This is a genomic window from Pseudomonas sp. NPDC088322, from assembly GCF_044740745.1.
Classification (GTDB): Bacteria; Pseudomonadota; Gammaproteobacteria; order Pseudomonadales; family Pseudomonadaceae; genus Aquipseudomonas; species Aquipseudomonas shirazensis.
Genome location: NZ_JBIURK010000005.1, coordinates 281,073 through 337,374, shown reverse-complemented (window position 1 = coordinate 337,374; position 56,302 = coordinate 281,073). Strand labels below are relative to the sequence as shown.

Here is a 56,302-nt window from a genome sequence, read left to right as displayed (position 1 = left end):
CCGGCGGCTGGCCAGTTCAGCGGTATCATCGTCGGCGAAGTGCTCAGCACCGAGCAGCACCCGGATGCCGACAAGCTGCGTGTGTGCCAGGTCAGCAACGGCCAGGAGACCTTCCAAGTCGTCTGCGGCGCGCCTAACGTGCGCCCGGGCCTGAAGATCCCCTTCGCCATGATCGGAGCCGAGCTGCCAGGCGACTTCAAGATCAAAAAGGCCAAACTGCGTGGCGTTGAATCCAACGGCATGCTGTGCTCGGCTGCCGAGTTGCAGATCAGCGAAGAAAACGACGGCCTGCTTGAACTGGCCGCCGATGCGCCGGTTGGTCAGGACATCCGTGAATACCTCAATCTCGACGACGCCAGCATCGAAATCGGCCTGACCCCGAACCGTGGCGATTGCCTCTCGGTGGCCGGTATGGCGCGCGATGTCAGCGCCCTGTACGACGTGCCGGTTACCCGCATCGACGTGCCGGCCGTTGCCGCCAGCCACGACGAAGTGCGCTCGGTTGAAGTCTCGGCCCCGGCCGCGTGCCCGCGCTACCTCGGCCGCGTGATCCGCAACGTCGACCTGGCCAAGCCAAGCCCGCTGTGGCTGGTAGAACGCCTGCGCCGCAGCGACGTGCGCAGCATCGACGCTGCAGTCGACATCACCAACTACGTGATGCTCGAGCTCGGCCAGCCGATGCACGCCTTCGACCTCGCCGAAATCAACGGTGGCATCCGCGTGCGGATGGCCGAGGAAGGCGAGAAGCTGGTCCTGCTCGACGGTCAGGAAGTCGCCCTGCGTAGCGACACCCTGGTCATCGCCGACCACACCCGGGCCCTGGCCATTGCCGGCGTCATGGGTGGCGAGCACAGCGGCGTGAATACTGAGAAGACCCGCGATCTGTTCCTTGAGAGCGCCTTCTTCGAGCCGATTTCCGTCGCTGGCAAGGCCCGTTCCTATGGTCTGCACACCGATGCCTCACACCGCTACGAGCGCGGCGTCGACTCGCAATTGGCTCGCGAAGCCATGGAGCGCGCGACCGCGCTGCTGCTGGAAATCGTCGGCGGCGAAGCCGGCCCGATCGTCGAAGCAGTCAGCGAGCAGCACCTGCCGAAAGTTGCGCCGATTATTCTGCGCGCCGAACGCATCAGCCAGATGCTCGGCATGGACATGGACCCAGCCCAGGTCGAGCAACTGCTCAACGCCCTCGAGCTGACCACCAGCGCCGATGGGGCAGGGCAGTGGACGGTACAAGTGCCAAGCCACCGCTTCGATATCAGTCTTGAAGTCGACCTGATCGAAGAATTGGCCCGTCTGTATGGCTACAACCACCTGCCAGTGCGCTATCCGCAAGCCCGTCTCGCCCCCAAAGGCGCGCCGGAAGCCCGCGGTGAGCTGCCAACCCTGCGCCGCCTGCTGGTAGCTCGCGGTTATCAGGAAGCAATCACCTACAGCTTCATCGACCCGAAACTGTTCGAGCTGTTCAGCCCTGGCGTCGAGCCGCTGCTGCTGGCCAACCCGATCTCCAACGACATGGCCGCCATGCGCGCCTCGTTGTGGCCTGGCCTGGTCAAAGCGCTGCAGCACAACCTTAACCGCCAGCAAGACCGCGTGCGCCTGTTCGAGAGCGGCCAACGCTTTGTCGGCCAACTCGGCGACCTCAAGCAGCAGCCGATGCTCGCTGGCGTCGTCACCGGTACTCGCTTGCCAGAAGGCTGGGCCAATCCACGCGATGGCATCGACTTCTTCGACGTCAAAGCCGACGTTGAAGCGGTGCTGGGTTACTCCGGCGCGCTCGGTGAGTTCAAGTTCGTCGCGGGCAAGCACCCAGCCCTGCACCCAGGCCAGACCGCCCGTATCGAACGCGACGGCAAGGAAGTCGGCTACCTCGGTGCTCTGCACCCAGAGCTGGCCAAGACCCTCGACCTGGATCGCCCGGTGTTCGTCTTTGAGCTGATCCTGGAAGAAGTGGTCGAAGGCTGCCTGCCGAAATTCAGCGAACTGTCCAAGTTCCCTGAAACCCGCCGCGACCTGGCCCTGATTGCCGGCCGTGATGTGGCCGCCAGCGACGTCCTTGAAGCAATTCGTGACAATGCAGGCGAATGGCTCACAGACCTCAGGCTGTTTGACGTCTACCAGGGTAAAGGCATTGATCCTGATAGAAAAAGCCTCGCGGTCGGCTTGACCTGGCAGCATCCATCGCGCACTCTTAATGACGATGAGGTGAATGCCACCCTGCAGTTGATCCTCACCTCGCTCGAACAAAGGTTGAACACCACGTTAAGGAAATAACGGCATGGGTGCTCTGACGAAAGCTGAGATGGCCGAGAGGCTGTACGAGGAGCTTGGGCTTAACAAGCGAGAGGCGAAGGAACTCGTCGAGTTGTTTTTCGAAGAGATCCGCCACGCGCTTGAAGATAACGAGCAGGTCAAGTTGTCCGGATTCGGCAACTTTGATCTTCGCGACAAACGCCAACGGCCGGGCCGCAACCCCAAAACTGGGGAAGAAATCCCGATCACCGCACGCCGCGTCGTCACCTTTCGTCCAGGGCAGAAATTGAAAGCCCGGGTTGAGGCCTATGCTGGAACCAAGTCATAACGACGAGCTGCCCCCCATCCCGGGCAAACGCTACTTCACCATTGGTGAAGTCAGCGAACTCTGTGCGGTAAAACCGCACGTGCTGCGCTACTGGGAGCAGGAGTTTCCCCAGCTCAACCCCGTCAAGCGTCGCGGCAACCGCCGGTATTATCAGCGCCAAGACGTGCTGATGATCCGCCAGATCCGCGCGTTACTGTACGACCAAGGCTTCACCATCGGCGGTGCGCGCTTGCGCATGTCCAGCGATGAAGCCAAGGACGACACGACGCAGTACAAGCAGATGATTCGGCAGATGATTGTCGAGTTGGAAGATGTGCTGGTGGTGTTGAAGAAATAACCTGATCCGACGAGTGGAAAGTTTTTCGAAAAAAAGCTTTCATTAATCAAAAGGTTAGGGTAGATTTTGTACCGTTCTCAGCAGTATCGAGAGCAGTTCGGGGCGTAGCGCAGCCCGGTAGCGCACTTGCATGGGGTGCAAGGGGTCGAGTGTTCGAATCACTCCGTCCCGACCAAAAATCCCTAGAAATCCAGACACTTAGCGGTGGCTGGATTTTTTTATGGGCGGCCGCGCGCAAAACTTGCGCAAAATGCGCGCAAAACTATCCGGCTATTTCAACGATATCCAAGTCGGCGTCGACTTCGGACCACACCACATCCTCGTGCCCCTTCTGGTAGTTCCTGGTCATGCCTTCGGTCGCATGCCCGGCAGTCTTCTGACCGTCCTTCCCGGCTCGCTTGTACAAGTGAAGGGAGAGGGCGCGCACTTCATGAAAACCTGGCATCTCTTCCTCCTTGAGGTCGCGATAACATCCAGCGGCATCCCTCGCATCTTTGAAAGCTCGCGTGAGAAACCTCTCGTCGATCTTCGTCCAGTGATCTTTCCCCTCTCGCTTTTTCTTCCGTTCTGGCCTGCGATGCACCAGGTATGGAGACAAAACATCATCTCTGCATCTGGTGATCACCTCGCCGAGGTGTTCGGTAACTCTCAGTTTTAGCCATCCGGCGTCGGACGTCTTCTCCGTTTTGCTCTGCACAACATACAGGTGACCTTCGCGCACATCCTCGAACTTCATATCGAGAATGTCGCTGCGGCGCTGCGCAGTGATGAGCGCTAAATCGACTGCGTTCTTGAGCCAGTGCGGCGATTTTTCCCGTATGGCTTTCAAGCCTTCCACTGTGTGCCGCTTGCGCTGCTTCTTTTCCAGCTTCGGGATTGTGTTGGAGGCAGGATTGTCCGGACACAGGCCCTTTGCTGCTGCGTGGTTGAGCACATCGATCAGTATCGCGCGTGCTTGGTTCCTTACACGTGGCGTGAGGGGTTTCTAGGAACTCGGCAACCATTCTGATCGTGATCTGGTCGATCGGGCGTTCGGCAAGTTCAGCCCGAATCTGCTTGAAACGAACCGCGTACAGATCGAGCGTAGCCTCTGCGAGTTCACGTGGCGGCAGCACGTCGCGCTCGTAAGTTGAAAGGAACTCGCCCAGGGTGACAGTGGTTTCGCCGAGCACCTCGGCCACCAAATCACCGCCACGCAGGAAAGTGATATTGAGCTGGGCGGCCGCATCGATAGCCCGAGCTCGATCATTGCCGAACTGAAACCACTTTCCGTCGGTGGGGCGACGATAGCGATATGTGCCCCTCCGGGCGTCGAAATATAGATTCATGGGCAGGCCTTTGTTGGCCTTGTTCCTTGGTCAGGGGACCATCATGCCGCTCCTTTCAGCACCATATCAACTAGGTGGTATCCGGTGACTCGTTGGTATGCAGCCCAATCGACGTACCAGATGTTTCCTATCCGCTCGCCTGGGATCTTGCGGTTACGAAGGTGATTGCGAATCGCTTGAGAGCACAGCGGGGTGCCGTTCGCATCCCACTTCCTACGCTGGAACTCGCTGATCTTGATGAGCTCATTTTTCATTATGGTCTCCACGCCGCCGGTGGCGGCAGGTTGGTGGTCAGGCCTAGCCTTCGGTGATGGAATCCTCGACTGACTGGGAGCGAGCATCGGCGGCGCCCAGGTAAACCCTGTTCAGCGCGGTGTTCTGCAGAACGCAGACTGCATCGGTGTCTTCGTCGTTTTCACTGAGAAAGGGCAGCGCCTGGTGGCGGTTCAGGTCGATGCCCACACCCTCAGGGACGTCAAAGCGGGTGATGACCGTGGTGGTCAAGGTGACGATTTGCATGGCAATAGCTCTCCATGTCCGCGCATGTCGGCGGGCTTGAGTTGTAGGAGGTAGGCTGTTTGAATGCTTCGAGGTCGGTGTCGATCGTCACTTGAAAGCTTTGAGGCATGTGCTCAGCGATGAGTAGAATGCAGGGTGTTGTTTTGGAGCGTTTCTCATGGATGGGCCAAGCTGTGTGCAAAACACAGAGAAAGTAGTCAAGGCGATAGGCTTCTGGCCAAGATTTCACGATGCAGAAGTCATTTCAGTGTCTGTGTCCCGAAGCGGAGTTGGGTATGCGGCTTCCTCGTCCGCTCGTTTGTGCGTCAACGTTCGTCGTTACAAAGAAATTGGCCAAGGGACAGCAGACTACGAAGTAGTTTGTTTCCAAAGCCTCCTGATCGAGCTGTTGTTCTACGATTTGCACACCTTTTCTGTTGAAGACTTCAACCATCAGAACGTCATTGATTCAATAGGATTTTCGCGAAAGGCCGAGCAATTGATTGAAGTTAACGTCAGTTCAATATTCGGCTTTGGCGGGGTGATCAGATGTGCGCGGGTTGAGGTAGGAGATGTAACGACCCTGATGTAAATGCTATCTAGCTCTTGGCCAGCGTCTCAGCCTTCAGCGAGGAGTAAGTCTAGTGGTCTACCAACCCCGGACACCCATTTAGGCGAGAATGCTCGCCACAGAGAGGTGTCTGATGACCAAGCAACGCCGTACCTTTACTCCTGAGTTCAAGCGCGAAGCAGCCTGCCTGGTGCTCGATCAAGGCTACAGCCATGCTGAAGCAGCCCGTTCACTCGGCTTGGTCGAGTCGGCCCTGCGCCGGTGGGTCAATCAGCTTCAGCAAGAGCTCGGCGGCATCACGCCGGCCAGCAAAGCGTTGACGCCAGAGCAGCAAAAAATCCAAGAGGTGGAAGCTCGCATCACGCGTCTTGAACGCGAGAAGTCGATACTAAAAAAGGCTACCGCGCTCTTGATGTCGGAAGATCTCGAGCGTACGCGCTGATCCGTCAGCTCAGCGCCCATGAGCCCGTTGATTGTTTGTGCGAAGTGTTCGATGTCATTCGCTCAAGTTATTACGCACACCGTCACAAAAGACGAACTCCGGACGTTGAGCGACTGCGCTTGCGCAGTCGAGTGAATGAGTTGTTCACGCGAGGGCGAAGTGCGCCCGGCAGCCGCAGCATCAAGGCAATGATGCAAGAAGAGGGTGAGCAAATCGGGCGATTCAAGGTACGCAGCCTGATGCGTGAGCTGGCGCTGGTCAGCATGCAGCCAAGATCACAGGCGTACAAAAAGGCCACAGTGGAGCGGCCAGATATTCCGAACACCTTGAACCGAGCGTTTGATGTCGAGGCGCCAAATCAGGTCTGGTGTGGCGACATCACTTACATTTGGGCGCAGGGCAAATGGCACTATCTGGCGGTTGTTCTGGATCTCTCTGCACGCAGAGTGGTGGGCTGGGCCTTATCAGAAAAGCCGGACGCAGACCTCGTGGTCAAAGCGCTGGCAGTGACATTAGCCATACCTGATGAACCATTACAACTGGATCCGACCCCATCAATTCAACGATGGACTGGCTCCGGCAAAAGCTGAAGAAAAACTCAAAACCGTGTCCGGGATGAGCTGACCACTACACATTCTGGCTATCCGCCATCACGCAGGCAAAGAAAGGCCCGCGATGAGTAGAGCGGATTTAGAGGAATGTTCGCGAGAAGCTGTGGTGACCATAGGCGCGCGACTGTGGAAATGTCGTGAGCGGTCGCGATCAGTAGGAAGTGACTATGCTCTGGGCGAGCTGCTGGTCGGTCATCAGAGGAGGCGTGTATGTCGTGCGGTAAAAGCGTACGGCCTGCTCAAACTGAGCGCCGCGAATATCGCCTTCTGAGCCAATGAATGCGAGGGCGTCGTCCTTCGCCTTTATCATCATCGAGGGGCCGTAGACTGTGAATGCTGTGGTTCCACCGAGGATTATCGTTGGGACCATGGTGGTGACTGTCAGGGTTCTCTCTACGGGGTTCTTGACTTCAAACGCTACAGCGCCAGCGCTGATCGATGCCATAAAGACAATCGCTAGGGTCTTCCATGACTCCATTCCTTGATGCTTCCATTGCGATCTGAGGGCGACACGATAGCAGAGAAGGGGCTCAGCAGAAACAGCATTCCCGGCGCTGGGCCGGGCTGTATAAGGGTTCTTTTGTTTTAGCTGGGAAGAGATCTGTAGGCATATTGAATTTACCGGAAACCCACTCGTTGAAAATATAGCCAAGCGAACCGCTAGCTATGGCTGCATCAGCCTGCCTTGCAGTCAAGCAGATTTTCCTATGTATAGAGTTATAGGACGTCCTATAAAGAGCGTTTGCAGTGAGCATTTACGATCAACTGGTCGACCATTTCGGTGGACAGGTCAAGACCGCTAATTCGTTAGGGGTGAAGCAGGGAACCGTGTCGGGATGGGTCTCAGGACGCCATGGGAATGAGCGCAGTAACTGCTCTGCGTGCTCAGGCAGAGACTTCCGGGCTCTTCAGCGCTGTGGAGCTGGGCCCGGCACTACTCAAAGCTGAGATGGCGGCCTACGCGCTTGAGCAGACCGCAAAGATGATCAACGCAGCCGACTGAGGTAACCATGACAACAGAGCAACCCGACTGGGAGGCGATTGAACGAGCCTTCCGGGCTGGGGCGTGTCTCTTCCAAACAAGCACGATTTGGCGCATACCAACCTAATGTTGAGCTGATCTGCTCAGTGGTGTGGATCGATATGTCAGCACCAGCTACCTTGAGGGTTCACGCAAGGAGTTAGGACATGTCAGATAAATACGTTGGAAAGTTCACGGGTGTAGGCACGGACAATGTGAAGTACGTGATTAACATCTATCAGGATGAGACAGTTGAGCGCTCATCACGAGGCATGGTTCGACATGAAGGTGTGAAGCATTTCGAAATGCAACACGGTGGTGACGTGAAAAAGATTTCTGAGACTGAGTACGAAATTGTGGCCACGGGAGTGAGGGTCACTGTGTGTGATGCCCAAAACTAACAGTGTTGGTCAGTAATGCCGCTATCTGGATGAGCGCGCTGAATGTTAGGCCGGATGAATTAATGATCATGCCTAGCCTGCGTCGAACGTCAGACCCCGTGCGAATCCCTATCCCCTGCATCGAAGCAATTCTTGCCGCGCCATTATTTCAAGCCCAAGGTGATCTATGGATAGGCCATATCCACCATCGTCACTGCTTGAGCTGTCCGATCTGTCCGACTTCGGCATCAGCCTGACCCCAGCCCCCGAAGTTTGGGAGTGGATCCAGGCCGAGATACTCGCCACCACCGGCAGCATCCACTACGAAGAGCATGGTCACCTCATCGACGCCAATGTCGGCGTGCTGTGGGCGTCCTCTGCATTCGCGAAGAAGGGCAGGACGGTGCTGGGCCAGGCCGAGCAGCTGATGATCCGCGCCGGTGGCTGGCAGAAGGCCCGGCAAGAGCAACAGATGCGTGACTGGTTCGGCGAAGAGCCAGAGTTCCTGATCACCCTTGCCGCTGACTATTGCGCCCAATACACCGAGGCTGAGTTCTGCGCCCTCGTCGAGCACGAGCTCTACCACATAGCGCACAAGCTCGATAAGTACGGCGCCCTGGCATTCACCCAAGACGGCCTGTCCAAACTTGAGATGCGTGGGCATGACGTCGAGGAGTTTGTCGGCGTGGTGCGTCGCTACGGCACCAGTCATGACGTACAGCAGCTGATTGACGCTGCAAGCCGGCCGTCTGAGGTGGCCAAGATCAACATTTCGACGGCCTGCGGAACCTGTCTGCTCAAGTCGGCCTGACTTTGACAGTACTTTGACGGATGTCCACCTACGGCCGCACTCAGAGGCGACGTGAAAGCCTTTGTGGTACCGGCGCTCGCTTGCTTTGACACGCCATCCCAAGTCGTTGCCTCTGTCAAAGCAGAATTCGGGTTTGAAGTCCGCACCTATGATCCGCCGGTGAAGCTGACGCCGAAGCAGGCGAGCATCTGTTGCTGGGGGTTTCAGCCAGAGGCGCGCTTCCGTGATGCGGTGTGTGGGCGTCGATTCGGCAAGACCTTCCTCGGCAAGGCAGAGATGCGCCGCGCGGCACGCCTGGCTGCGGGTGGGGCGTGAGTGTCGAGGACGAGATTTGGTACGGTGCTCCGACCTTCAAGCAGGCCAAGCGGGGTGTTCTGGCGCCGGCTGAAGCAGGCGATCCCCGTTGGATGTGCGACAGACCATACCTTCCGCTTTCAGTCGGCCCGGCGGTCTAATAGAAAAATTCCATATTTTTATAGGCGCATACTCGATGTAGCTCAGAGTTTCTGAGCGTTGAGAGGTGCGTATGTCCAGAGATAGATATGGGATCGATAGTGATAGGCTGGTAAGCATGCCGGCTGATAAAGATAACTATCAAGGTGATCAACAAGATCAAGCCGATAAAAATCGTTCAGAGGATCGCGCCCGTTACGTACAGAATCCGCCCTTTCGGAGTGTGAATAGGCAAGGGCCGCCGGATTTGTCAGGTTCACCCACTGTTAAACGTTACATATATCAAAAGCATCCCTGGGAATAATCTCCGTATTGGGGCTCAAGTGATCATCTGATCCTTTGGATTAAGTCGACAGAGCCCAGTCCCGCGCTGGGCTTTTTGCATTTCAAAGACCGATGGTCAGCGATACTGCTGGAGGAGGGCTGACTCCATGCTGGCTAGCTCCACAGCCGCAGCGGTGAGGTGTGACCCGACCGACATACCGTAATCTTGGTCAAACCCGAATATCGACGCTGCATGAGCGCCAAGTTTCAAGGCCTTGTCGCGAGGGTTCGGGGTTTGGCCAAGTCTGTGGGTACTGACCGGCATCATGAGATCCTAGCTGCATACGGCCGCGCTCTTGCAACCTTCAACCGCGGACGGTGGCAGCATGGCTGCTTATACTTAAAACTGAATCCCCCCGGACTCTCTAGACACCTTGCAAGCTTCAAACTCTACCGGCGACAGCTGATTGTTGGTTTGCCAGGGCGGCGTCGATACCCTGTCTGAGAGCGCAGACCCTTCAAGACGCATCAGCCTTGCCACACGATGGCGACCACAGTCTTCACCTGCCTCGCGCAGATCGTCATGGATTTTGCGATACCCATAAACGCCGCCGCTCTCCAACCACCAATGCTTGATTAAGCCCAGTAGTCGCTGATCGTCTTTGGCGCGCACAGATTGCGGTTCAGACAGCCAGGCGTAGTAACCGCTGGGATGGACCTTCAGCGTCAGGCAAAGCCGTCGAATCGAATAGTCGCCCGCGTGCTGCCTGATAAAGGCGTACTTAGCCGCACTCCTTGGCAAAGTACGCGGCGGCCTTTTTTAATATGTCTCGCTCTTCAGTGACGCGCTTGAGTTCTGCTCGCAGACGACGCAGTTCAGCGTGCTGATCATCGTCCTGCTGCCGTTCTTCTTGAGGTTTGCTGTAGCGCTTTATCCAGGCATAGAGGCTATGCGTCTACACGCCGAGACGAGCCGCCACATCAGCGACAGGCAGCTTCTTTTCGGTCACTTGATTGACCGCTTGGATTTTGAATTCTTCGGGATATCGTGGGTTGCTCATGGCACCTCCTAATTGGCCTCAGTTTAAGGCAAAGAAGTGTCTGCGAAACCCGGGGCGATTCAGTCATCACCTTCTTGCGGGCATGCAGGCGCCGCCTGTGCGGGGGAGGCACTCATCGCTTGAGGGATGATATCCTCCGCTTACCAAACAAGGAGAGTGGTAATGGGCTGGCGGGAGAGGCATAAAGCGTTTCAGGAGTGGTTCACGCCGCGGCGACGTCGGCGAGCGGGCGGAACGTTGCTTGCCGTCTGGGCTGTCGGTATCTGCATTTACCCAAGCACGTATTGGGTCTACCTGATGATTCCAGGAATCATGTGGTTCATGAGCGCTTGGCCGGCTGAGCTTCATGACAAAAGTTGATGAGCAAATTCAAAAACGACACTGCATATCTTTCATCCAGTTTTGCGCTTCGCTGTTGATCAGCCTTGCAAGCGCTCAAGTCTTTGCTTTCGGGGACATGAGGCAGCTTCCCGGCTCTGAGATCGTGGTATTAAACGGGTCAGGTGTCCCTAGCAATTCTAAATTGTGATGGCTGCGATGAGCAGGGAAGGTCAATACGTGTTTCTCAAGGAGGCGAAATGCTGCTGCAACACAGGCCGGTAATGGCCCATGACATCAAAGCCATCTGTGGTTTTGCGCAAAACCACAGCGAGCTGTTCTACATGTTTCCGAAGGCTCGCTATCCTCTGACAGAGGATCAGCTGTCTGCTGCGATAGCTCAACGGTTCGACTCAACAGTTGTTGAAATGCAGGACCGCGTCGTTGGCTTTGCCAATTTTTATCGTGCCGAAAAGGGTGGGGTCTGTTGCATAGGCAATGTTGTCGTTGCCCCAGAGGCGCGCGGTAAAGGCGTGGCAAGCTTCCTCGTGGAGACGATGACTGCCCTTGCGTTCGAGCGCTACGAAGCCACGCAAGTACAGATCTCATGCTTCAACGAGAATACGGCAGGCTTGCTGCTCTATCCCAAGCTCGGCTTCTTACCCTTCGCCGTCGAAGAACGAGCATCCCTGGATGGCCGTAGACTTGCGCTCATCCATATGGCCCGGCATAGGGCATAGCGGGCGCTGGTTAAACATCGTCTGTCTGAAAGTCTAGAGCTATCTGGGCATGTAGTTCCGCTGCCAGCGACGTGGGATGGCTAGCGAGGACGCGGCGAGTGCAAACACCAGAAGCCCGTTGATCACAAAGGCTGTGATCCCGAGATACTCTTGCAGCAGCGCGCCGGCAACTGCTCCCAGCAGCATTCCCATCCAAGGCACAAGCTGCACCCGCCAGCCCGGCTTGCGCTCACCCATCAACCACCGGCCAAGCCCGCGGCCGAAGCGTGACAGGGCACCGGTGACGTAAGTCAGCCCGATCGGCAAACCATTCACTTCCTCGACCACTGCATTGATCATGCCCATGGCTATGACAGTGCACACCAGTGACAACAGCGGTATAGGGGTCAAGCCTGCCAGGCAGAGCAGGGTGCCTACGCAAAGCAGCAACGGCCAGGAGCGGCGGCCGACCAGGCGCGTGACGATCACGCCGATGGCATTGCCAGCGATGAACGCGCCGATCAGAGTGCTGATGGTGAGGATGGAGCTGTAGTCCCGCTCACCAATTGAAACGGCAAGGCGGGTGGTATTGCCGCTCATGAAGGATACGAAATCACCTGTTGCGGTGAAGCCGACTGCGTCAGTCATGCCGGCGAGGAAGGAGAGTGCTGCGACCATGCACAGCCCAACTTTGCCACGCAGTCGCGCTATGCGTCTTCCGCGTGCTGTATAGAATGCTGAGTCAGGGAGCATCAGTGCCTCAGAGGCTTTTGGAAACAACGTATTACCCGACAATAAAACCTGTTTCAGGCCGCGTCAAATCATGTCCAAAGGCTGATTTTCCTGCTTCCCTGTAGTTCATTTCCCAAACATATTCCCAGCGCCTTTAAGCTCTTACAGGCCAACCTCAGCGCATCTAGCCTCATGCCGTCGCCGCAAATGCTGCGACCGGCTTTGACAGGCTGTACTGATGAGTGAATCACGTGCTCGCTTATGGCGGCTGTACGTGGGGCACCTCGTGTGCGCCGAGTTCCCTCATCCTCGGTCTGTCAACCCGCGTATAGCTGCCACCCACCTGTTTGAAAGCAGGCATGCTTCAGAAGAAAGTCGTCATCCCGACAAAGTACGCCCGACCCGGCACGTAAAAGCTGGTCGACTCATCCCGCGGGTCTTCATCGAGCAGGTTCTGCACGCCGGCATTGAGTGACAGCCAGTTGGTCGCCGCCCAGTTGGCGCTCAAGTCGTAGGTGGTGTACGACTTGACGAAGTCAGTGCCCAAACCGCGCTGCTTGCCCACATGCTGCGCCGACAGCTCGGTGCCGATGCGGTCGCTGATCTGCCAGTCGATGGCGCTGAACAGCGACAGTTTCGGCGCGCTGATCAGGTCGCGGCCGGTCGACAGGTTGCGGCTTTCGAGCATGTAGGTGGCGTTGGTGCGCCAGCTGGCATTTTCCCACAGGGGGACTTTGCTACTGCCTTCCCAGCCGCGGGTGCGGGCCTTGTCGGCGTTTTCCAGCATGGTCCACCAACGGCCCTCGAAGTTGCCCAGCGGGGCGTATTCGATCTTGTCCTTGAAGTCGGTGTGGAAGTAGGTGAGGCCTGCTTCCCAACCGCCGTGGTCAAAGGACACGCCGATTTCTTTGTTGGTGCTGATTTCCGGGCGCAGGTTTGGATTGCCGGCCATCCAGCATTCGCCGGTGACGTACCCCAGCGGCCGCAGCGACGTGCAGCCGCGACCGCCGGAGTTGGTTGCCGCACCGGCGCTGCCTTCTTTCAGGCTTGGCGCACGGAAACCTCGCGACACGCCGCCGCGAACTGTCCAGTCCGGGTGCGGGTGGTAGACAAGGTAGGCGCGCGGGCTGTTGTGGTTGCCATATTCGTCACTGTGGTCGAAGCGGTTGCCCAAGGTCAGCGAGAGGTTGTCGAGCAGGAACAGTTCGTCTTCGATGAACAGCGCCGAGTAGTCGCCCTCAAGGTCCGCACCGCTGACTGGCTTGCCCTGATAATCGACGGGGACGGTACCCAGCGTGTCGGTGTTGGTCAGTTGCTCGCGCTTCCATTGCCCGCCAACGGTGAGGCGCTGGTTGATCAGCAGATCGAACGGGATGTTGAGGCTGCCTTCGACGATCTTTTCCTCGGAGCTGGCCTTGCCCCAGCTGATGTCGTTCTTGAATTTGTTCAGGTAGGCGTCGATCCGCGAGGTGCCAAAGCCCCAGTCCGCGTTGTGCGAGATGATGAAGCTGTCTCGGGTCAGACGCGCAGCACCAAAGCCTTCACCAATGGTTTCGTCCCAGTCGCCGAAGGTCTTTTTCGACGACCAGGAGCGCTCCACGCCTTGGGTGGCTTCGAATGACAGCTGGTGGTTGTCGTTGACTTGCCAGTTGAGCAGGGCGTTGACGCTGTGGTCCTTGGCCCCGCCAGCGCCGTCGTTGTAGACGAAGTCGCCGAGGGTATCGACCCGCGGTTCGACTTCGTCGGCCGCCCGCCGGGTGAGGTTGGCGCCCAGGCGCAGGCCTAGCGATTCGGTGATCGGGCCGGACAGGTTGACGCTGGTCTGGTTGGTCTGGCCGCGGTCGGAGTCTTCCGGGATGGTTGTGTTGGCGTTGAGCGAGCCGCTCCACTCACGGGAAACCTTGCGGGTGATGATGTTGATGACGCCGCCCATGGCGTCCGAGCCGTACAGCGACGACATCGGCCCGCGCACGATCTCTATCCGCTCGATCATGTTCGGCGAGATCCAGTTGATGTCCTGGCGGCCCAGGTCGCGGCGGTAGTTGGTGTCGGCGGAGCTGCCGATGCGTTTGCCGTCCACCAGAATCAGCGTGTACTTGTCGTCCAGGCCGCGCAGCTTGATCTTCGACTGCTCGCCCACCGGGCCAAAGCCGCCGGTCACACCGGGGATACGCCGCAGCAGGGTGTTGAGGTCGTACACCGGCTGGCGCTCGATCTCTTCGCGGGTGATGACACTGACGCTGGCCGGGGCATCGCGCACATCAGTGCCGCCGCCGCTAGCGGTGACGAACGAAGCTTGCAGTTCAGTGGCAGGCAGCGGCTCTAGCTCGAGGGTTTCTTCGGCCTGAACAGGGCTTGCGGCGATCAGCGCCAGGGTGAGCAGGGCACGGCAGAACGGTGGGCGTGGCATCGTGGAACAGTCCTTGTCGATCGGTTGGATTCAAGAGGCAGAATGCAATCGGGGTCGGACGGTATCGCAAATGAGAACCATTTAAAAGTAATTGCCCAATTTTGTTTACACAAAACTGACAAATACTTTACTGAGCACGTTGATGCTTCTTGCTCGCCGAAGGCGTGATCGGAGCTTCATTCAGACGTAAAAAAGCCCACTCGGCGGTGGGCTTGGCGGCAGCACGGTAACGTTACAGCAGGCGCAATGAGCGCCGTGCTCGATCTCACAGTGAGGTGGCGATCACCTGGGCAAGCTGCATGTCGGACATCATCGGCTCGCTGTGTGTCGAGCGATAATAGCGTGATGCTTGTTCAAATTGCGCGCCGCGGATGATGCCGTCAGAACCGATGAAGGTGAGGGCATCGCTTTTCGCGGTTTTGAACAGATCTGGGATCGCTGTAGTGCCCGCGAGCGCGCCTGAAACGATGATGCAGGGTGCCAGGGAAGTGATCATCAGTGCAGCCTGGAACGGGTTGTTGTTCTCGGCTGCATGTGTAGGAATGCTGATTAATGTCAGCATGGTCAGCGGTAGTGCGTTCCATAACATCATGTCTTGCTTCCCTGCGCTTCGATGGTCGCCACGACAGAAGAAGGCGAGATGTTGCAGTTGTGCTCAGTCAGCCTTATGGCCGGCTGGCTTCAGGCATGGGTACGCAACCACTCGTCGGCGACATCGCCCATGGTTGCTGGCGCGCCGCTCTTGATCCAGGCCATGAACGTACGGTCGAATTTGAAGGCTTCGCCGCATTCGGCAATCAGGAATTGGCGGACCTTCTGGGTGTTACGGTACTGAGCGTCCAATGGGGTGGCGCGGGTGATTGGTCCTGAGTGCCAGTTTAAGCTCATGGCTGATCCGGTGATGGCGACTTGAAGCGGCAGGTTAGCACTGAAGGGCGTGGCGTTGTCCATGGATTGAGTTGGCTGGGCTGCTCAATCTGAACTGCTCGGCACGTGGACTGCCCAACGACCACACACTGAGGAAACTGCGATGACCGATCCAAAAGACGACCAGAAAGACAGCCAGGTGCCGGCTCATTCCACCGAAGAGGAAAAGGCTCGGCTCAAGGACAAGAACAAGGATGGCATTCCGCCTGGTGCCGAGTGAAAGCGCGCCTCGGCGGCCAGGCCATCAAGCATGTGGGACTGGCCGCCATTTACATAGAGCCGTTTCCTGCCAAAGCGGCGAATATGTTCAACGTTCAGACTTCCTGGCGCGATCAGCCGGCGGTCAATCCATCTGCAGATAATTGATCGAAATCGCCACCACCTCCGCCGAGGCATGCAGTAACACCGGCACCAGCAAACCGCCGCTGGCTATACGTGCGATGGCGAGGATCAAACCGACGGCAACCAGCGTTACCAAGGTGATCAGGTTGTCGTACTGGTTGTGCAGCGCAGCAAACACCAACGTGCTGACCACGATCGCGGTCCACTGCCAGAAGCGGCCACTGTCCAGCGGAAACACGCGCATCACGTAGTGCCTGAACATTAGCTCTTCGGCGACCGGCGGGAACAGCACCAAGGTCAGGCAGAGCAGGGCGATCTGGGCCGGGCCTAGGCCGTCGTAGAAGTGCACCATGAAGCTTTCGCGGGGTATCTGCAAAAGGTGCATCAGCAGCGCGCACAGCGTGTAGGTCCCGACCATGGCGATCAGACCGAACAGCAACGGGCGCCGCCAGTGCTGGCCGAGGATCACCTGCCTGAGGCCTTGCTTGCGGTACTGCAAACACAGCAGCACCAACAGGCCGATCGCGGCATAGCCTACCGAGTTGATCAGCTTCTGGCTGGTGAGGGGCGCGGACGGGTCGGGCAGGACAACCAGCACGCTTGCGGCGAGGTAAATGATGAGCGCCAGGGCCAGCATGCCAAGACGCTTGAAGACGTTATAGCGTGACGGCGCAGGGGCTACCGCTGAGGGCAGCGATGATGCTGAGGTTTGCACGGGGACGTTCCTTGTTTGAGCAATTCGGCGGGCATCATGCCGTTGCCGCTATCGCCTGACAATCGACGATCGTAGATAAACAATATTTACCCAGGGCGGTGCCAGCGTGGCTAATACTCAGGCCCCGGAAACCAGCTTGCTGACACTGGTGGTCTGCTGATTCCAGATCATCTCGTAGTGGCTGGACAGCACAACGCTCGTTTCCCAACTTCCCATAGCAATGCGCCTGAATGGTGCAGGGTTGCCTTGGGATGAGTCATAAAGCACACGCCTGAGGCCGTCATGTTGAAGAAAGTGTGCTGACTGCACAGTGATCATTGTGGCAGACGCACGCTTTTTGCGAGATCAGCGGCCCCTTCGAAGCGGCCCGCATATTGCTCTAGCTGCTCCATCCACTACCCGGAGCAGCATCGATGAGCGCGCCCAGCGAATTCCCGTTATCCGAAGCCCCGCAGTCAGCCCGCAAGGGCCTGCTGCCGATCGCCATGGTTTTGTTTAGTTTCACCTTCTTCACCGGCACCATGTTCGCCGGCGGCAAGCTGGGCATGGCGTTCAATTTCGTCGACATGCTGTGGATCGCCACCATCGGCAACTCACTGCTGGCGTTGTACGCCGCGAGCCTGGCGTTCATCGCCTCGCGCAGCGGGCTCAACACGGTATTGATGGGGCGCTTTTGCTTTGGCGAGGCGGGCAGCCGGCTATCGGACTTCCTGCTGGGTTTCGCCGAGCTGGGCTGGTACGCCTGGGGCACCGCGACGGTGGCGATCGTGCTGGTGAAAATCCTGGGCCTGGCTGAGGGCTTCACTGTGCCGCTGATGGTGCTGTTCGGTCTTGGTTTCAGCATTACCGCGATCATTGGCTTCAAGGGCCTGGACCTGCTGTCGCGGGTGTCGGTGCCGTTGATGTTCGTGCTGTTGCTGGTGTCGATGTACATCGCTACCGGCGACGCCGGTGGTTTTGCTGGCCTGGCTGCGGTGGTGCCGCACGAGGCGATGACGTTTTCAGCGGCGGTGACCATGGTCTTTGGCACCTTCGCCAGCGGTGCGACTCAAGCCACCAACTGGACGCGCCTGTCGCGCAGCGGGCGGGTCGCGGTGACCGCCAGTGTGGTCAGTTTTCTGCTCGGCAATGGCTTGATGGTGGTGGCGGGAGCATGGTGCGCGATGGTCTATCAGCAGGCCGATATCGTCGAGGTGATGATCCTGCAGGGCTTGTCGTTCGCTGCAGTGATCATGCTCTGCCTCAACCTGTGGACCATCCAGGGGCCGACCATCTACAACGTCTCGGCAGCGGCCTGCCATCTCCTGCGCAGCGAACGCCGGCGCACGGCAACTCTGGTCGCGGCGGGGCTGGGCATCCTCTTGGCGATTGGCGGCATGTACGAGCTGCTGATCCCGTTTCTGGTGCTGCTGGGTTCGATCATTCCGCCGGTCGGCGGGGTGATCATGGCTGATTTCTGGTACCGCCACCGCGGCAAGTACCCGGCGCTGGCCTCGGTTCAGTTGCCACGCTACAACCTCAAGGGGCTGACTGCCTACGCCGTCGGTGCGCTGTTGGCCTACAGCTCGCCGTGGGTCGCGCCGCTGGTGGGAATTGGCGCTTCGGCGCTGTGCTATATCGTCCTGCTTGAGCTGAGCGGTCGGCGGCGGGCGCTGGCGCAGGTCGAGCCGTGAGCCTGGCATTGGAAGAAATTCTGCGCCTGCCCGGGCTTGCACAGATGACCGTGCGCGCCGGCCAACGCAACCTGCAGCGGCGGGTGCGCTGGCCCTACGTGGCCGAGAACGAGGGTATTGCCGAATGGGTGATGGGCGGTGAACTGGTGTTCGTTACGGGCATCAATCACCCGCGCGGCGAGGCCAATCTGCTGAGCCTGGTCGAGGATGGCGACGCGGTGGGCATCGCCGGTCTGGTGATCCTCACTGGTGGCAGCTTCATTCAGCAGATTCCACCGAAGGTGATCGAACGCGCCGAGCAACTGGGCCTGAGCTTGATCGAGCAGCCCTACGCGCTGAAGATGGTGGTGGTGACCCATTTGATCGGTACGGCGCTGGTGCAGATGGCGCAAGCGCGCCGCTCGCGGGATGACATCATCGGGCAATTGCTGACCGGCGATTATCCAAGCCTGGCCATCGCCCGGCAACGCGCCGCGCACTTGCAGCTGGCGCTGGACGAGCCGCGGCGGCTGGTGGCGCTGCGGCTGGCAGGCGATGAGGTATTCGAACAGCATGCTCCGGAGCAAGCCGAGCGCCTCTGGCAGGCCAGCCAGCAAGCGCTGGAAGACTGCCTGCAAGCATGGTGTCGCACCCAGCCTGGCGCTGTCACGGCACAGTTGCCGGGCGATCTGTTCGTGCTATTGCTGCCTGACGTGCCGAACCTGCGCGGTGGGCTGGCGCAGTTGCATCAGCAATTGCGGGTTATTGCCGGTGACACCGGGGTATATCTGGGCATGTCCTGCCTGGCCGAGGATTGCGCGCACTATCGCCAGGCACTCAACGAAGCCCGTCAGGCGCTCGACGTCGCCCAGCACCTGCGCCCGGCCAGCGGCCTGTGCGACTTCAGCGAGCTGGGCGTGCTGCGCCTGTTGCAGGGGATCAGCGACCGCGGCCTGATCGACAGCTTCGTCAGCCAAACCCTCGGTCGCCTGATCGAAACCGGGCGCAAGCATCCCCATGCGTTGTTGCACACCCTCGATGCCCTGCTGGGCGCCAACGGCAACGCCTTGCAGGCCGCCGCGCGCTTGGGCCTGCACCGCAACACCATCAATCAACGCATCGGCAGAATCGAACAACTGAGCGGACAATCACTCGATGATCCGCTTTTTCGTATGAATGCTGCGGTCGCTATGCTCATATGGCGCATGACCGCAGCCCAGGGCAAGGAGTAGAACCATGAACATCATCAATGCACGCCTGCGTGGCAAGGACGGGCTGTTTCGCATCGAACTCGAAGGCGATTGCATCGCTGCGATCCAGGCGCAGAGCGGGCCGCTGGCGCTGAATAACGCCAGTGATATCGACGCGGAGCACAACCTAGTGGTGCCGCCCTTTATCGAGCCGCATATTCACCTCGATGCCACCCTCACCGCTGGCGAGCCCAACTGGAACATGAGCGGTACCTTGTTCGAGGGCATCGAGCGCTGGGCCGAGCGCAAAGAGCTCAATACCCATGAAGACACCAAGACCCGCGCCAGCAAGACCATCGGCATGCTGGTCGATCACGGCATCCAGCATGTGCGTACCCATGTCGACGTCACCGATCCCAAGCTGACCGCACTCAAGGCGATGATTGAAGTGCGCGAAGAAGTGCGCCACCTGATCGACCTGCAGATTGTCGCGTTTCCGCAGGAGGGCATCGAGTCGTACGCCAATGGTCGCGCCTTGATGACCGAGGCGGTGGCGATGGGCGCGGATGTGGTGGGCGGTATCCCGCACTTCGAGAACACCCGTGATCAGGGCGTGTCGTCGATCAAGTTTCTGATGGACCTGGCCGAGCGCAGCGGTTGCCTGGTGGATGTACATTGTGACGAGACCGACGACCCGCAGTCGCGCTTTCTTGAAGTGCTGGCCGAGGAGGCGCGGGTGCGCGGCATGGGTGCGCGGGTTACCGCCAGCCACACCACGGCAATGGGTTCGTATGACAACGCCTACTGCTCGAAGCTGTTCCGCTTGCTGAAAATGTCGGGTATCAACTTTGTTTCCTGCCCGACCGAGAGCATCCACCTGCAGGGCCGGTTCGACACCTATCCCAAACGCCGTGGCCTGACCCGCGTCGCCGAAATCGACCGCGCCGGGATGAACGTGTGCTTTGGCCAGGACTCGATCGTCGACCCGTGGTACCCGCTGGGCAATGGCAACATTCTGCGCATTCTCGAGGCCGGCTTGCACATCTGCCACATGCTCGGCTACGAAGACCTGCAGCGCTCGCTCGACCTGATCACCGACAACAGCGCGCGCACCCTCAATCTTGGCGAGCGCTATGGGCTGGAGGTCGGACGGCCAGCGAATCTGCTGGTGCTGTCGGCGCCGGATGATTACGAGATGGTCCGCAGCCAGGGTTACGCACTGGTTTCAGTGCGCAATGGCAAGGTGCTGATGCGCCGCACCCCGGCCCAGGTGCAGCGCCTGGCTTGATCCTGACCATCGCCCGCGCAGGCTTATCTGCGTGGGCGATGGCTGGCGATCGGTCTAATTCGCATTTGCCCCTGAGCGCGATCAGTGGCACGCTTGGCCGGCGATTTTGCATCGCCCCTACAGCGAAATAAGGAAACGCCCAGGTGAGTTGGGAAAAAGTCGGTAAAGCCCTCGTTGGCCTGCTGGTCGCTGGTGCCTGTGCAGGCGGCCTGTATCTGGCATTCAAGCAGGACCCAGCGCTGGAAGCGCGGCTTACCTACTCCTACCTGACCTACCCAAGCCAGTTCAGCGAGCGCATCAGCACGGCCAACGAAATGCTACGCTACGAGCGCTTGCACGGGCAGATGAGCGATATCAGCCAGGGCCAGTTGAGCAATCAGCAGGTCGACAAGCTGGTGGACGCGGCCCAGGCGCCGTATCTGGCGTTGTTTGCCAAGCCGTTCGAGGCAGGCCTGGTCGACCATCGTACCGGCCTGGTGATAGAGCTGAAGAACACCCGCGAAGCGCCACTCAGGAACGTCCAGATTCGCTTGCCGGCCAAGGGCCTGGTGCAGGTGCGCGACGATGACGGCAACGACATCATCCCACAGGCGGCGACCAACCTGATCGACATCGCCACCATCGGCGGGCGCGAAGACTGCAAGGTGTGGGTGTACTTCGATTCGGACTACTCGCAGATCCGACAGGGCGGCCTGAGCATTCGCCACGCTGACGGCGAGGCGCAGATTCTCGCTTACCGCGAGTTCGTCGGCCTGCCTGCCACCATTGCCAGCTACAGCCAGCTGCTGCTGGCCTTGCTCGGTGCACTGGCGATCGGTGTATTGGGCCTTGGCTACGCATGCCTGAGCCGCAGCCAGCAGGCTACGGCCCAGCGCCGCGCTTAAGGCGCGACCAGCTCGAAGCGCCCCTGCGGATCTTCCAGCCCGGACATCAGACGCAGGAACTTGATCCGCTCGCCGCTGATGCTTATATCACCCACTGTGACCTCTTTGACGAAGCCGGTCTGCTTCAAGGCGATACGATCGAGTGTGGCTTTTTTCATGCTCACCTCGACATCCGCACGGCGGTGGCGCGTGCGGTCGCGGTGGGTCAGCACGCCGTTGCGCACGGTCAGCGCATAATCTTCACCCAGGTCAGTGAAGCGCCAGTTGATGGTCAGGTCCTGCTCGGCTGCCTTTTGCGCATCGAGGCGCACGCTGAGCAGATCGAAGAACAGTGGCGCTGCCAGGGCCCGTACCATGTCATCGACGTTGCCGGGGGCTGGGCTTGCGGCAACACCGTCGCGCAGCTCCTGTGCGCCGCTCAGGTAGGCATTGCGCCAGGTTGCGTTCTCGCTCTGGTAGCCGAGTTGCTCGAATGCATCGGCCTGCAGCTGACGTGCTGCGCTGTTACCGGGCTGGGCGTAGATCAATTGCCGAGTCAGCTCGGCGACCCAGCGGTAATCCCCTGAAGCAAATGCCTTGCGCGCCAGGCTCAGCACCTGGTTGGCGCCGCCCATGGCTTCGACATAGCGCCGGCCGGTGTCGCTCGGTGGCAGTGGGTCGAGGGTAGCGGGGTTGCCGTCGTAGCTTCCCATGTAGCGTTGATAGACCGCACGCACGTTGAGGCTGAGCGAGCCGTAGTAATCGCGGCTGTACCAGCGCTTGGCCAGGCGCGGGGGCAGCGTGGCGAGTTGCGCGGCAATTGCGTCCGGGGTCAGGCCCTGATTGATCAGGCGTAGCGTCTGGCCATCGATATAGGCGTACAGGTCACGCTGGTCGGCAAGGTACTCGCGCACTGCCGCGCCGCTCCAGGTTGGCCAGTGATGCTGGCCGAGGACGATCTCGGCCCGCTCACCGTAACGCACCAAGGTCTGGTCGAGGTAGCGCGACCAGCTTCTGGCATCGCGCACCGGTGCGCCACGCAGGTCGAGCAGGCTCAGTTGACTGTGGGCGACGTTCTCGCCCATGGCCAGCGCCTTGAAGCGCGGCAGCCAGAGGTTCATCTGTGCCGGCGCGTCCTGGCCTGCGGTGAGCTGGAATTCGATGTCGATGCCATCGATGCGCACGGTCTCGAGCGCTTTGCTTATCTCCCGCGTGGGGGCGATCAGGCTGATCGTGGCGTTGCTGGATATGTCTTTGCCCAGGCCTGCATCGACCTGGCCGCGAGGCCCGCGGGGCAGGGCGTTGCCATACAGGTATTCGGCGCGGCGCTGCATCGCCGGGCCCGCCAGCACGTTCTCGCTGATGGCCTGCGCATAGAAACCGCGCGGTGCCAGCACCTGAACCCTGCCGGCCTTGACCTCGGCGGGGTCGACGACGCCGCGCACGCCACCATAGCTGCTCACCTGCGGGTTGCTGTAGATCACCGCCAGCACAGGCTTGCGCGGGCGATGCTTGAAGTACAGCTCCATGGCAGCGCGGGCGGTTTCTACTGAATGCAGCGGGTCGATCACGATCAGGCCGCTGTCGCCTTCGACCAGGGTCATGTTGGCGAGGTCCAGACCACGTACCTGATAGATGCCCTCGGTGACCTGGAACAGGCCAGCGATGGCGTTCAGTTGGGCTTGGCGCCACAGGCTTGGGTTGACGGTGGCAGGCGCTTCACCGTTGATGAAGGCGTAGCGCTGCAGGTCCCACACCGGTTGGCTGTCGGCATTGTCGATGCGGCCATCGAAGCGCTCGATCAAGCCGCGCTGAGCGGCGTCGAAATCGGCGCGGTCGTTGAAGGGGAGGCGCTGCAACCATTGTTGATTGCTTTGGCGGGTGAAGCTGGTGGCGTCTTTTTGCGGTGCATCGGCGGCAGAGGCGAGCGGGCACAGCAGCAATAGCGGCAGTAACAGGCGATGCGGCATAGGGATTCCTTGGCTTGAACGACGCGCAAGGGGGAACAGTAGCCTATGGCAAGGAGGTTTGGGCAGGTGGTAACGCTGTGGCTGTGAGTTTTAGGGCTGCTGAGCAGCCCTAAAACGATGCGCCGTGTTGTTCAGCGCTGGAAACCCAACCCCGACGACAAGTCAGTCTATCAAGTTGACTTAACTCGCCGCCGTTTCCGGTGACGTTTAGCGCTGGCGCCAATGATTTGTGCGGCGTTAATCGCAGATCCAGGATGCTTGCGAGCGTACTCGCAGCGCTGACTTAGCCGCTTTCGTGCAACAGCAGTGCTTGATGAAGCCTTTCGAGCAGAGCCTCACGCACGCTGTCCGGGGCACTCACCTTGATCGAGCCGGCATGCGCCAGCAGCCAGCTCAAAAGGGCCTGGTCATAGGCAACCGTGGCCACCAACCTGGCGTCGCCTTCGGCAAGCGGCTCCAGCAACATGTCGTCCGACAGCGGCTGCGCTGCCAACTGCCGCGCCAGCCCCGGCGTCACCCAGGCCCGCAAGGTGATCGGTTGCGCCATGCAACGATCGCTGGGCTGCGGCTGCTGCAGCAGCTCGGTGCTGAGCTCGGCCTGCCAGTACCAACCATATGGAGTGCCCTTGCTGTTGCAGCGCACCGGAAACAGCTCGGTCAGCTCGTTCAAATCACGCTCGACCGTGCGCTTGCTGGTGCCATGGCCGACCTGGTGTAGGGCCTGCTGCAACTGATTGGAACTCATGCCCGGGTGGCGGTCAGGCAGCAGTTTGAGCAACTGCCACTGGCGGGCGATGGTCTGGCGCGTGGGGTTGCTGGGCAAAGCGGGTTCCTTGGCGCGCGATCACTGCACGGCTCTAGTGGTGGCAATTGGCTATGTTCGCCTAGCATACCTTTTGCTGGGCTTGCAGCCAACGTGCCGTGACAACTGGCCTGCGTCTGCGGTATACCTGAGCGCTACCAAGGGGAGCCCGGAGACGGGCTGAGAAACCGCTGGCAAGATGCAGCGCGGTGACCCTTAGCACCTGATCCGGATCATGCCGGCGAAGGGATGGGACAGCCGACCTGCCTTTGCGCCGGCCTCACTGCGAGGCCGCACCATGCACCACCCGCCTGGCCTCGCTGCCACCTCCCAGAGGACAGCAGCATGAGCGAACGTTTTACCCATTATTTGCGCGAGCAGAGCGAACCGACCTGGTCGGCTGCCGTTGGCCACCGCTTCGTGCGACAGCTATGTGATGGTTCCCTGGCGGATCCGGTTATGGTCCGCTACCTGATTCAGGACCATCGCTTTCTCGACAGCTTTCTGACCCTGCTCGGTGCGGCGATTGCCACAGCCGATACCTTTGAAGCGCGCCTGCGTCTGGGCCGTTTTGCCGGGATGATCTCGAGTGACGAAAACACCTATTTCCTGCGTGCATTCGAGGCCCTCGCTGTAAGCCCGGCGCAGCGCGACGAGCCTGCCGACAGCGCGCCCACCGCAGGCTTCAAGGCGATCATGGCCGAGGCGGCGGCAAGCCGCTCCTATGCGGCAGCGCTGGCGGTGCTGAATGTGGCCGAGGGGTTGTACCTGGACTGGGCGCAGAAGGCGCCGCAGCCACTGCCCGAGCATTTCGTCCACGCTGAGTGGATCACCTTGCATGTCAACCCGTTCTTCGAGGATTTTGTCGCGTTCCTGCAAGCTGAACTTGACCGCGTCGGGCCAAAGGAGGCCGAGCTCAGCCGCGACTTCTACCTGCGCACAGTTGCGCTGGAACTGGCCTTCTTCGATGCCGTATACGATGGCGAGGCCTGACATGGATATTTTTGATCGGCTCAAGGCCGCCGCTGCGCCGCAATGGGCGAGCTACGTCGAGCATGACTTCCTGCAGCAGATGCAGACGGGTACCCTCAGTCAGGCGGCGTTTCGCGAGTATCTGGTGCAGGACTACCTGTTCCTGATCCAGTTCGCCCGCGCCTGGGCGCTGGCCGCCTACAAGAGTCGCCTGCCAAGTGACATCCGCGCCGCGCAGGCCGGGCTTGCGGCGATTCTTGACGAGACTGAACTGCACCTGCGCCTGTGCGCCCGCTGGGGCTTGTCGCAAGCCGACATTCAAGCTGCCCCCGAGCATCAGGCGACCGTGGCCTATACCCGCTATGTGCTTGACTGCGGAGCCGCCGGCGACCTGCTTGAACTGCACGTTGCGCTGGCACCGTGCGTGATCGGCTACGCCGAAATCGGCCAGCGCCTGGCCGGCGCAATCGGTGATCTGAACCAGCATCCGTACCGCGAATGGATCGGCGAGTATGCCGGTGAGGCCTATCAAGACGTGGCGGCGTCTGCCCGCAAGCACCTGGACGAGCTGGCCGCGCGGAGCATGACCGAGTCACGTTTCACCGAGCTGGCGGCGATCTTTGCCCAGGCCTCACGGCTTGAGGCGGACTTCTGGCAGATGGGATTGCAGGCTGCCGAATGATCGGCTGGTCAGCGTGCTTGAGGTGCCTGCAGGCATAGCTGTGGTACCTCGACGCTGCCTTTGGCGTCGCGGTCGTCGACAGCGGCTGTCACACTTTGTCCCATTTGCGCCAATGCATCTGATTAGGATTCTCTTTTACAGCGGAATTCACAGGTCACTTGCATGCGCGCACCACGTCGTATTTTCAGCCGTTCCTCCACGTTGGCCGTATTTCTGGCGGGTGCCGCGCACGCGCAGACAAACCCTCCAGAACCCGTCCCATTGACCCTTGAAGATGTGGTTGTGACTGCCTCGGGCTTCGAGCAGCGGGTTGAGGACGCGCCTGCGTCGATCACCGTGATCGACGGCGAAGACCTGCGTCGCAAGTCGTACCGCGACCTCGGTGACGCAGTGCGTGATGTCGAGGGTGTCACCGTCAACGGCGGCGCCAACGAAAGCGACATCTCGATGCGCGGCATGCCGGGCGACTACACCTTGATTCTGGTCGATGGCAAACGCCAGAGCGCCCGTGAATCACGGGTCAACGGCAACGCCGGTTACGAGCAGAGCTTTGTCCCGCCGGCAGCCGCCATCGAGCGGATTGAGGTGGTGCGCGGGCCGATGTCGTCGCTGTATGGCTCGGACGCTATCGGGGGGGTGATCAACGTCATTACCCGCAAAGTCTCGCCCGAGTGGGGCGGCTCGATCGGTTACGACTATTCGGCGCGTCAGCACAGCGCAGAGGGCGACGCCGGGCAAACCACTTTCTACTTGAGCGGTCCGCTCAAGGAAGACCTGCTTGGCCTGCAAGTGTGGGGCCGCTACCTGGACCGCCAGGCCGATGCTGACCTGGAACAGACCAACGGCCACAGCAAGGCCGATCACCGCGACCTGACCACGCGCCTGGCCTTCACGCCCACGATCGACCACGACATCCTGCTCGAAGCCGGCGTTACGCGCCTGAAAAACGGTGATGGCGTCAGTGCCAACTGGGCCACCCGCGAGCAAGAGAACAACCGTGATCACTGGTCGCTGTCGCACCAGGGGCGCTGGGGCTGGGCCACCTCAGACGTCGCCCTCTATCAGGAAACCACCAGCCGCGAAGGCAAGGCCACGCCAGACCAGACCGACATCTACGGGCGCAAGCCTGAAATCCGCAACCGCGTGCTCGACGCCAAGTTGGTCGTGCCGACCACCTACAACGTCAGCACGGTTGGCCTGCAATGGCAGGAAAACCAGGTCACCGACTGGAACCAGGGCTTGGGTGACAAGGTTGATTACGAGTTCTCGGTCCAGCAAAAAGCGCTGTTTGCCGAAAACGAATGGTCGGTCACCGACACCTTCGCCTTGACCGGCGGCCTGCGCATGGACAACCACGAAGAATACGGCAACCACTTCAGCCCACGCGTGTACGGGGTCTGGCGCGCGACGGATCAGTGGACGCTCAAAGGCGGTGTTGCCCGCGGCTTCAAGACCCCTGAGCTGCGCGCCGTGGTTGAAGGCTACGCCTACCTGCGCCGCAACCGGTTCGTCATGCTCGGCAACCCTGACCTCAAGCCTGAGACCAGCACCAACTACGAAGTGTCGGCGCTGTGGTCCAACCGCAATGATCTGTCGGCAGGCGTGACGTTGTTCTACAACGACTTTCAGGACAAGCTCTCGACCGTAACCACTGACCGGCGCTGGAACGGCTACATCGTCATGGACCGGGTCAATGTCGACAAGGCGGTGATCCGTGGCGTCGAGCTGACCGGTCAGTGGGACATCCGCTCCGACCTGCTGATCAAAGGCAACTACACCTACACCGACTCCGAGCAGAAGACCGGTGCCAACGCCGGTGCGCCGCTTGCCCTGACGCCGAAACAGAAAGCCAACCTGCGCGGCGAATGGCGGGTCAATGACCGCGCCCAAGCCTGGGCCGCGCTCAGCTACTACGGCGAAGAAACAGGCAACACCGTCACTGCCGAGTCGGCACCGGGCTACACCACTGCCGACATCGGCGGCTCGTATGACCTGACCCATGCGCTGACTGTGAATGCCTCGCTGAACAACATCACCGACAAGCGTCTGGACGACGAGACCTATGGCACGGTGAACTATGGCCGCACGCTGTGGATGGGCGCGACCTACAACTTCTGATCAGAGCCGTAGCAAACGGGGCCGTACACCGGCCCGGTTTGCGTTTGCGCGTTTCAGCCTTGGCCGACCGGCAGCCGCACCAGCGCGCACAGCCCGCGTGGTTTGCGGTTTTCCAACAGCAGTTCACCGCCATGGGCCTGAATGCAGGCACGGGCGATCGCCAAGCCCAGACCGAGGCCGCCACCGCTGCGGGCGTCGGCACCACCGCGGCCGAGCTGGACAAAGGGTTCAAAGACCTTTTCCAACCACTGCTCAGGCAGCCCCGGACCTTGATCGGTGATCTCCAGGCGCACCTGGCCGTCAGCCTGGCTGAGCGTCACGTGGGTCGCACCGCCATGCTTCAAGGCGTTGTCGATCAGGTTGGTCAGGGCACGTTTGAGCGCCAAAGGTCGGCAGCTTAGCCAGGCCTGTTGCTGCACATCCCAGGTCAACGGTTGCCCAAGCAGGCGATAACGTCGGTCCAGTTCGTCAAGCAAGTCGTTCAGGCGCAACTGACAGGTCGCCTCCTGCACTGCATCGCCGCGCACGAACTCCAGGGTTTCGCCGACCATCGCCGTCAGCTCGCCCAGGCTTTCCAGCAAGTCGTTGCGGGTGGCGCCGGGGTCAAGCAGTTCAACCTGCAAACGCAATTCGGTCAGCGGCGTGTTGAGGTCATGGCTGATCGCTGCCAACAAGCGGGTGCGGCCTTCGACATGCCGGGCCAGGTTGGCCTGCATCGTGTTGAATGCATGGGTCAGCTCGCGTGCTTCGTGCGGGCCGGTTAACGGCAGCGGCGCAATCCACTCACCACGGCTGACCCGCTCGGTGGCTTTGGCCAGGGCCTTGATCGGGCGCAGCACGCGGGCAAAGCCGAACATCATCACCAGCAAGACCGGCAGGGTGGTCATTGGCAAACTGTAAGTCAGTACAGTGCCCCACTGATAAGCACCGCTGGGGTGCTGCTCGGCATTCAGATACTGGCCGTTGCCCAGCGCCAGGCTGCTGCGCAAGCGTAGTGGCGCCCAACCGCCAGGACTGAACGGATAAGCGCGGGCGTCGGTGCCGTTGACCCGCTCCAGTTGCACGATCAGCGAGTGCTCCGGCGATAGCTGCAGGCGCTGGCGCAGGTCGCGGCTAAGCCGCTGTTCTTCAGAGCGAGCGGCGAAAGCACTGACCTCGGGGGTTGCCGCGATCCAGAAGCGGGTTTCCGGGTTGGCCATCTTGGCCAGCATCCTGTTGGCCTGCGCTGCGGGCAGGTCGCGCGCCAGGTTGAACGCAGTTGCCAGGCGCTCCAGGCTGGCTGCCCGGGACAGGGGATGAAGCAGGCTGCCGTGGCGGTGCAGCAGAACGATGCCGATCAAGTGCGAGGCCAGCAGTGCCAGGCACAGCAGCAGCAGTAACTGGTGCAGCAAGCGCTGCGGCCACAGCCGGCGCAGGCTATTCAAGCTCGACATCGGCGGCCAGCAGGTAGCCGCTGCCCCACAGGGTGCGCAGCAGCTCGGCGGTTTGCCCGTCATGGCTGAGCTTGCGCCGCAGGCGACTGACCTGGCGGTCGATGGCGCGTTCGCTGATGTCGCTGTCGTGCGCTGCCGTCAGGTCGACCAGCCGTTGCCGGGTCAGGCTGCGATGCGGGTGGGCCAGAAACACCTGCAGCAGTTTGCCCTCGGCGGTGCTCAACTGAACTGACTCGGCACCTTCGCGGCTGAGCGAGGCGCTGCTGGCGCAGAAGTACCAGCCGGCGAAGCGATAGCGGCGTGCTGCGGGCGTAGCTGCAGGCGCCGCGTGGAGTCGCGCCTGGGTTGCCTGATGCCGGCGCAGCACGCTGTTCAGGCGCGCGACCAGCTCACGCGGCTCGAACGGCTTGGTCAGATAGTCATCGGCGCCCAGGTCGAGGCCGCGAATGCGATCTGCAGTGGTGTCGCGGGCGGTCAGCAGGATCACCGGCAGGTTGCAGCGCCGGTGCAGTTGCTGGCACAGCTCGAAGCCATCGCCGTCGGGCAGCATGACATCGAGTACGGCCACGTCGAACGCCTGCTGCTTGAGCAATTGCCAGAGTCCGGCCGCGTCGGCGGCGGTGCGCACCTCGAAACCATGGCGGCGCAGGTAGGTCGCCAGCGGGTCGCGGATCTTGCGGTGGTCATCGACCACCAGCACTCGCGGCGCGGGCGTGGGTTGTTCAGCTGGCATTGGCTATCGCGCGTGATGTGGGAGGCAGGGCGCAATATTACTACGAGTCATTATCATTTGTGACTGCCCGCTGTGGGCAGATTGTCACAGCGGGTATCGTCACCTGCAGTCGCTGGCACTAGATAGCCGAGCGGCGCACCTGCTTGACCAGGATCTTCTCCAACAGCTCCCACATCGCCGGGTCGGTGCTGAACGCGACGTTGAAGCGCATCCACCCAGTCGCCTGGGCGTCGACCATGAACAACTGTCCGGGGCCGAGCATGATGCCTTGCTCCAGCGCGTCATCCAGCAGGGCCGCGCTGTCCGGGATGGCCCGGTGGCGCGCCCACACGTACATGCCTTCGTCCGATTCGGTGAACAGCTCGAAGCCCAGCCGGTGCAAATGCCGGCCCACTTCCTGGTGTGCTTCGGCCAGGCGCTGGCGCAGGCGTTTGAGGTGCTTGCGCCAGCGGCCATCGATGATCGCCGCGTAGACCACCCGCTCCATCACTTGGGAGGTGGTCAGCCCAGAGCGCATTTTCAGGCGCAGCAACTGCTGCATCAGTTCCGGGTTGGCGAACAGGTAACCAACCCGCACGTTCGGTGAAATGCTTTTTGAATAGCTGCCGACGTATACGACTTGCTGCAGGTGATCGAGGCTGGCCAGGCACGGCTGCGGCTCCGCGATCATATCGGCGTACAGGTTGTTTTCCACCAGCCGGAAGCCGTGCTGGCTGGCCAGTTGCAGCAAGCGGTGCAGTTGCGGCAACGGCGTACGCGAGCAGGTCGGGCTGTGCAGGTGCGGCTGGGTGAAGAAGACACTTGGGCGGTGTTCGCTGAGCAGTTGCTCCAGGCGATCGAGGTCGTAGCCGGCCGGGGTGCGCGGCACGCCGATCAGGGTAGCACCCTGAAAACGCAGGATGCTCATCAGGTTGGGGTAGCCTGGGTCGTCGACCAGCACCACATCACCGGGGCGCACCAACGTGCGTACCGCCAGGTCCAGCGCCTGGCTGGCGCCGTGGGTGAGCATCAGCTGCGCCGGGTTGACCACGATCGACAGCTCTTGCTGCAGGTTCTGCGCGGTCAGCGTGCGCAGCTCCGGCAGGCCCATCGGCTCGCCATAGCCGGACAGCTCCAACGGGCTACCGGCGACCTGACGCATGCCCCGGCGCAGGCCATCTTCGTACATCCAGTCGTTGGGCAGCCAGCCGCAGCCGGGTTTGAACGGCAACTGACGGGTTTCGAAAATCTGCTGCAGGTACCACTCGGCGTTGAACGACGGCCGGTTGTTGTCGGCGCCGTGGGCCGGTCTGTCGAGTTGCTCGCTGGCCGCGCGATTGACGAAAAAGCCGGTGTTGCCGCGGCTGACCAGCAGCCCTTGCGCTACCAGACGGTCGTACGCTTCGACCACGGTGAAGGTGCTCACCGAATAGGTGGCGGCAAAGGCGCGGATCGACGGGACCTTGGCACCGGGTTTGAGCGCCTGGCTGTCGATCAACTCGCGCAAGCCGTCGATGATCTGGTTGACCAGCGGGGTGGCGGAGTCTGGATGTAGTACGAGCATGGGTGTGCCTTCAGGTGTGCAGACGCGGGGCGTCGGCCGGGTGTCGCGCGGTGTATTGCATGGGCGGCCTGTACAGTGCAGTGCGACTTTCATGCCACTGTGCATGGCTCTATCAGCGCGACATTTTTACATTAGGTGTCTGAGATCGCCAGACACCTTTTTTTTCAGTTCGTTCGAGGCCCGCCTCGCACAACCCACAGGCCGCCAGGGAAGGCCTGCTCGTGCCCTCGCACAGCGCCTGCGCGCATCAGCATCGATGTACAGGTGAAACCGCTTGCCATCGGGGTTTCACGCAATTCCTTAGATAAAAAGAAGCACGGGGACACAACTGATGGACGCAACATCTACAACTACCGCATCCGAAAAAGGGGCGCCGGAGAGCAAGCTGAATGCTTCGCTCAAGTCGCGCCACCTGACGATGATGTCGATCGCCGGGGTTATCGGCGGTGCACTGTTCGTCGGCTCCGGCAGTGTCATTCACAGCGCCGGCCCTGCCGCGGTGCTGGCTTATCTGGCTGGCGGCATCCTGGTGGTGCTGATCATGCGCATGCTCGGTGAAATGGCGACGTCTTCGCCAGACACCGGCTCGTTCTCGACCTACGCCGACCGTGCCATTGGCCGTTGGGCCGGCTTCACCATCGGCTGGTTGTACTGGTGGTACTGGGTCATCCTGATGGCCTGGGAAGCGTATGTGGCGGGCAAGATCCTGCACGGTTTCTTCCCGGGGGTGAGCACCAATGTGTTCGTCCTGGCGACGACCCTGGTGCTGATCACGGTCAACTTCTTCAACGTCAAGCACTACGGCGAGTTCGAGTTCTGGTTTGCCTTGATCAAGGTGATTGCGATCGTCTGCTTCCTGATCGTGTGTGGCTCGGCGGTGTTGAATATCTGGCAGTTCGGTGAGGTCCGCGGGATCACTCACCTGACCGCCGAAGGCTTCATGCCGAACGGCTTTACCACGGTGATTGGTGCGCTGCTTGGGGTGATGTTCGCCTTCCTCGGTGCGGAGATCGTGACCATCGCTGCCTCCGAGTCGAAAGACCCGGCCGGGCAGATCGTCAAGGCGACCAACTCGGTGGTCTGGCGGGTGTGCCTGTTCTATGTCGGCTCGATCTTCCTGATCGTCTGCCTGGTGCCGTGGAATGACCCGCACCTGGGTGAGTCGGGCTATGGCGCTTATCGCCGTACGCTGGAACTGCTGGGCGTGCCATATGCCGAGCTGCTGATGAATTTCGTCGTGTTGACCTCGGTGAGCAGCTGCCTGATCTCGGGCCATTACACTGCCTCGCGCATGCTGTTCTCGCTGGCTCAGCGTGGCGACGCGCCGTCGTTCTTCAAGATCACCCGCGCCGGCACTGGCGTACCGGTGTTCGCGATCGTCGGTTCGTGCGCGGTGGCAGTGGTATGCGCGCTGATCAACTTCAGCGAGACGCTGCGGCCCAAGGACGTGCTCGACACCTTGATGAACACCACGGGCATGATCGCTTTGCTGGTGTACCTGGTGATCGCCTTCTCCCAACTGCGTATGCGCCGCAAATTGATTGCCGAAGGCAAGGAGATCCGCCTGCAGATGTGGCTGTTCCCTTGGCTGACCTACCTGGTGATTGCGTTTATCGTTGCTGCGCTGGTGACCATGGCGTTCATGCCTGATTACCAGATTCTGGTGGTTTCGACCGGTATTGCTGCCTGTGTGGTGGTGGCGATGGGTATTGTGCATCAGATCCGTTCGGCGAAAAAACTGCACTAAGCAACGCGCTGTATGATGTCGGCCGGTTCCCGCAAGGGGCCGGCCGCGTTTGTTTGTGCGGGTCTCACCGCGAACCCCTCGACATGGCTTATGCTAGCCGCTCAGCCGCCTACAGGAGCCGCCCATGGCCTGGTCTGCCAACCAATATTCGCTGTTTGAAGACGAACGCAGTCGCCCCGTGCGTGATCTGCTGGCGGCGGTGCCGCCGCGTCCAGTGCGTCACGCTACCGACCTTGGCTGTGGGCCGGGCAACTCCACCGAAGTGTTGTTGCAACGCTGCCCGGACGCTCAGGTGACAGCGCTCGACAGTGATCCGGACATGATCGACAAGGCCAATAAACGACCGCGTTTGAGTGTGCCGAGGGTGAGCTGCAAGATTGCCGACATCGCGACCTGGCAAGCAGCCGAACCACAGGACTTGATCCTCGCCAACGCTTCGCTGCAATGGCTCCCCGAGCACGCCACGCTGTATCCGCACCTGGTCCGCCAGCTCAGCGAAGGCGCCAGCCTTGCGGTGCAGACTCCGGACAACATCGACGAACCGGCCCACCGACAGATTCGCGAGATCGCCAAGCGCGGGCCATGGGCCGACAAGTTCGCTGACTTCTCGCTGCCGCCGCGGCATACCGCAGGGTTTTATTACGACTTGCTCAGCCCGCTGTGCAGCCGCGTCGACGTCTGGCGCACCACTTACCATCACCCCTTGGCCGGCGGTGCGCAGGCGGTGGTTGAATGGTTCAAAGGCTCGGCACTGCGACCTTACCTGGATCGTCTGAACGAAGCAGAACAGGCGGACTTTCTGCAGTTGTATCTGCAGGCGATGGAGCATGACTACCCAGCGTCCAGCGATGGCAAGCTGCTGCTGCCGTTCCCGCGCTTGTTTGTGCTTGCTACTCGCTAGCTGCGAAACCAGCGCCAGCTCAGGTAGGGCAGGGAGGGCTCAAAGCTCTTCCTGGACCAGCTGCAAAAAGGTCGCCACCACCCGGCGCGTACGTTGCTCGCTGAGGCAGACCAGTGTTTCAGTCAAGTGCCGCTGGCAGTCGACGATCGGCAGCGCACATACCCGAGCGTCGGCGCCAAACTCGGCAGCCGACACCACGCCAACGCCAATCCCCACTACCACCGCCTCGCGCGCAGCTTCGCGGCCTTCGACCTGAATTGCCGCGCGGATGCGCAGCCCTGCCCGGTGCATTTCCTCTTCCAGCGTCTGCCGCGTCACCGAGCCTGGTTCACGCAGCACCAGCGGCGTGTCGTCCAGATCAGCCAGGCTGATCGAGGCGCGACTGGCCCAGGGGTGGTTGTGCGACACAAACGCCACCATCGGGTCGCGGCGCATTGGCACGCAGTACAGGCGCTCGTCATCGACATCGCGGCCGAGCAGGGCGAGGTCGGCCTGATAGCTGAACAGGCGCGCCAGTGATTCATCGGTGTTGCCAGTCTCGATCTTGACCTGAATGCCGGGGTAACGCTGGCAGAAGCGGGCAATCTGCGGCAACACATGCACCGGCGCATCCACCGCCAACACCAGGCTGCCGGTGTGCAATGCACGCGAATCCTGTAGCAACTCGACGGCTTCGGCTTCGCAGGCGAACAGGCGCTGGGTCACGCCCAGCAGCCGCTCGCCGAGGTCGGTCAGTTGCACCGAGCGTTTATTGCGATGAAACAGCAGTACGCCAAAGCGCTCTTCGAGCTTGCGCACCTGGTCGGACACGGCTGGCTGAGTGAGAAACAGCTTTTGCGCCGCGCGCGTGAAGCTACCGTGTTGAGCGACCGCATGAAACGCCTTGAGCTGTGCCTGAGACACCGACATACCGCCTCCACTTACAAGCTGAGCTTATGTGTGAAATACGATAAATCGATTTTTGTTATCAGTCAGTAACTGTTTCTATGATCGACAGCTCCAGTGCGCAGCAAGACGCAGCGCGCTGGTGGCCATAGCAGCGGCGCGGTCATGTCAGCCGGCCCTGTTATCTGACCCGACGATGGCCACCGTCATGTAGTGCGACTCACAACAACAAGACAGGCGTTTTTTCACATTCTGCCGGCACACTTGAGCGAGAGGTCAGACTCCCATGAACCAAACCCTTGCTGCCATCAAACGGTGGCGTATTCAGATTTTCGCCATTACCTGGCTGGCCTACGCTGGCTTCTATTTTACCCGCAAGGCCTTCTCGGTGGCCAAGCTGGGCATCGGCGAAGACCCAAGCTTCATGCTCGACAAGGCGGCGATGGCCAACCTCGATGCCATCTATCTGGCTGCCTACGCAGTCGGCCAGTTCACCTGGGGCATGCTTGCCGACCGTTTCGGGCCGCGCGTGGTAGTGCTCGGCGGGTTGCTGATTTCAGCGGCGGCGGCGGTGGTGATGGGCAGCTACGCAACCTTCCCGATCTTTGCCACCTGCATGTTGATTCAGGGCCTTGCGCAGTCGACCGGTTGGGCGGGGTTGTGCAAGAACCTTGGCAGCTTCTTCCCTTCGTCGCAGCGCGGCCGGGTGCTGGGGCTGTGGAGCTCGTGCTACGCCTTTGGCGGGCTGGTGGCGTCACCGTTTGCCGGTTGGTGGGCGTATACCTTGATCGGCACCTGGCACGCGGCGTTTTTCTCCAGTGCGGTGGTGGTGGCGCTGGTGGCGGTGTTGTTCTTCTTTCTGCAACGCAACAAGCCTGAAGATGTTGGCCTGCCGGCGGTCGAGCCAGAGCCGCAGAGCATGGCTCCAGGGCCAAACCTGTGCAGCGTATGGCAACCGCTGCGCGAGATCCTGCGTAATCGCACGGTGCTGACACTGGGCCTGGCTTACTTTCTGTTGAAGCCAGCGCGCTACGCCATCTTGCTCTGGGGCCCGGTGATCGTGTTTGAACAGATGCCGTCGGTGGGCAAGGTGGGTGCTGCAATCATTCCCACCGCATTCGAGCTGGCCGGGCTGCTCGGGCCGATCATCATCGGGCTGGCGTCGGACAAGCTGTTCGGCGCCCGGCGCATGCCCGCCTGCGTGATCAGCCTGCTGCTGTTGACGGTGACCCTAGCGTTGTTCATGGCAGCGATGAACAGCGGCAGCATTGCCCTGGTGGTGGGCCTGCTGTTTGTCATGGGCCTGACCTTGTACGGCCCCGATTCAATGATCAGCGGCGCCGCTGCAATTGACTTTGGCAGCGCCAAGGCCGGTGCCACCGCCGCAGGCTTCGTCAACGGTTGCGGCTCGGTGGGCGCGGTGCTGGGCGGCTTGCTGCCGGGCTACTTCGACAGCGTCACGGTATTCATCGTATTTGCTGGCTGCGCGCTGTTCTCCGCACTGGTGCTGCTGCCGCACTGGAACAGCCGCCCGGTCGCCGCCGAACAGGTGGTCGACGTTGCCCCCAATACCAGCATGGCAATCAAGCCACTGCGCAGTTAAAGGAAAGCCCAAGCGATGAGACCCTTCTGGCTGCAACAAGCCCTGGATCAGGAGCAGGACGCACTGTGCCCGCCGCTGAGCGCCGACATCCGTTGTGATGTGTGCATCGTCGGTGGTGGTTACACCGGCTTGTGGACGGCATTGATGATCAAGGAGCAGGCGCCGCAGCTGGAGGTGGTGCTGATCGAAGCCGATATCTGCGGCGCCGGGGCCAGTGGCCGCAACGGCGGTTGTGCGTTGTCCTGGTCGGCCAAGTACTTCACCCTCGAGCGCTTGTTCGGCGCGGCCGAAGCGGTGCGCCTGGTGCGCGAATCGGAGCGCAGTATTGCGGCCATCGGCGAATATTGCGCAGCCAATGGCATCTATTGCGACTACCGCATGGATGGCACCCTGTACACCGCCAGCAACGCCGCGCAACTGGGCGGTACCGATGCGGTGATTGCCGCCCTGGCGCGTCAGGGCATCAATTCTTTCGAGCGACTGGCGCTTGAGCAGGTGCAGCAGCGGGCGGGCTCTGCGCGCCATCTTGAAGGCTGGTTCTCGCCGGCCGCCGCGACAGTGCAGCCGGGCCGGCTGGTGCGTGGTTTGCGCCGCGTTGCGTTGCAGCGCGGGGTGCGCATATACGAAGGCACGGCCATGACCAGCCTTGAGCATGGCGCACCGGTACAGGTGCGCACTGCTCATGCAACGGTCCGTGCTGATCGAGTGGTGCTGGGCCTCAATGCCTGGATGGCGCGGGCGTTCCCGCAGTTCGAGCGCAGCGTGGCAATCGTCTCCAGCGATATGGTGATCACCGAGCCGTGCCCTGAGCTGCTCGATGAGATCGGCCTGGACAGCGGCATCAGCGTGCTCGACTCGCGCATCTTCGTGCATTACTACCACAACACCAGCGACGGCCGGCTGATGCTCGGCAAGGGCGGCAATACCTTTGCCTACGGCGGGCGCATGCTGCCGGTGTTTGACCAGCCTTCGCCGTACCAGCCGCTGCTGCGCCAGACGCTCGACGACTTCTTCCCGGCGCTGGCCGAGGTGCCGATTGTGGCGAGCTGGAACGGGCCGTCGGACCGTTCGGTAACCGGCTTGCCCTTCTTCGGGCGCTTGGACGGGCAGGGCAATGTCTTCTACGGCTTCGGCTATTCAGGCAGTGGCGTCGGCCCGTGTCATATGGGCGGGCAGATTCTCTCGTCACTGGCCTTGGGGCTGGACAACCCCTGGACCCGATCAGGGCTGGTCAAAGGCCCACTGGGGCAGTTTCCGCCGGAGCCGATCCGTTATCTGGGCTCGCTGCTGGTGCGCGATGCGATCCGCCGCAAGGAGCGGGCAGAAGACCGCGGCATGCGGCCACGGCGGCTGGACGTGCGCCTGGCCAGGTATGCCGCAGCCGCCGGCAAAGCCGACAAAGGCTGATATTGATCAAGCCTCAGTGCCGGCTGGCGCTGCAGGCGCGAGATTTTTTGCCGAGGGCCGTATAAACTGCTGCCACTTTGGCCGGTCGCTTCCTGAACCGGCCCGCTGAAACGTAGAGAGTCGACATGGGCGCACAGTGGAAAGCCAAGCACAGAGAAACCGCAGCCAATGCCAAAGGCAAGATCATGGGCAAGCTGGCCAAGGAAATTCAGATCGCTGCCAAATCCGGCGCCGACCCTGACTCCAACTCGCGTCTGCGTCTGGCGATAGAACAGGCCAAAAAGGCCTCGATGACCCGCGAGACCCTCGAGCGGGCGATCCGCAAAGGCGCAGGCCTGGATGGCGACGCGGTGCAGTACACCGCCGTCAGCTACGAAGGCTTCGCGCCACATCAGGTGCCGCTGATCGTCGAGTGCCTGACCGACAACGTCAACCGCACCGTCGCCCAGATCCGCGTGCTGTTCCGCAAGGGCCAGTTGGGCGCCAGCGGTTCGGTAGCCTGGGACTTCAACCATGTTGGCCTGATCGAAGCCACCCCGGACAACGCTGACGCCGATCCGGAAATGGCTGCCATCGAAGCCGGCGCGCAGGACTTCGAAGAAGGTGAAGAGGAGGGCGCGACCCTGTTCATCACCGACACGACCGACGTCGACGCTGTACAGAAGGCGTTGCCAGCGCAGGGCTTTACCGTGATTTCGGCAAAAATCGGCTACACCCCGAAAAACCCGGTAAGTGCTGCCAGCCTCAGTGCCGAGGCTCTGGCCGAAGTTGAAGCGTTCCTCGAAGCGATCAACGACAACGACGACGTGCAGAACGTCTACGTCGGCCTGACTGACTGATCAGTGCACGGGGGCCGCACTGCGGCCCTTTCGCGGCGCAACGCTGCTTTTGTGTGGTACGTCATGCATCCTGTCTTCGCCTCGCTCAGTCTCTCCCATCTTCGGACCCTCGATTGTCTGCTTGAGCTGAAAAACCTCAGCCATGCCGGTGCGCGCCTGGGCGTCAGCCAGTCGGCTTTGAGCCGGCAGTTGGCCAGCTTGCGCGAGGCGTTCGATGATCCATTGCTGGTCCGTCAGGGCCGTGGTTACGTGCTCAGCGAGCATGCCGAGGCGCTGGTCGAGCCGCTGCGCCAGGTCCTCGAAGCCTTACAGGCGCTGCGCGAGCCGGCTGTGTTCGACCCAGCGAGGTGCGAGCGGCGCTTTTGTCTGGCCGCGTCGGATTACGTTGCCGAGCATATGTTGCCGTTGCTGGTGGCGGCGCTTGAAGTTGAGGCACCAGGGGTGTCGCTGGATTTTCGTACCTGGCAGGCAGGGCAGTATGCGCAGCTCGCCAGCGGTGAGATCGACCTGGCCACGACGCTGTTCGACGAGTCGCCGGCCAACCTTCATGGCCGCCTGCTCGGCGAAGACCGCGCCGTATGCCTGATGCGCGCTGATCACCCACTGACCGCCCGTGAGCTTTTGAGTCAGGATGATTATCTGGCCTTCAAGCATGTGCGTATCAGTGGCGGCGGTGACAAGGACAGCTTCATTGATCGCCACCTGCGGGCGCAGGGGCTGCAGCGCCGGATCAGCCTGGAGGTGCCGTTCTTTTCGGCTACCGTACAGGTGGTTGGCAACAGCCAGGCGCTGGTGACGGTGCCCGAGCACATTGCTCGGCAGCTGGCCCGGTTGCACGGCCTGGCCTGGCGGCCGTTAGCCTTTGTCGAGCACAGCCAGCGCTACTGGGTGGTCTGGCATCAGCGCTTGCAGGCGTCGGCCGAGCACCGCTGGCTGCGCAACCGGGTCTACGAAGTGTGGCGTCAGTCGCAGTTCGGTGTGCACGGCGGGCATGCGCCTTCGCCATAGTACCTATGCACCAGGCGGGGTTATTGCGCGACGGCCCTGCGCCTAGACTGGACTGCAGCAACAGCAGCCCATTCTCAGCCCGCAAGGAGCCCGCGCGTGACCCCCGAACAATTTCGCCAACACGGCCACCAACTGATCGACCTGATTGCCGACTATCGCCAGACCATCGCCGAGCGCCCGGTCATGGCGCAGGTCGAGCCCGGCTATTTGAAAGCCGCCTTGCCTGTGGCTGCGCCGGATCAAGGCGAGCCCTTCGAAGCCATCCTCGACGATTTCAACAAGCTGGTCATGCCCGGCCTGTCGCACTGGCAGCACCCAGACTTTTATGGCTACTTCCCCTCCAACGGCACCCTGTCGTCAGTTTTGGGCGACTTTCTCAGTACCGGCCTGGGCGTGCTCGGCTTGTCCTGGCAATCCAGCCCGGCCCTGAGCGAGCTGGAAGAAACCACCCTCGACTGGCTGCGACAATTGCTGGGTTTGTCTACGCAGTGGAGCGGGGTGATCCAGGACACTGCATCGACCAGCACCCTGGTGGCGTTGATCTGCGCCCGCGAGCGCGCCAGTGACTTTGCCCTGACCCGTGGTGGTTTGCAGGGCCAGCCCAAGCCGCTGATCGTATATGCCAGCGCCCACGCCCACAGCTCGGTGGACAAAGCGGCTTTGCTGGCAGGGTTCGGTCGCGAAAACATCCGCCTGATCGCCACCGACGAGCAATTCGCCATGCAGCCAGCGGCGTTGCAGGCGGCCATCGAGGCTGACCTGGCGGCGGGTAATCAACCGTGCGCGGTAGTCGCCACCACCGGTACCACGACCACCACTGCGCTGGACCCGCTGGCAGCGATCGGCGCTATCAGCCAGGCGCACCAACTATGGCTGCATGTCGACTCAGCCATGGCTGGCTCGGCGATGATCCTGCCTGAGTGTCGCTGGATGTGGGACGGTATCGAGCTGGCCGACTCGGTCGTGGTCAACGCGCACAAGTGGCTGGGGGTGGCCTTCGATTGCTCGCTTTACTACGTGCGCGACCCGCAGCACCTGATTCGGGTGATGAGCACCAACCCGAGTTACTTGCAGTCGGCGGTCGACGGCGAGGTGAAGAACCTGCGTGACTGGGGCATTCCGCTGGGGCGGCGCTTCCGTGCGTTGAAGCTATGGTTGATGCTGCGCAGCGAAGGGGTGGAGGCCTTGCAGCAGCGCTTGCGCCGCGATCTGGACAACGCTCGCTGGCTGGCCGCTCAGGTCGAGGCCGCAGAAGATTGGCAGGTGTTGGCGCCGGTGCAGTTGCAGACGTTGTGTATTCGTCACTGCCCGGACGGGCTGGAAGGTGCGGCGCTGGATGCGCATACCCGGGCCTGGGCTGATCGACTCAATGGTTCGGGGTTGGCGTACGTCACGCCGGCAACGCTGGAAGGGCAGTGGATGGTGCGGGTATCGGTAGGGGCGCTGCCCACCGAGCGTGAGCATGTCGAACGCTTGTGGGCCAACTTGCAGGCGGTGGTCAGCGCTTGAAACGGCTGGGGCTGCATGCAGCCCCAGGCAGTTTTTACTGAGTTGCAGCAGTGTTGAGGCTGCCTTTGCGGGTGGCTTCGTAGGTATCTTTGTCCATCGGTTTGGCATTCGGGTTGCCGAGGTCTTCCATCGCCAGACGGTGCGTCTCGGGAGCCACGTAGGCAGCCAGGGCGCAGATGCAGGTGATGAAGAACGCCGAGCCACCTACCACCAGCCAGATGTTTTCCGAGCCTGGCGGCGCGATGGCGGCGAATACCGCTGGCAGCATGGCAGTGAACATGGTGCCGATGTTCTGCGCGATAGCCATGGCCGAGACGCGGTAGCGAGTATTGAACAGCTCCGGGAAGAAGCTTGGGAATACCGCGTTGTAACCTTGGTAGACCATGCCCCACATCAGGATCGATGCGCAAAAGGCCAGCGGCACGTTCTCGATGCTGATCGCATACAGGTAAGCGAAGGCCAGCAGGCCCGAGCCCATGCAGCCGGCAATCATGGTTGGACGACGGCCGATCTTGTCAGACAGGTTGCCAACGAACGGGATCACCAGCACTGCGACGATGTTGCCGACTACCGGGATCCATAGGTACACGCTCTTGTCGAAGCCGATGCCGTAAGCCGGCTGCACCGCATAGGCTGCACCGAACACGGTGGCAACGACTGGGATAACGTTCATCAGGGCCATGAACATGACCAGGACCATGTGCTTCCAGCTGTACTTGAACGCTTCCTTGACTGGCGAGCGGGCGATCTTGTCCTGCTTCTCTTCCTTGACGAAGGCCGGGGTCTCGTGGACTTCCTTACGGATGATGAAACCGGCTACCAGGACGAATGCGCTGAGCAGGAACGGAATGCGCCAGCCCCACTCGTTGAAGGCTTCGCTTGGCATGAAGTAGGCCAGTGGCAGGAACACCGCCGCAGCCAGTACCTGACCTGCTTGAACCCCTTGCAGGGTGAAGCTGGCGAAGTAACCTCGGCGTCCGAACGGCGCATGCTCCATGATCATCGAGCTGGCGCCGGAGATCTCACCGGCGACCGCAAAGCCCTGAACCAGGCGCAGCAGCACAAGAATGATCGGGGCAATGATGCCAATGTCATGGTAGGTCGGCAGCAGGCCAACGGCCATGGTCGAGATACCCATGAGGAACATGCACAGCAGCAGAACGTTTTTGCGGCCGCGGGTATCACCCCAGTGACCGAGCACAACGGCACCCACCGGACGGGCCAGGTAACCGACACCGTAAGTCGCCAGCGAGGCGATGATGGCCATTTTCGGGTCCATCGACGGGAAGAAGATCTGCGGGAAGATCAGTGCTGCGGCTTGGGCGTAGATGAAAAAGTCGTAGTACTCGAGGGCCGAGCCGATCCACCCACTGGCGGTCGCTTTCTTGGCTTGAGAGCTGGAGTGAGCCATTGTTGTCTCCGTTGTTCTTGTTATTGAACTTATTATGTCGTGACGCTGGGCTTGTCGGTACAGGGTCCGCTGAACGTTCGCAGGGCAGTGAGGAGTTCGAATGGTCTGTAACTGGATTCATGGTTGCCCAGGCTCGAGCACCGAATCAATTCGCCAAATTCGCTTTTGTTCGGTAATCGAACAAAAACTAACTGTTTCGTACAAAAGTCATTGATGGCGGGACTTTACCCGCGAATAATCGATTCTGCCAAGCACCTGCAAGGGTTTTTTGGCTGACGCTTCTCAAATAACAAGGAACTCCAGCATGCAGCGTTCGATTGCCACCGTGTCCTTGAGCGGCACTCTGCCAGAAAAACTCGAAGCCATCGCCGCAGCCGGCTTTGACGGCGTCGAGATTTTCGAAAATGACCTGCTCTACTACGCCGGCAGCCCGCGCGAGATCCGCCAGATGTGCGCCGATCTGGGCATCGCCATCACCCTGTTCCAGCCCTTTCGCGACTTCGAAGGCTGCCGCCGCGACCGTCTGCAGAAAAACCTCGACCGCGCCGAGCGCAAGTTCGACCTGATGCAGGAGCTGGGCACGGATTTGGTGCTGGTGTGCAGCAACGTGCAGGCGGACGCGCTGAGCGATGAGCAGATCCTGGTCGACGACCTGCGCCTGCTGGCCGAACATGCTGGTGCCCGCGGCCTGCGTATTGGCTACGAAGCCTTGGCCTGGGGCCGTCACGTCAATACCTACCAGCAGGTCTGGAACCTGGTACGCCAGGCCGACCACCCGGCGCTGGGGGTGATCCTCGACAGCTTCCACACCCTGTCGCTCAAGGGCGACCCGAGTGCAATCCGGCAGATTCCGGGCGACAAGATCTTCTTCGTGCAAATGGCCGATGCGCCGATCCTGGCCATGGACGTGCTGGAGTGGAGCCGGCACTTCCGCTGCTTCCCGGGGCAAGGCGAAATGGACCTGGCCGGTTTCCTCGCGCCGATTCTGCAGACCGGTTACCGCGGGCCGTTGTCGCTGGAAATCTTCAACGATGGCTTCCGCGCTGCACCTACCCGGCAGAACGCTGCCGATGGCCTGCGTTCGCTGTTGTACCTGGAAGAAAAAACCCGCCTGCAATTGCAGCGTGAGGCCCAGCCGATCGAGCCTGAGGTACTGTTTGACCCGGCGCCAGCCAGTACCTACGACGGTGTCGAGTTCCTTGAGTTTGCCGTCGATGAAGCGGTAGGGGCACGTCTGAGTGGTTGGCTCAAGCGCCTGGGCTTTGTCGAGGCGGGTGCACACCGCAGCAAGGGTGTCCGGCTGCTGCGCCAAGGCGATATCAACATCGTGCTCAACGCTGAGCCCTATTCATTCGCGCATAACTTCTTCGAAGCCCATGGCCCTTCGTTGTGCGCCACCGCACTGCGGGTCAAGGACGGCCAGGCTGCCTTGCAGCGTGCCACCGCCTACCGTGGCCAGCCATTCCGTGGCCTGGTCGGGCCCAACGAGCGCGAGATCCCGGCCGTGCGTGCGCCGGATGGCAGCCTGATCTACCTGGTCGAGCAGGCCGGTGCCGGGCATACCATCTACGACAGCGATTTCCGTCTGGATGCCGCCAGCGGCGCCAGTGGTGGCCTGCAACGTATCGACCACATGGCCCTGGCCCTGCCGGCCGAATCGCTGGACAGTTGGGTGCTGTTCTACAAGAGCCTGTTCGACTTCGAGGCCGACGACGAGGTGGTCTTGCCCGACCCCTACGGCCTGGTCAAGAGCCGTGCCTTGCGCAGCCAGTGTGGCACCCTGCGCTTGCCGCTGAATATCTCGGAGAACCGCAACACTGCGATTGCCCACGCATTGTCCAGCTATCGTGGATCGGGCGTCCACCACATCGCCTTTGACTGTGCCGACATCTTCAGTGAAGTGGCGCGGGCAAAAAACGCCGGTGTGCCGCTGCTGGAAATCCCCCTGAACTACTACGACGACCTCGCTGCGCGGTTTGATTTCGACGACGAGTTCCTCAGTGAGCTGGCCTACTACAACGTGCTGTACGACCGTGACGCCCAAGGCGGCGAGCTGTTCCACGTGTATACCGAGCCGTTCGAAGAGCGTTTCTTCTTCGAAATCATCCAGCGCAAGGGTGGTTATGCCGGTTACGGCGCAGCCAACGTCGCGGTCCGCCTGGCGGCCATGGCCAAGGCCCGCAGCGGGGCAGCACGCAAACCTGTGTTGTAAGGCAAGCGCCGGCCCAGCGGCCGGCGCACCTGTCACAAAACCTGACCAATGCGACCATCTGCGTGCTTCCCTGCGTCGCAGCAGTCACGGATAATCCCTCCAATTCCAATAATTAGCCTGTGAGTGGGTATGAGTGATTCCGTAGTCAGCCTCGGCGAGCCCGCCCTGGAAGGGGCGCGCAAATCGCGCAAGAACAACCCGGAGAAGACCCGCGAGGACATCCTCCAGGCCGCCATTGGCGAGTTCGTTCAGCAAGGCCTGGCCGGCGCCCGCGTCGACGCCATCGCCGAGCGTACTGCCACCTCCAAGCGCATGATCTATTACTACTTCGGCAGCAAGGAGCAGCTCTACGTCGAGTGCCTGGTCAAGCTCTATGGCGACATTCGCAAGACCGAGCGCAGCCTCGATCTGGAGACCTTGCCGCCAGAGCAGGCCATCCGCCGGCTGGTGGAGTTCACCTTCGACCACCACGACCACAACGTCGACTTCGTACGTATCGTCTCGACTGAAAACATCCACTATGGCGAATACGTCAAGCAATCACCGGTCATCCGCGAGATGAGCAGCGTGGTGCTGGAGACACTGGGTCACACGCTCGAGCGCGGCGTTGCCGAGGGCGTGTTCCGCGAGGGTATCGAAGTCATCGACCTGCATATGCTGATGAGCTCGTTCTGCTTCTACCGGGTCTCCAACCGGCACACCTTCAGCGAGATTTTCCAGATCGACATGACCGATGACCAGGTCAAGCAGCGCCACAAACAGATGATCGGCGACGTCGTACTGCGCTATATCCGTGCCTGAACGGGCTATTCGCCCAGGCGTTGCTCGCGCGACGGCGGATAGCCAAAGTAGGCTGCATAGCACTTGCTGAAGTGCGACACCGAGACAAACCCGCAGGCGACGGCGACTTCCATCACCGACAGGTCCGAGTACTGCAGCAGGCGGCGGCTCTTGGTGATGCGCAGCTCCATGTAGTAGCGCCGCGGCGAGGTGCCCAGTTGCGCCTGGAACAGGCGGTCGATCTGGCGCCGCGAGCGGTCACTGTAAGCGGCCAGCTGGTCCAGGCTGAGGGTCTCTTCGAGGTTGTTTTCCATCAGTTCGACTATGGTGCGCAGGTGCAGGCTCATGGATTTTTTCGCGCCAGGTCCGACCTGGCGGTAGCGCGCCCCGGAGAACGATAGAATCTCCTCGACGCCTTCGGCCAGGGCGTCACCGTACAAGCGCCGTACCAGCCCAAGCATCAATTCCATCGCGCCATTGGGGCTGGCTGCTGTCAGCCGATCACGGTCAAGGGTAAAGCTTGCCGGGGTGATCCGCGTTTGCGGGCTGCGCTCGGCCAAGCTGGCACGCTGTTCGGGGTGAACGCTGCAGCCATAGTCACTCAAAACTCCGGCCCGCCCGAGAAACCACGCACCGTTCCACAGCCCGCCCAAGGCCAGGCCATGATGGTTGCAATCCTGCAGTAGCCGATCCAGCGCCGGGTACTTGAGTGGAGTACGCAAACCGCCGCAGATGATCAACAGATCAGCCTGTTTGAGGGTTGCCGGATCCAGATCGGTGGCGATCAGCTCAAGGCCCAGGTCGCTTTGCACGCGTTCGCCATCCAGCGACAACGGGGTGAAGCCGAAGCTGTCGGCGCGCAGCAGGTTGGCCGTGACCAGTACGTCCATTGCCACGGTGAAACTGGCCATCGAGAAGTGTTCGAGCAAGACGAAATCGACCTGGTAGGGCTTGTGCACACTGGCATCTGCGGACTTGGTCCGGAACATGTTGCTGGTGCTGGTCTTCTTGCTGAATTGACGAGGTGTGGCCACTGCCGGCTCCGCTTCCTGGCTGACGCGGTGAGTGTGCTGCGGGCGCCGGGCAAAGACAACAGAGGCGGCGCTGGGGTGGTAGTTGAGGTCGTTATTGGCGACATGCTCTATGCTGGCAGGCCGTCAATCCGAGTAATCCAGATGAAATTCGCCGCCGCCCTGTTACTTGCCTGCCTGCCGCTCGTGGCCAATGCCGTTGCAGTTGGTGATCAACTCGCGCCCTGGACCCTGCAGGATCAGCACGACCAGAGCTACACTCTGGATGGCGACACGCGCATTCTGCTTGTGGCCCGCGACATGGACGGCGCCAAGCTGGTCAAGGCGGCCATCGCCGAGCAGCCCAAGGGGTATCTAGAGGCGCGGCATGCAGTGTTCGTCGCGGATATCCAGCGTATGCCGTCTATAATCAGCAAGCTGTTCGCCATTCCAGCCATGCGTGACTACAGCTACCGGGTCATGCTTGATCGTCAAGGTGAAGTCGCCAGCCGTTACCCTGGGCAGGAAGGCCAGGTGCTCTGGTTGCAACTGGACCACAGTCGCGTGGTAGCAAAACAGCAGTTCAGCGATGCCAAGGCGCTGCAAAGTGCGCTGGATCAGGTGACGAAGCCCTGAGACGGGCTGAATCGGAATGAACCCTTGCGCCCTCTGCGGGACCAAAGCATTACATGCTCACGGGAGGACGCTTATGGAAATCGGAACGATCTGGATCATCGTCGCCGCTGTGGTCATCGCCCTGGAAATCTGGGCGATCTGGAACATCATCGGCAGCGAACGGCGAGCGGAGCGAAAAATGCTCTGGATCGTCTTTGTCGTCTACGCGCCAGTGCCTGGGCTGTTGTTCTGGATGTGGCGCGGCCCGCGGGCGGTCAAAGGCCGTCACGTGCTGGAAGAAAAATAATCCTCTTGACCTCGGGTTAACCTGAGGTTTGATACTCGGTCGTTCTTTCACTCGATGGAGCGACCGCATGTCCCCCGTTTTCCAATTGTCCAATCCCGACAGCCTTTATGACCCCAGCGCCAATGCTTATTCGCATGTTGCTCAGGTCCGCTCCGACAGCTGCCTGCTGTATGTAGCCGGGCAGGGCGGCGAAAACGCTCAGGGTAACCTTTCAGCACTTTTTGCTGAGCAGGTGGCCCAGGCGTTGCTCAACCTGCAGCTGGCGCTGGCTTCAAAAGGTGCCGGTCTGGGCCATGTATTCAAACTCACCTTGCTTATCGTTGATCACAGCGAAGAGCGTCTGCGCCAATGGGTGCAGGCGGCAGATCAGGCCTGGGGCGAGCACATGAAGCCCACCTGCACGCTAATCCCGGTGCCACGTCTGGCGCTTGATGGGATGCTGATAGAGGTTGACGCAGTCGCTGCCATCGCAGGGCAGGGCGCAAGCGGCCGCTAGGCTCTGATCAAGTTCACAAAGAACTCTCCTGCGCGGCATAATGCCATTGTCTGCTCCGGCCCGGCCTACCCGCCGGGCCTTTTATTGTGCGTGTTGCCGATCAGAGAAGCTCATGTCGCTAGTCAGTAATCCCGACGTCATGTATCGCCTGTTGATTCAGAGTGTGGTGGATTACGCCATCTACATGCTCACGCCCGAAGGCGTGGTCGCCAACTGGAACCCGGGGGCGCAACGCGCCAAGGGCTACAGCGCCGAGGAAATAGTCGGGCAGCACTACTCGCTGTTCTACGATCATGAGGATCGCGCTGCCGGGATCCCGCAGCGCAATCTGGAACTGGCCCGCAGCACCGGACGGTTTGAAGAGCAGGGGTGGCGACTGCGCAAGGACGGCAGCGCGTTCCGTGCGCATGTGGTCATCGATGCGGTGCTCGATGCTGATGGGCAACTGCTCGGTTTTGCCAAGATCACCCGCGACGTGTCCGAGCGGCATCGCTACGAGCAGGAGTTGCTCAAGGCCAAGGAGCTAGCCGAGCAGCATAGTCAGGAAATGGCCGACCTGTCGCGTTTTCTCGACTCGGTGATCGCCAACATTCCGGCCAGCCTGATCGTCCAGGATCTCGACAGCCATCGCATCCTGTTGGCCAATCAGCAGGCCGAACGTCTGTTTGGCGGCCAGGGTGCGAGCATGATCGGCCAGTTGCCAGAGGACTGCCTGCAGCCAGAGGCGGCCGATTACCTCCAGCAGCAGTTGACGCGTGGTTCGCGCAGTAGCAAGGGCTACGCCTCGGAAACTCGGGTGAATACGGCCTGTGGCCCGCGAACCTTGCGCAGCCGAGCATCGCTCAGCGAAAACCGCGATGGCCAGCCGGACTATGTGCTGTTCGTGGCTGAGGATGCGACCGAAGAGCTGGCCGCGCATGCGCAGATCCATCATATGGCGCACCACGATGCCTTGACCGGGTTGCCTAACCGCACGTTGTTCCATGAACGCCTGAAGCAGGCGCTGCTGCGCGCAGAGGAGAGTGGCAAGCTCACCGCCGCGTTGTGCCTGGACCTGGACAACTTCAAGAACATCAACGACTCCCTCGGCCACGCCTTCGGCGACAAGCTGCTGCGTGCGCTGGGCACTCGCCTGCGCGGTGAACTGCGCGATCAGGACACCTTGGCGCGGCTTGGCGGGGATGAGTTCGCTGTCGTCCTCAACGGCATGGACAGCCCGCAAGCCGCCTGTGTCACCGCCCGTCGCCTGATCGAGGCGATGGCCCCGGTATTTCGTATCGAAGGCCATCAGTTCAGCGTTGGCGTCAGTATCGGCATCGCCATTGCGCCGAATGACCATGAACACGCCGAGCAACTGCTGGGCTACGCCGACATGGCTTTGTACGAGGCCAAGCGCAACGGCCGCAATCGTTATGAGTGCTTCCATCTCGAACTCGACAATGCCGCCCGTCAGCGCCGTCTGGTTGAAACCGACCTGCGCACTGCCTTGCACCTGGGCCAGTTGCAACTGCATTACCAGCCGGTGGTCGACCAGCAGACCCATGCGGTCACGGGTTACGAAGCATTGCTGCGCTGGGAGCATCCCATTCGCGGCATGATCATGCCGATGGACTTTATTCCGATCGCCGAAGAAACCGGGCTGATTCACGAGATAGGCGCCCGCGCGCTGAATCTTGCCTGCCAGGAGGCGGCCACCTGGGGCACCGATCAGGTGGTGTCGGTCAACCTCTCGCCCGTGCAGTTCAAAAGCGGCAACCTGTTACACGTCGTGACTTTGGCATTGGCGGACTCGGGCTTACCTGCTCACCGTCTGGAGCTGGAGATCACTGAATCGGTTCTATTGGGTAACAGCGAAGAGAACGTCAATACCCTGCGGGCGCTGAAGGAGCTCGGTGCGTCGATCTCGCTGGACGATTTCGGCACCGGCTATTCATCGCTGGGGTATCTGCGCTCGTTCCCGTTCGATCGAATCAAGATCGACAAGTCGTTCGTCAATGACATGTGTGACAGTCGCGAAGCGATGTCGATCATCCGCGCCATCACTGAGCTGTCCAGCAGCCTGATGATCAAGACCACTGCAGAAGGGGTCGAGACGCCCGAACAGATGGAACTGCTGCGCGCCGAGGGTTGCTCGCACTTCCAGGGATTCTTGTATGGACGGCCGGTGCCGGCCAGCGAGCGCTTGATTACAGTGAGCCAAATCGACGGCGCCCGGCCCGCTGCAACCAAGTTGTGACAGCTGTCTTTTAGCTGTGAGTCAGGCCTGCGTTGAGTTTGCAGGCCCGATCATCTGCACGACCTTGTCGCGCAACTGGTCGATACTGAACGGCTTGCCGATCGAGTGCATGCCTTCCGGCACGCTCAAGCTGTCGGCATAACCACTGGCAAACAGCACGGGTAGCAGCGGGCGAATTTCCCGTGCTTTACCCGCCAGATCCTGACCGCTCATATCGGGCAAGCCGACGTCGGTCATCAGCAGGTCCAACGGCGTTGCAGAGTCATTGAGGATAACCAGGGCACTGGTGGCGTCTGCTGCTTCGATCACCTTATAGCCAAGATCCTCGAGCACTTCGACCATCAGCATACGTACGATGTCGTCGTCTTCGACTACTAGGAGGGGGTGCATGTCGCGGTCCTGTACCAGATAAGTGTCTCTACTCTGTGCCCGTATCAGGCCCAGAAGTTCCCAATATAACGTTCACTGCAATCAGATGGAACGATTGGCGCACTCCGTTCTCAAATACTGGCTAAATGCCCCTGCCACAAATGGCAAAGCTGGTTAGACTTCGCTGTCAGACCCGCCAGTGGGACACTGCAGCAGCATCTTGCAGGTGCCGGCACCCTCGGTATTCAATGGTTAATTCGCTCGGGCGTTATCAGATGATTCAAGCAGCTTCTATGGACCAGCAGAGCTTTCGCAAGCTGTTAAGCCGCAACGTCGGCTTGCCACTTGGCGTGGGCCTGCTTGGCGCCGTGGCGTTTGTCGCGGTAATCAGCTACCTGCTCTCGGCCATGCAATGGGTCGAACACACCGACCGCGTGATTGGCAATGCCAACGAAACGCTGAAACTTTCGATCGACATGGAAACCGGCATGCGCGGGTTTCTGATCACCGGTGACGAGCGGTTCCTGGACCCTTACGAGGTGGCCAAGCCGCGTATATTCGCAAGCCTGGACAGCTTGCGCGAGCTGGTGGCAGACAACCCGGCGCAGGTCGACCGGATTGATCGGCTGAGCGCGCTGCAGCATGCCTGGAACGATTTTGGCCAGGAGATGATCACCCTGCGCCGGACTCAGGGCGGATTCCAGCAGGCGATCGCCAACGGCCGCGGCAAGCGTATCACCGACGAGGTACGCAAAGAGTTTGACGACTTCATCGGCAACGAACAGCAACTGCGCCAGGTCCGTAACCAGACCGTCAACACGGTTACCGTCACGGCGATTACCACCTTCGTACTGTTTATCGTCGCGCTCAGCGGCCTGCTGGCGTATCTGGGACGCCGCGATTTGCTGGCGTTGTCGGACAGCTACGTAGGTAACATGCAGGCGCAGCAGCGCGCCAATGAACGCCTTGAACACAATGCCTGGCTGCGTAATGGCCAGACCCAGCTGGCCGAGCAAGTGCTGGGGCAGTTGACCCTGCCGATGCTGGGCGACAACATCCTGCAGTTTTTTGCGACGTACCTGGGCAGTGTGGTTGGCGCGTTGTATGTGCGTAACGAGCACGGCAGCCTGGTCCGTGTCGCCAGTTACGGCCTGAGCGCCGAGGAGCAACTGCGTACGCAGGCGCTGGGCGTCGACGAGGGCTTGGTGTCGGAAGCGGTGCGCCAGTCGCGCGTGGTGCGCCTCGATCAGCTGCCGGAAGATTACTTCCGCCTCAGCTCGGGTCTGGGCAGCGGCTTGCCGCGCAGCGCACTGTTGATGCCGACTCGCGACAATGGCCAGATCAATGGCGTCGTCGAACTTGGCTTCCTGCGCCCGCTGAGCGAGCGTGACCAGGAGATCGTCGAGCGCGTTGCCGAAAACCTCGGCATGTCGATCGAGAGCGCCCGCTACCGTCAGCGCCTGCAAGAGGTGCTGGCCGAAACCCAGCAGCTCAACGAAGAACTGCAGGTGCAACAGGAAGAGCTCAAGACTGCCAACGAGGAGCTGGAAGAACAGTCCCGCGTGCTGAAGGAATCGCAAGCGCACCTTGAGACGCAGCAGGCCGAGCTTGAGCAGACCAACGAGAGCTTGTCCGAGCGCACCGAGGCACTCGATCGCAAGAACAGCGAGCTCAATGAAGCCCAGCAAGAGCTGCAGGCCCGCGCCGAAGACTTGCAGCGCTCGAGCAAGTACAAATCAGAATTCCTCGCCAACATGTCCCACGAGCTGCGCACGCCGCTGAACAGCTCGCTGATCCTGGCCAAGCTGCTCGCCGAAAACGACGAGGGTAACCTCACCGCTGAACAGGTCAAGTTCGCCGATTCGATCTATTCGGCTGGCAACGATCTGCTCAACCTGATCAATGACATTCTCGACATCGCCAAGGTCGAGGCGGGCAAGCTTGAAGTGCGCCCCGAGACGACCCAGGTCGAGCGCCTGGTCGAAGGCCTGCGCAGCATGTTCGTGCCGCTGGCCAAAGACAAAGGCCTGGACTTCCAGGTCGTGCTCGAACACCCGCTGCCGGCGACGCTGTTCACCGACCGCCAGCGCCTAGAGCAGATCCTCAAGAATCTGCTTTCAAATGCGATCAAGTTCACCGAGCGTGGTCAGGTCAGCATGACCATCAGCAAGCAGGCCGGCGTCGGCCTGGTGTTTGCCGTGCGCGACAGTGGTATCGGCATTGCGCCGGATCAACAGCAGGCGATTTTCGGCGCCTTCCATCAGGTCGACGGCACCAGCAATCGCCGTTACGGTGGCACCGGGCTGGGCCTGTCGATTTCGCGCGACCTGGCCCATCTGCTCGGTGGCCAGATCAGCCTCGACAGCAGCCCCGGCCAAGGCAGCGTGTTCAGCCTGATCATGCCCGAGCGCTATGAGTCGGATGAGCCGGTCGAGGTGCAGACCCTGCGCCCAGCTGTCGATCAGTTGCCGGCTGCGCCGCAGGTGCCAGCAGCAGTACCGCTGCCGCGCCACGCGTTTGCCGATGACCGCGAGCTGGCGCCGTTCAGCAAACGCTGCATTCTGGTGATCGAGGACGAGCCGAACTTCGCCCGTATTCTCTTCGACCTGGCCCATGAGCTGGGTTACAACTGCCTGGCCGCGCAGAGCGCCGACGAGGGCTTCCGGCTGGCGGCGCAGTACCTGCCAGATGCGGTCCTGCTCGATATGCGCCTGCCTGACCATTCCGGCCTGACCGTGCTGCAGAGGCTCAAGGAGCAGGCCAGCACGCGCCATATTCCTGTGCATATCATCTCGGTCGAAGACCGTGTCGAAGCGGCCATGCACATGGGCGCGGTCGGTTACGCGGTCAAGCCGACCAGTCGCGAAGAGCTCAAAGAGGTGTTCGGCCTGCTCGAAGCCAAGCTGACCCAGAAGCTCAAACGCATCCTGCTGGTTGAAGACGACGACCTGCAGCGCGAGAGCATTGCCCGCCTGATCGGGGACGACGACATCGAAATCACGGCGGTGGCGTTGGCTCAGGATGCACTCGAGCTGCTGCGCGAGAACATCTATGACTGTATGATCATCGACCTCAAGCTGCCCGACATGCTCGGCAACGAGCTGCTCAAGCGAATGACGGCTGAAGATATTCGCGCGTTCCCGCCGGTCATCGTCTATACCGGGCGCAACCTCACCCGCGAAGAAGAAACCGAGCTGCTCAAGTACTCGCGCTCGATCATCATCAAGGGCGCGCGCTCGCCGGAGCGTCTGCTCGATGAAGTGACGTTGTTCCTGCACAAGGTCGAGGCGCAGTTGTCCAACGAGCGTCAGCGCATGCTGAAGACGGCGCGCAGCCGTGACAAAGTTTTCGAGGGCCGCAAGGTCCTTCTGGTCGACGACGACGTGCGCAACATCTTCGCCCTGACCAGCGCCCTGGAACACAAGGGCGCCATCGTCGAGATCGGCCGCAACGGACGCGAAGCGCTGGAGCAGCTGGAGCTTCACGACGACATCGACCTGGTGCTGATGGACGTGATGATGCCGGAAATGGACGGCTACGAGGCTACTCGCTTGATTCGCCAGCAAGCGCGCTGGCGCAAACTGCCGATCATTGCCGTGACCGCCAAGGCGATGAAAGACGACCAGCAGCGCTGTCTGCAGGCTGGGGCCAATGATTATCTGGCCAAACCGATTGATCTGGACCGGCTGTTCTCACTGATCCGCGTCTGGCTGCCGCAACTGGAGCGAATTTGACTAGCGAGCGCAACACCGACATCGAGATCCGATTGCTGATCGAGGCGATCTATCTCAAGTACAGCTACGACTTCCGCGATTACTCCGGGGCGTCGATCAAGCGCCGCATCCTGCATGCGCTGCGTCAGTTCGACTGCCGTACGGTGTCGGCGCTGCAGGAGCGGGTGCTGCATGACCCGGGTATGTTCATGCAGTTGCTGCAGTACCTGACGATCCCGGTAAGCGAGATGTTTCGCGACCCTGGGCATTTTCTTGCACTGCGCGAAGAAGTCGTGCCGTTGTTGCGCACCTGGCCGTCGCTGAAGATCTGGATCGCTGGTTGCAGCACCGGTGAAGAGGTGTACTCGATGGCCATCCTCCTGCGCGAGGAAGGCCTGCTCGAGCGCACCATCATCTACGCCACCGATATCAACCCGAATTCGCTGGAGAAAGCCAAGCAGGGCATCTATTCGATGCAGAACATGCAGGGCTATGAAGAAAACTACCGCAAGGCCGGTGGCCGCCGGGACTTCAGCGAGTACTACACCAGCGCCTACGGCAACGCGATCATGGACAGCAGCCTGCGCGACAACGTGACCTTTGCCGACCACAGCCTGGCCACCGACAGTGTGTTCTCGGAAACCCAGTTGGTGTCGTGCCGCAACGTGCTGATCTACTTCAACAAGAGTTTGCAGGACCGCGCCTTTGGCCTGTTCCACGAGTCGCTGTGCCACCGCGGCTTTCTGGTGCTGGGCAGCAAGGAGTCGGTGGATTTTTCTGCTTACAGCGAGCAGTTCGAGCCCTTGGTCAAACCTGAACGGATCTTCCGTAAATCATGACGGGCGTCGATGCGGTAGTGATCGGCGCTTCGGCGGGTGGCGTCGCTGCCCTGTTCACCGTACTCGGCAGCCTGCCGCCGGGCTTCGCCGTGCCGGTGCTGTGCGTGCTGCACCTGCCGGATGACCGCCACAGCCAGCTTGCCGAAGTGTTGCAGCGCAAGGTGCAGCGACCCGTGCGGGAGGCGCGTGACAAGGCGTTGATCGAGCCTGGGCTTATCTACGTGGCCGGGCCGGCCTATCATTTGTCGGTCGAGCAGGATTTCAGCCTGTCGCTGAGCCAGGAAGAGCCGGTGCATTTCTCTCGCCCGGCGATTGATTTTCTGTTTACCTCGGCAGCCGATGCCTATCGCCAGCGGCTGCTTGGTGTGCTCCTGACCGGTGCCAATGAAGACGGCGCGCGCGGGCTCGCCTACATCAAACAATGCGGAGGCCGGACAGTGGTCCAGGACCCGCAGGACGCACAAGTCGCGCTGATGCCGGAGGCCGCCTTGGCCCTGCACAGCCCTGACTACATCCTTACTCTGAGCGGCATCGGGCAATTGCTCGGCAGCCTGGAAACCAGCGCATGTTAAGCCAGATTACCGCCAAACTGCTGATCGTCGACGATCTGCCAGAGAACCTGCTGGCCCTCGCCGCGCTGATCCATGG

The 56,302-nt window shown here is 60.9% G+C and carries 50 protein-coding genes, 1 tRNA gene, 4 pseudogenes and 1 riboswitch (2 of these 56 only partly in view); of the genes and pseudogenes, 35 read left to right on the top strand and 20 right to left on the bottom strand.

The features are described from left to right. From pheT to ACIOAU_RS15175, 4 genes are all read left to right on the top strand, one after another. Positions 1–2,274 carry the 3' portion of a phenylalanine--tRNA ligase subunit beta gene (gene pheT / locus ACIOAU_RS15190; protein ID WP_181106747.1) on the top strand. Its footprint begins 108 nt before the window's first position, so 2,274 of the gene's 2,382 nt are visible here — the last part of the coding sequence; its start codon lies off the left edge, out of view; its stop codon occupies positions 2,272–2,274. A 4-nt stretch (positions 2,275–2,278) separates the two neighbouring features. Continuing rightward, positions 2,279–2,581, top strand: a complete 303-nt coding sequence (gene ihfA / locus ACIOAU_RS15185; protein ID WP_002553164.1) for an integration host factor subunit alpha — start codon at positions 2,279–2,281, stop codon at positions 2,579–2,581. Further along, positions 2,562–2,918 (top strand): MerR family transcriptional regulator, encoded by a 357-nt coding sequence (locus ACIOAU_RS15180; protein ID WP_101320614.1) that lies wholly within the window; start codon positions 2,562–2,564, stop codon positions 2,916–2,918. Before ihfA ends, ACIOAU_RS15180 begins: the two co-directional genes overlap by 20 nt. A gap of 98 nt (positions 2,919–3,016) precedes the next feature. Beyond that, positions 3,017–3,093, top strand: a tRNA-Pro gene (locus tag ACIOAU_RS15175). Positions 3,094–3,180: 87 nt separating this feature from the next. Here the strand turns inward: ACIOAU_RS15175 and ACIOAU_RS15170 are convergent. The 4 genes and pseudogenes from ACIOAU_RS15170 to ACIOAU_RS15155 form a co-directional block, all read right to left on the bottom strand. Further along, positions 3,181–3,852, bottom strand: coding sequence for a tyrosine-type recombinase/integrase (locus ACIOAU_RS15170; protein WP_401182952.1), 672 nt, complete (start codon positions 3,850–3,852; stop codon positions 3,181–3,183). Between the two features lie 325 nt (positions 3,853–4,177). Beyond that, a pseudogene (locus ACIOAU_RS15165) lies at positions 4,178–4,246 on the bottom strand (hypothetical protein); the annotation flags it as partial. Positions 4,247–4,287: 41 nt separating this feature from the next. Further along, entirely contained in the window at positions 4,288–4,500 is a 213-nt protein-coding gene (locus tag ACIOAU_RS15160) for a hypothetical protein (RefSeq protein ID WP_259073088.1), read from the bottom strand. 43 nt (positions 4,501–4,543) lie between these two features. Then, positions 4,544–4,765, bottom strand: coding sequence for a hypothetical protein (locus tag ACIOAU_RS15155; protein WP_401182949.1), 222 nt, complete (start codon positions 4,763–4,765; stop codon positions 4,544–4,546). Positions 4,766–4,922: 157 nt separating this feature from the next. On the opposite strand from ACIOAU_RS15155, the gene ACIOAU_RS15150 reads away from it, so the two are divergent. Both ACIOAU_RS15150 and ACIOAU_RS15145 read left to right on the top strand, forming a co-directional pair. Next, complete coding sequence (locus tag ACIOAU_RS15150; RefSeq protein ID WP_259073092.1) at positions 4,923–5,336, top strand: immunity 50 family protein; 414 nt, start codon at positions 4,923–4,925, stop codon at positions 5,334–5,336. 112 nt (positions 5,337–5,448) lie between these two features. Continuing rightward, positions 5,449–6,381 (top strand): annotated as a pseudogene (locus ACIOAU_RS15145) (IS3 family transposase). Between the two features lie 138 nt (positions 6,382–6,519). Here ACIOAU_RS15145 and ACIOAU_RS15140 read toward each other — a convergent pair. Continuing rightward, the gene (locus tag ACIOAU_RS15140; protein ID WP_259073093.1) at positions 6,520–6,846 is read right to left on the bottom strand and encodes a DUF2388 domain-containing protein; all 327 of its coding nucleotides are present in this window, start codon (positions 6,844–6,846) and stop codon (positions 6,520–6,522) included. Between the two features lie 381 nt (positions 6,847–7,227). Between ACIOAU_RS15140 and ACIOAU_RS15135 the strand changes: the two genes are divergently transcribed. From ACIOAU_RS15135 to ACIOAU_RS15120, 4 genes and pseudogenes are all read left to right on the top strand, one after another. Next, the gene (locus ACIOAU_RS15135) at positions 7,228–7,371 is read left to right on the top strand and encodes a hypothetical protein (RefSeq protein WP_310504215.1); all 144 of its coding nucleotides are present in this window, start codon (positions 7,228–7,230) and stop codon (positions 7,369–7,371) included. Positions 7,372–7,556: 185 nt separating this feature from the next. After that, the gene (locus tag ACIOAU_RS15130) at positions 7,557–7,790 is read left to right on the top strand and encodes a hypothetical protein (RefSeq protein ID WP_259073094.1); all 234 of its coding nucleotides are present in this window, start codon (positions 7,557–7,559) and stop codon (positions 7,788–7,790) included. Between the two features lie 166 nt (positions 7,791–7,956). After that, positions 7,957–8,580, top strand: a complete 624-nt coding sequence (locus ACIOAU_RS15125) for a putative metallopeptidase (protein WP_259073095.1) — start codon at positions 7,957–7,959, stop codon at positions 8,578–8,580. Between the two features lie 33 nt (positions 8,581–8,613). Next, positions 8,614–8,721: pseudogene (locus ACIOAU_RS15120) on the top strand (DUF2280 domain-containing protein); the annotation flags it as partial. Positions 8,722–9,771: 1,050 nt separating this feature from the next. Here ACIOAU_RS15120 and ACIOAU_RS15115 read toward each other — a convergent pair. Continuing rightward, positions 9,772–10,358, bottom strand: a pseudogene (locus tag ACIOAU_RS15115) (IS3 family transposase); the annotation flags it as partial. Positions 10,359–10,936: 578 nt separating this feature from the next. Between ACIOAU_RS15115 and ACIOAU_RS15110 the strand changes: the two are divergent. Beyond that, entirely contained in the window at positions 10,937–11,416 is a 480-nt protein-coding gene (locus ACIOAU_RS15110; protein ID WP_259073096.1) for a GNAT family N-acetyltransferase, read from the top strand. Between the two features lie 39 nt (positions 11,417–11,455). Here the strand turns inward: ACIOAU_RS15110 and ACIOAU_RS15105 are convergent, their stop codons facing one another. The 5 genes from ACIOAU_RS15105 to ACIOAU_RS15085 form a co-directional block, all read right to left on the bottom strand. Then, positions 11,456–12,148, bottom strand: coding sequence for a YoaK family protein (locus ACIOAU_RS15105; RefSeq protein WP_259074214.1), 693 nt, complete (start codon positions 12,146–12,148; stop codon positions 11,456–11,458). Between the two features lie 343 nt (positions 12,149–12,491). Next, positions 12,492–14,537: a TonB-dependent receptor domain-containing protein gene (locus ACIOAU_RS15100; RefSeq protein ID WP_401182943.1), complete on the bottom strand. Its 2,046-nt coding sequence runs from the start codon at positions 14,535–14,537 to the stop codon at positions 12,492–12,494. A 265-nt stretch (positions 14,538–14,802) separates the two neighbouring features. Then, positions 14,803–15,129 (bottom strand): DUF2388 domain-containing protein, encoded by a 327-nt coding sequence (locus tag ACIOAU_RS15095; RefSeq protein ID WP_150571764.1) that lies wholly within the window; start codon positions 15,127–15,129, stop codon positions 14,803–14,805. Positions 15,130–15,218: 89 nt separating this feature from the next. Next, positions 15,219–15,425 carry a DUF6434 domain-containing protein gene (locus tag ACIOAU_RS15090; protein ID WP_101320380.1) on the bottom strand — a complete coding sequence of 69 codons (207 nt, stop codon included), beginning with the start codon at positions 15,423–15,425 and terminating at the stop codon, positions 15,219–15,221. Positions 15,426–15,807: 382 nt separating this feature from the next. After that, on the bottom strand, positions 15,808–16,521 hold the full coding sequence (locus ACIOAU_RS15085) for a CPBP family intramembrane glutamic endopeptidase (protein ID WP_220633867.1): 714 nt from the start codon (positions 16,519–16,521) through the stop codon (positions 15,808–15,810). A 413-nt stretch (positions 16,522–16,934) separates the two neighbouring features. On the opposite strand from ACIOAU_RS15085, the gene codB reads away from it, so the two are divergent. The 4 genes from codB (at position 16,935) to ACIOAU_RS15065 (ending at position 21,535) form a co-directional block, all read left to right on the top strand. Continuing rightward, positions 16,935–18,194 (top strand): cytosine permease, encoded by a 1,260-nt coding sequence (gene codB / locus ACIOAU_RS15080; RefSeq protein WP_101320374.1) that lies wholly within the window; start codon positions 16,935–16,937, stop codon positions 18,192–18,194. Then, on the top strand, positions 18,191–19,405 hold the full coding sequence (locus ACIOAU_RS15075) for a PucR family transcriptional regulator (protein WP_220633865.1): 1,215 nt from the start codon (positions 18,191–18,193) through the stop codon (positions 19,403–19,405). The genes codB and ACIOAU_RS15075 overlap by 4 nt, the downstream gene beginning before the upstream one ends. A gap of 4 nt (positions 19,406–19,409) precedes the next feature. Further along, positions 19,410–20,651: a cytosine deaminase gene (gene codA, locus ACIOAU_RS15070; RefSeq protein WP_401182939.1), complete on the top strand. Its 1,242-nt coding sequence runs from the start codon at positions 19,410–19,412 to the stop codon at positions 20,649–20,651. 143 nt (positions 20,652–20,794) lie between these two features. Then, entirely contained in the window at positions 20,795–21,535 is a 741-nt protein-coding gene (locus ACIOAU_RS15065) for a hypothetical protein (RefSeq protein ID WP_401182937.1), read from the top strand. On the opposite strand, the gene ACIOAU_RS15060 is transcribed toward ACIOAU_RS15065, so the two are convergent. Beyond that, positions 21,532–23,484, bottom strand: coding sequence for an alkyl/aryl-sulfatase (locus ACIOAU_RS15060; protein WP_220633863.1), 1,953 nt, complete (start codon positions 23,482–23,484; stop codon positions 21,532–21,534). The genes ACIOAU_RS15065 and ACIOAU_RS15060 overlap by 4 nt on opposite strands. A 283-nt stretch (positions 23,485–23,767) precedes the next feature. Continuing rightward, the gene (locus tag ACIOAU_RS15055; protein ID WP_220633862.1) at positions 23,768–24,307 is read right to left on the bottom strand and encodes a WYL domain-containing protein; all 540 of its coding nucleotides are present in this window, start codon (positions 24,305–24,307) and stop codon (positions 23,768–23,770) included. Positions 24,308–24,437: 130 nt separating this feature from the next. Further along, positions 24,438–24,553, top strand: a riboswitch (TPP riboswitch). 78 nt (positions 24,554–24,631) lie between these two features. On the opposite strand from ACIOAU_RS15055, the gene ACIOAU_RS15050 reads away from it, so the two are divergent. The 3 genes from ACIOAU_RS15050 (at position 24,632) to ACIOAU_RS15040 (ending at position 28,058) form a co-directional block, all read left to right on the top strand. Next, positions 24,632–25,279 carry a TenA family protein gene (locus tag ACIOAU_RS15050; protein ID WP_401182932.1) on the top strand — a complete coding sequence of 216 codons (648 nt, stop codon included), beginning with the start codon at positions 24,632–24,634 and terminating at the stop codon, positions 25,277–25,279. A 1-nt stretch (position 25,280) separates the two neighbouring features. Next, positions 25,281–25,940 (top strand): thiaminase II, encoded by a 660-nt coding sequence (tenA, locus tag ACIOAU_RS15045; RefSeq protein ID WP_101320359.1) that lies wholly within the window; start codon positions 25,281–25,283, stop codon positions 25,938–25,940. A gap of 162 nt (positions 25,941–26,102) precedes the next feature. After that, the gene (locus tag ACIOAU_RS15040) at positions 26,103–28,058 is read left to right on the top strand and encodes a TonB-dependent receptor domain-containing protein (RefSeq protein ID WP_220633860.1); all 1,956 of its coding nucleotides are present in this window, start codon (positions 26,103–26,105) and stop codon (positions 28,056–28,058) included. A gap of 53 nt (positions 28,059–28,111) precedes the next feature. Here the strand turns inward: ACIOAU_RS15040 and ACIOAU_RS15035 are convergent, their stop codons facing one another. The 3 genes from ACIOAU_RS15035 to ACIOAU_RS15025 form a co-directional block, all read right to left on the bottom strand. Then, the gene (locus ACIOAU_RS15035; RefSeq protein ID WP_401183347.1) at positions 28,112–29,449 is read right to left on the bottom strand and encodes an ATP-binding protein; all 1,338 of its coding nucleotides are present in this window, start codon (positions 29,447–29,449) and stop codon (positions 28,112–28,114) included. A gap of 25 nt (positions 29,450–29,474) precedes the next feature. Then, positions 29,475–30,224: a response regulator transcription factor gene (locus ACIOAU_RS15030; protein WP_401182928.1), complete on the bottom strand. Its 750-nt coding sequence runs from the start codon at positions 30,222–30,224 to the stop codon at positions 29,475–29,477. Between the two features lie 118 nt (positions 30,225–30,342). Next, positions 30,343–31,767: a PLP-dependent aminotransferase family protein gene (locus ACIOAU_RS15025; protein WP_150568928.1), complete on the bottom strand. Its 1,425-nt coding sequence runs from the start codon at positions 31,765–31,767 to the stop codon at positions 30,343–30,345. A gap of 331 nt (positions 31,768–32,098) precedes the next feature. Here ACIOAU_RS15025 and ACIOAU_RS15020 point away from each other — a divergent pair, with 331 nt between their 5' ends. After that, a complete protein-coding gene (locus ACIOAU_RS15020) occupies positions 32,099–33,514 on the top strand; it encodes an amino acid permease (protein WP_101320351.1) in 1,416 nt (471 codons plus the stop codon). A 124-nt stretch (positions 33,515–33,638) separates the two neighbouring features. After that, positions 33,639–34,415, top strand: coding sequence for a trans-aconitate 2-methyltransferase (gene tam / locus ACIOAU_RS15015; RefSeq protein WP_101320349.1), 777 nt, complete (start codon positions 33,639–33,641; stop codon positions 34,413–34,415). Positions 34,416–34,454: 39 nt separating this feature from the next. Here the strand turns inward: tam and ACIOAU_RS15010 are convergent, their stop codons facing one another. Beyond that, positions 34,455–35,324, bottom strand: coding sequence for a LysR substrate-binding domain-containing protein (locus ACIOAU_RS15010; protein WP_101320347.1), 870 nt, complete (start codon positions 35,322–35,324; stop codon positions 34,455–34,457). Between the two features lie 262 nt (positions 35,325–35,586). Between ACIOAU_RS15010 and ACIOAU_RS15005 the strand changes: the two genes are divergently transcribed. The 5 genes from ACIOAU_RS15005 to ACIOAU_RS14985 all read left to right on the top strand — a co-directional run bounded on the left by ACIOAU_RS15005 (position 35,587) and on the right by ACIOAU_RS14985 (position 41,666). Beyond that, positions 35,587–36,903, top strand: a complete 1,317-nt coding sequence (locus tag ACIOAU_RS15005; RefSeq protein WP_101320344.1) for an MFS transporter — start codon at positions 35,587–35,589, stop codon at positions 36,901–36,903. A gap of 15 nt (positions 36,904–36,918) precedes the next feature. After that, positions 36,919–38,310, top strand: coding sequence for an FAD-dependent oxidoreductase (locus ACIOAU_RS15000; protein WP_401182922.1), 1,392 nt, complete (start codon positions 36,919–36,921; stop codon positions 38,308–38,310). Positions 38,311–38,435: 125 nt separating this feature from the next. Beyond that, entirely contained in the window at positions 38,436–39,149 is a 714-nt protein-coding gene (locus tag ACIOAU_RS14995; protein ID WP_101320340.1) for a YebC/PmpR family DNA-binding transcriptional regulator, read from the top strand. A gap of 63 nt (positions 39,150–39,212) precedes the next feature. Continuing rightward, on the top strand, positions 39,213–40,157 hold the full coding sequence (locus ACIOAU_RS14990; protein ID WP_150568930.1) for a LysR family transcriptional regulator: 945 nt from the start codon (positions 39,213–39,215) through the stop codon (positions 40,155–40,157). 96 nt (positions 40,158–40,253) lie between these two features. After that, positions 40,254–41,666: a DOPA decarboxylase gene (locus ACIOAU_RS14985; protein ID WP_150568931.1), complete on the top strand. Its 1,413-nt coding sequence runs from the start codon at positions 40,254–40,256 to the stop codon at positions 41,664–41,666. Between the two features lie 34 nt (positions 41,667–41,700). Here the strand turns inward: ACIOAU_RS14985 and ACIOAU_RS14980 are convergent, their stop codons facing one another. After that, complete coding sequence (locus tag ACIOAU_RS14980; RefSeq protein ID WP_101320333.1) at positions 41,701–43,077, bottom strand: MFS transporter; 1,377 nt, start codon at positions 43,075–43,077, stop codon at positions 41,701–41,703. Positions 43,078–43,381: 304 nt separating this feature from the next. On the opposite strand from ACIOAU_RS14980, the gene quiC reads away from it, so the two are divergent. After that, a complete protein-coding gene (gene quiC / locus ACIOAU_RS14975; protein ID WP_101320331.1) occupies positions 43,382–45,289 on the top strand; it encodes a 3-dehydroshikimate dehydratase QuiC in 1,908 nt (635 codons plus the stop codon). A 129-nt stretch (positions 45,290–45,418) separates the two neighbouring features. Next, the gene (locus tag ACIOAU_RS14970) at positions 45,419–46,090 is read left to right on the top strand and encodes a TetR/AcrR family transcriptional regulator (protein WP_101320329.1); all 672 of its coding nucleotides are present in this window, start codon (positions 45,419–45,421) and stop codon (positions 46,088–46,090) included. 5 nt (positions 46,091–46,095) lie between these two features. Here the strand turns inward: ACIOAU_RS14970 and ACIOAU_RS14965 are convergent, their stop codons facing one another. Further along, positions 46,096–47,103, bottom strand: a complete 1,008-nt coding sequence (locus ACIOAU_RS14965) for a GlxA family transcriptional regulator (RefSeq protein ID WP_101320326.1) — start codon at positions 47,101–47,103, stop codon at positions 46,096–46,098. A gap of 141 nt (positions 47,104–47,244) precedes the next feature. Between ACIOAU_RS14965 and ACIOAU_RS14960 the strand changes: the two genes are divergently transcribed. From ACIOAU_RS14960 to ACIOAU_RS14945, 4 genes are all read left to right on the top strand, one after another. Then, a complete protein-coding gene (locus ACIOAU_RS14960; RefSeq protein WP_401182915.1) occupies positions 47,245–47,715 on the top strand; it encodes an FAD/FMN-containing dehydrogenase in 471 nt (156 codons plus the stop codon). A 73-nt stretch (positions 47,716–47,788) separates the two neighbouring features. Beyond that, positions 47,789–48,001, top strand: coding sequence for a PLDc N-terminal domain-containing protein (locus ACIOAU_RS14955; protein ID WP_101320321.1), 213 nt, complete (start codon positions 47,789–47,791; stop codon positions 47,999–48,001). A gap of 67 nt (positions 48,002–48,068) precedes the next feature. Beyond that, positions 48,069–48,497, top strand: a complete 429-nt coding sequence (locus ACIOAU_RS14950; protein ID WP_401182912.1) for a RidA family protein — start codon at positions 48,069–48,071, stop codon at positions 48,495–48,497. A gap of 112 nt (positions 48,498–48,609) precedes the next feature. Further along, on the top strand, positions 48,610–50,733 hold the full coding sequence (locus tag ACIOAU_RS14945; protein WP_401182909.1) for an EAL domain-containing protein: 2,124 nt from the start codon (positions 48,610–48,612) through the stop codon (positions 50,731–50,733). Between the two features lie 21 nt (positions 50,734–50,754). Here the strand turns inward: ACIOAU_RS14945 and ACIOAU_RS14940 are convergent, their stop codons facing one another. Continuing rightward, entirely contained in the window at positions 50,755–51,123 is a 369-nt protein-coding gene (locus ACIOAU_RS14940; RefSeq protein ID WP_401182906.1) for a response regulator, read from the bottom strand. A gap of 254 nt (positions 51,124–51,377) precedes the next feature. On the opposite strand from ACIOAU_RS14940, the gene ACIOAU_RS14935 reads away from it, so the two are divergent. The 4 genes in view from ACIOAU_RS14935 to ACIOAU_RS14920 are tightly spaced (each overlapping or abutting the next) and all read left to right on the top strand, a layout consistent with a single transcriptional unit that may run on beyond the window. Continuing rightward, positions 51,378–54,836, top strand: a complete 3,459-nt coding sequence (locus ACIOAU_RS14935) for a response regulator (protein ID WP_401182903.1) — start codon at positions 51,378–51,380, stop codon at positions 54,834–54,836. After that, positions 54,833–55,654, top strand: coding sequence for a protein-glutamate O-methyltransferase CheR (locus ACIOAU_RS14930; RefSeq protein WP_101320309.1), 822 nt, complete (start codon positions 54,833–54,835; stop codon positions 55,652–55,654). Before ACIOAU_RS14935 ends, ACIOAU_RS14930 begins: the two co-directional genes overlap by 4 nt. Beyond that, positions 55,651–56,226, top strand: a complete 576-nt coding sequence (locus ACIOAU_RS14925) for a chemotaxis protein CheB (protein WP_401182900.1) — start codon at positions 55,651–55,653, stop codon at positions 56,224–56,226. The genes ACIOAU_RS14930 and ACIOAU_RS14925 overlap by 4 nt, the downstream gene beginning before the upstream one ends. Further along, a protein-coding gene (locus tag ACIOAU_RS14920) for a hybrid sensor histidine kinase/response regulator (protein WP_101320304.1) crosses the window boundary here: on the top strand, positions 56,220–56,302 show its start. It continues 1,144 nt past the right edge of the window; the window shows 83 of its 1,227 coding nt (coding positions 1–83); the start codon lies at positions 56,220–56,222; its stop codon lies off the right edge, out of view. Before ACIOAU_RS14925 ends, ACIOAU_RS14920 begins: the two co-directional genes overlap by 7 nt.

What these genes read in the sequence shown, in the direction of transcription:
- ihfA (WP_002553164.1), top strand. Translation starts at nt 2,279, where the DNA reads ATGGGTGCTCTGACGAAAGCTGAGATGGCCGAGAGGCTGTACGAGGAG.
- ACIOAU_RS15180 (WP_101320614.1), top strand. Translation starts at nt 2,562, where the DNA reads ATGCTGGAACCAAGTCATAACGACGAGCTGCCCCCCATCCCGGGCAAA.
- ACIOAU_RS15160 (WP_259073088.1), bottom strand. Translation starts at nt 4,500, where the DNA reads ATGAAAAATGAGCTCATCAAGATCAGCGAGTTCCAGCGTAGGAAGTGG.
- ACIOAU_RS15155 (WP_401182949.1), bottom strand. Translation starts at nt 4,765, where the DNA reads ATGCAAATCGTCACCTTGACCACCACGGTCATCACCCGCTTTGACGTC.
- ACIOAU_RS15150 (WP_259073092.1), top strand. Translation starts at nt 4,923, where the DNA reads ATGGATGGGCCAAGCTGTGTGCAAAACACAGAGAAAGTAGTCAAGGCG.
- ACIOAU_RS15140 (WP_259073093.1), bottom strand. Translation starts at nt 6,846, where the DNA reads ATGGAGTCATGGAAGACCCTAGCGATTGTCTTTATGGCATCGATCAGC.
- ACIOAU_RS15135 (WP_310504215.1), top strand. Translation starts at nt 7,228, where the DNA reads ATGAGCGCAGTAACTGCTCTGCGTGCTCAGGCAGAGACTTCCGGGCTC.
- ACIOAU_RS15130 (WP_259073094.1), top strand. Translation starts at nt 7,557, where the DNA reads ATGTCAGATAAATACGTTGGAAAGTTCACGGGTGTAGGCACGGACAAT.
- ACIOAU_RS15125 (WP_259073095.1), top strand. Translation starts at nt 7,957, where the DNA reads ATGGATAGGCCATATCCACCATCGTCACTGCTTGAGCTGTCCGATCTG.
- ACIOAU_RS15110 (WP_259073096.1), top strand. Translation starts at nt 10,937, where the DNA reads ATGCTGCTGCAACACAGGCCGGTAATGGCCCATGACATCAAAGCCATC.
- ACIOAU_RS15105 (WP_259074214.1), bottom strand. Translation starts at nt 12,148, where the DNA reads ATGCTCCCTGACTCAGCATTCTATACAGCACGCGGAAGACGCATAGCG.
- ACIOAU_RS15100 (WP_401182943.1), bottom strand. Translation starts at nt 14,537, where the DNA reads ATGCCACGCCCACCGTTCTGCCGTGCCCTGCTCACCCTGGCGCTGATC.
- ACIOAU_RS15095 (WP_150571764.1), bottom strand. Translation starts at nt 15,129, where the DNA reads ATGATGTTATGGAACGCACTACCGCTGACCATGCTGACATTAATCAGC.
- ACIOAU_RS15090 (WP_101320380.1), bottom strand. Translation starts at nt 15,425, where the DNA reads ATGAGCTTAAACTGGCACTCAGGACCAATCACCCGCGCCACCCCATTG.
- codB (WP_101320374.1), top strand. Translation starts at nt 16,935, where the DNA reads ATGAGCGCGCCCAGCGAATTCCCGTTATCCGAAGCCCCGCAGTCAGCC.
- codA (WP_401182939.1), top strand. Translation starts at nt 19,410, where the DNA reads ATGAACATCATCAATGCACGCCTGCGTGGCAAGGACGGGCTGTTTCGC.
- ACIOAU_RS15060 (WP_220633863.1), bottom strand. Translation starts at nt 23,484, where the DNA reads ATGCCGCATCGCCTGTTACTGCCGCTATTGCTGCTGTGCCCGCTCGCC.
- ACIOAU_RS15050 (WP_401182932.1), top strand. Translation starts at nt 24,632, where the DNA reads ATGAGCGAACGTTTTACCCATTATTTGCGCGAGCAGAGCGAACCGACC.
- tenA (WP_101320359.1), top strand. Translation starts at nt 25,281, where the DNA reads ATGGATATTTTTGATCGGCTCAAGGCCGCCGCTGCGCCGCAATGGGCG.
- ACIOAU_RS15040 (WP_220633860.1), top strand. Translation starts at nt 26,103, where the DNA reads ATGCGCGCACCACGTCGTATTTTCAGCCGTTCCTCCACGTTGGCCGTA.
- ACIOAU_RS15030 (WP_401182928.1), bottom strand. Translation starts at nt 30,224, where the DNA reads ATGCCAGCTGAACAACCCACGCCCGCGCCGCGAGTGCTGGTGGTCGAT.
- ACIOAU_RS15025 (WP_150568928.1), bottom strand. Translation starts at nt 31,767, where the DNA reads ATGCTCGTACTACATCCAGACTCCGCCACCCCGCTGGTCAACCAGATC.
- ACIOAU_RS15020 (WP_101320351.1), top strand. Translation starts at nt 32,099, where the DNA reads ATGGACGCAACATCTACAACTACCGCATCCGAAAAAGGGGCGCCGGAG.
- tam (WP_101320349.1), top strand. Translation starts at nt 33,639, where the DNA reads ATGGCCTGGTCTGCCAACCAATATTCGCTGTTTGAAGACGAACGCAGT.
- ACIOAU_RS15010 (WP_101320347.1), bottom strand. Translation starts at nt 35,324, where the DNA reads ATGTCGGTGTCTCAGGCACAGCTCAAGGCGTTTCATGCGGTCGCTCAA.
- ACIOAU_RS15005 (WP_101320344.1), top strand. Translation starts at nt 35,587, where the DNA reads ATGAACCAAACCCTTGCTGCCATCAAACGGTGGCGTATTCAGATTTTC.
- ACIOAU_RS15000 (WP_401182922.1), top strand. Translation starts at nt 36,919, where the DNA reads ATGAGACCCTTCTGGCTGCAACAAGCCCTGGATCAGGAGCAGGACGCA.
- ACIOAU_RS14995 (WP_101320340.1), top strand. Translation starts at nt 38,436, where the DNA reads ATGGGCGCACAGTGGAAAGCCAAGCACAGAGAAACCGCAGCCAATGCC.
- ACIOAU_RS14990 (WP_150568930.1), top strand. Translation starts at nt 39,213, where the DNA reads ATGCATCCTGTCTTCGCCTCGCTCAGTCTCTCCCATCTTCGGACCCTC.
- ACIOAU_RS14980 (WP_101320333.1), bottom strand. Translation starts at nt 43,077, where the DNA reads ATGGCTCACTCCAGCTCTCAAGCCAAGAAAGCGACCGCCAGTGGGTGG.
- quiC (WP_101320331.1), top strand. Translation starts at nt 43,382, where the DNA reads ATGCAGCGTTCGATTGCCACCGTGTCCTTGAGCGGCACTCTGCCAGAA.
- ACIOAU_RS14970 (WP_101320329.1), top strand. Translation starts at nt 45,419, where the DNA reads ATGAGTGATTCCGTAGTCAGCCTCGGCGAGCCCGCCCTGGAAGGGGCG.
- ACIOAU_RS14960 (WP_401182915.1), top strand. Translation starts at nt 47,245, where the DNA reads ATGAAATTCGCCGCCGCCCTGTTACTTGCCTGCCTGCCGCTCGTGGCC.
- ACIOAU_RS14955 (WP_101320321.1), top strand. Translation starts at nt 47,789, where the DNA reads ATGGAAATCGGAACGATCTGGATCATCGTCGCCGCTGTGGTCATCGCC.
- ACIOAU_RS14950 (WP_401182912.1), top strand. Translation starts at nt 48,069, where the DNA reads ATGTCCCCCGTTTTCCAATTGTCCAATCCCGACAGCCTTTATGACCCC.
- ACIOAU_RS14945 (WP_401182909.1), top strand. Translation starts at nt 48,610, where the DNA reads ATGTCGCTAGTCAGTAATCCCGACGTCATGTATCGCCTGTTGATTCAG.
- ACIOAU_RS14940 (WP_401182906.1), bottom strand. Translation starts at nt 51,123, where the DNA reads ATGCACCCCCTCCTAGTAGTCGAAGACGACGACATCGTACGTATGCTG.
- ACIOAU_RS14935 (WP_401182903.1), top strand. Translation starts at nt 51,378, where the DNA reads ATGATTCAAGCAGCTTCTATGGACCAGCAGAGCTTTCGCAAGCTGTTA.
- ACIOAU_RS14925 (WP_401182900.1), top strand. Translation starts at nt 55,651, where the DNA reads ATGACGGGCGTCGATGCGGTAGTGATCGGCGCTTCGGCGGGTGGCGTC.